Raw genomic sequence first — 56996 nt, 5'->3', positions numbered from 1 at the left:
CAGCGCCATGAGGGCGGCGGTCGCCTCGGAGACGGTCATGGGCCGCGGCGGCACGAAGGCCGGCGGCGCCGGCAGCCCGGGCGCGGCCAGGCCCGAGCGCCCGCGGTGAGCTGTCCCTCGGGGCAGGCAGCCGTCGAGCACGGCGACGAGCTCGCGGTGCATCCCGTGGCCGGCGAATCGCAGCACCTGCTCGACGGAGATCCCGCCGCGCCAGTCGCTCGCGCCGGCCGAGGGGCCGAGCAGGATCGGCGACCCTCCCTCCGGCGTGCCCGCGTGGCCGATGAAGATCAACCAGAGGGTCGCGTCGCGCCGGACTCGCCAGTGCATCTTCGCCAGCGCGGCGCCGACGGCCCCGGGACCGCCGGGGTCGCGCACCCAGCGGATCCGCCGGTGCGGCAGGCCGCGGACCTCGTGCAGGTAGCGGTACCAGGCCCCGGCGACCGCGTGCGCGCCTGGTCGATCGGGCAGGTGCGCGTAATCCTCGACGCTGACGATCACCGCGGCGTCGCCCCGCCCGTCGTGGCGCGCCGGCATCGGCGCCGCCACGTCGGGCCACGCCTCCGCCCCGCCGTGCCCGACCGGCCGCACGCTCCGCGGCAGCTCCGGCCCGCACGCGAGCAGGGCCGCGGCGGCGCCCAGGCCGGCGAGGCCCGCCCTCACCGCGCGGCTCCTCGGCTTCGTGGCGGGCGCGGGCGACCTACGACGATAGGGTCCGAAGGACATGTCCATGAGCGCTCGCGGTCCGCCGGCCTCGCGGCGCTGCAGCCGTCCGTTGCCAGGGACACCGTCGTGGCGCTCGCGAGCATGCGAGGTATCATGGCGACGAGCGACGGTCGCCGCCATCTTGCCGATCGGACCTGGCGCTGGCCGGCGGAGGCCTTGGCAGGGCGTGGGGGCCGACGACCTCTGCCGGGCCAGGAGGAGCGCGCGGGTGGTCGAGCCACGCAGGGCTGCGCGCGACGAGGCCGTCGCTGCCTGCCGCGCGAGGCAGGTCGCGCGCTCGTGGCATGGCGCGGGGACGGGAGTCGGCTCCCGATCGTCGGGCGACGAGCGGGACGCAGCCGGCGTCGGCGGCTGCCCCGAGGTTGCGCTCGGCGGCGTCGTCGAGGCGCGTCTCGAGCCGGTCGCGCCGTTGCGGGCGGGCTGGGCGAGGAGCGCCGCCTCGCGTCGGTGAAGGGCGGGGCGCAGGCCGCTGCCCGTCTCGTCGCGCATGTCCGGATGGACAGGTCGATCGAGCGCGCGCGAGCGCGGACGCGCGGGCGATCCGCAGCGAGATGTCCTGAAGGACAGGAGCGGGGGCCGGGACGGCGATCGAGGCCGCGGCGCGGCCGGGAGATCGCCGGGACCTCCACGGTCGCTGCTGCGTCTGCTCGCCGCGCCGGCGCTCGTGCGGGCGTGGCAGGCGGGCGGGCCCTCATGCTAGAGTGCGTCCGCTCGCATGCAGGCCGCGCCCCCGAACCCCGCCGATCTACGCCTCGGCGACGCGCTCGGGAGCGGCGCGGTGGCCACGGTGATGCGCGTCCACGCGAGCGACGGGCGCCAGTTCGCCGGCAAGATCCTGCACGCCTCGCACCGGCAGGACGCGGCGGCGCAGTCGCGCTTCGCCCAGGAGGCCGAGCTGCTGCGGGGGGTCCGCGACGCGCACATCGTCGAGGTGTTCGGCGTGGTCGAGATCGACGGCGAGCGGGTGCTGCTGCTCGAGCTGGTCGAGGGGCCGACGCTGGCCGAGCTGCTCGCTCGCGAGGCGCCGCTCGGCGAGGCGCGACTGGCCGCGCTCGCGGCGGGGATCGCCCGCGGGCTGGCGCGCGCGCACGCGGCCGGGGTGGTCCACCGCGACCTCAAGCCCGCCAACATCCTGGTCGCCGGCGGGCACACGCCGAAGATCGGCGACTTCGGCATGGCCCGCGGCACCTCGCTGGCCGGGGTCGATCGCAGCGCGCTCACCGTGCTCGGCACGCCCGACTACATGGCGCCCGAGTGCCTCGACCCGCTCGCGGTCGACGTCCGCAGCGACCTCTACGCGCTCGGCTGCATCCTCTACGAGATGGCCACCGGCCGGCCGCCGTTCGCCGGCGCGACCGCGTTCGGGGTGATCGAGGCCCACCGGCGTGCGCCGGTACCTGTCCTTCCGGACAGCTTCTCGCCGCCGCTGCGCGCGCTGGTGCAGAGCCTGCTGGCCAAGGCGCCCGGTGACCGGCCGCAGGCGGCCGCGCAGGTGGCGGCGCTGCTCGATCAGCTGGCGGCCGGGAGCACCTCGGCGCTGGCGGTGTTCACGGGCGAGCGGGGCAGCGGCGATCCGCCGTGCGCCGGCTGCGGGCAGCCGCGGCCGGCGGCGCTGGCGGTGTGCCTGCACTGCGGGCTGCGGGCGGCGCGGGCCGAGTCGGGGCCGTTCACGGTGCTGGTGGCGGGGCCGGGCGAGCCGGGCGACCAGCTCGACGTGGCCCTGCGTGAGGCGCTGCGGCGGTGGGTGGCCGGCAATCCTGGCCTTCAGGTCACCCCGGGGCTGCTCGACAAGCGGATCCCGCGGGTCCCGTTCACGCTGCTGCGCCGGGTGTCGGAGGCGACGGCGCGGGCCGTGGGCGAGGCGCTGCGGCAGATCGGGGTCGAGATCGAGGTGGTCCGCGGCGGGCCGCTGAAGTCGCCGGCGATGCGCAAGAAGGCGCGCGCGCTGGTCGGTCGCAGCCTCGCGGTCGCGGTGGCGTCGTCGGTCGGGGTGATGAGCAGCAAGGCGATCTTCTTGCTCGCGCCGCTGTTGCTGGTCGGGGTGACGGTGGGCGCGACGTGGTCGTCGCTGCGCCAGGTGACCGGCCGCGGCGAGCGCCCGGCCGCCCTGCCGCCGCCGCTGCAGCGCGCGCTGACCGAGGTCGAGCGGGTCGGGCCGACCATCGACGAGGCGCGCCACCGCCACAGCCTGCGCGCGGTGGTCGGGCGGGCGCTGGCGCTGGCGCCCGCGCTCGGGCCGGCTACCGGCGACCCGGAGGCCCCCGTCGAGGAGCTGGCGCAGGCGGTCACGGCCGCGACGGCCGCGGCGGCCCGCCTCGACGCCCTCGACCGCGAGCTCGCGGCCCGCGGGATCCAGGGCGGCGACGAGGCCGTGCGCGCGACGCTCCACGAGCGCGACACCTGGGCCGCGCGCCTCCTGTCGCTGACCGCCGCGCTCGACGGCCTGGCCGCCCGCGTGGCGCGCGCGCGGGCCGGCGGCGCGGCGGGCGACGGCGAGGCGCTGGCCGACCTGCGCGCCCGCGTCGAGGCGCTCGAAGAGGTCCAGCGCGGGGGGCGAGGGGCGTGAGGGCATGGCTTCAAGGGCATGAGCGAAGGGACATGTCTCTTCGTGCATGGCTCGGGCAGAGACCGCCCGGGACCGTCGCGCGCGCGCCGGGGCGCGGTGTACGGGCGAGGAGCGTCGCGGGGGCGCAGGGGCGCGGTGGACGGGCGAAGAGCGTCGCGGGGGCGAAGAGCGCCGCGCGGTCGCAGGAGGGCCGTGAAAAGGCGCGGAGCGTCGGGCGGTCGCGGGGGGGCGCGGGCATGGAGTCTGCGCTCTCGGGCATGTCCTTGCGAGCATGTCGCCTAAAGCATGTCGATGGAAGCATGTCCTTCAGGGCATGGCGAAAGGGGCAGGCATGAACGCGCCCGGGATGCCGGCGCTGCCGGCGGGGCTGGGGGCCGAGGTCGTCGGCGCGGCCGAGCGGGTCGGCTCGGAGCTGCGGGCGCGCGTCCGGCTCGGCGACGGGCGCGACGCGGTGCTGGCCTGGCTGGCGCCGGAGCTGGCGCGCGAGCCGGCGATGCGGCGCCGCTACGTGCGCGACGTGGCCCGTTTGCGCGAGCTCGACGCGCCGGGAGTGGCGCCGGTGCTGGCGGCCGGTCCGGACGATCCGAAAGCCCCGGGGGCGCCGCCGCCGTGGCGGCTGCGGCTCGACCCGCGCGGGGAGGCGCTCGAGGAGTGGCTGCGGCGGCGGGCGCCGGCGCCGGTCGACGAGGTGGTCGAGCTGGCGATCGCGCTGTGCGAGCTGCTGGCGGGGTTGCACGCGCGCGGGGTGGTGATCCGCGACCTCCACCCGCGCCTCTGCGTGCGCGGCGACGACGGGCTGTGGCTGACCGACGTCGGGCTGGCGCGGGTCGACATCCTGTCGACGCGCACCGCCTCGAGCCTGCTGCTCGAGGGCTCGCCCTACGCGGCGCCGGAGCAGCTCGCGCGGACCGCCCTCGACCCGCGGGCCGACCTCTACGCCGTCGGCGTGATCGTCTACCGCGGGCTCACCGGGCTCCTGCCGCGCGGCGAGGGGCCGGCGTTCCTCGGCGAGGCCTCGCCGGCGCCGCCGCGCGCGCTGCGGGCGGAGGTGCCGCCCGAGCTCGACGCCCTGGTGATGCGCTGCCTGTCCCTCGAGCCAGGTGCGCGCCCGGCCTCGGCGCGCGAGCTGGCGGCCGCGCTGGCCGGCGACGGCCCGGCCGGGGCCAGCGCGGCGCGCACGATCTGCCAGCACTGCGGCGCGCGCCTGCGCCTCGGCCAGCGGCTGTGCCTCGCCTGCGGCCGGGTCGGCGTGCAGTTCGAGCACACGCCCGCGGGCACCTGCTCGGTCGACCTGCGCGCGGCCAAGGAGGACGCCGCGTTCTTCGCCAGCCTGGCCGGCGAGCTGCAAACCCTGGCCGAGGGCGAGGTGCCGGCGCTCAACCTCGTGATCGGCGACGCCCGCATGTACTCGAAGGCCGAGCTCGAGCGGCGCCACGCGCTGCCGCTGCGGCTGTTCACGGACCTGTCCCACGAGACAGCCGAGCGCCTGCGCGCGCGCCTGGCCGCGGCCAAGCTGCAGGTCGCGGTGGTCGACCGCTCGCCGCGCGCGACCCGACGCCTGGCCGCGCGCACGTTCGGCTGGACCGGCGGGATCACCGGCGCGATCGTGGCGCTGACCCTGGCCCTCGGGGCGCCGGCGTTCGTGCCGATCGTGTTCGGCTCGCTGGGGCTGGTGATCGCGCTGATCGTGTTCCTCGCCGCCTCGGCGGCGCAGAAGAAGCAGCGCCCGACGCTCCTGCGCCTGCGCGCGGCCCCGGCGGCGCTGCCGGCCTCCGACCCGCTGGTGGCCCGCCTGGCCGGGCTGCTGACGCCCGAGACGCCGGCCGAGGTGCGCGAGATCGTCGGCGAGCTCGCGCTGGCGGTCCAGCGGCTCGTCGACCACCGCGCCGCGGCCCCGGGGGCGCGCGCCGAGCTCGACATGATCGCCGGCTCGCTGACGCCGCTGGTCGAGCTGATCGCGCGGCAGGTCGAGCGCCTGCGCGGCATCGACGCCGACCTGGCCAAGCTCGACGAGGGCGCGCTGGTCCGCGCGCTGGCCGGCAGCGAGGCCCGCCGCGAGCCGCCCGAGCGCCGCGAGGAGCTGCTGCTCGGGCTCGACCGCCTGCGCGCGCTCGAGGACGAGCGCGCGCAGACGTTCCACCGCCTGCTCGAGGCGGAGCACCTGCTGCGCCGCGCGGTCGAGCTCGGCCTCGAGGTGCGCGACGACGCCGCCGAGCACGAGCGCCGCGTGGCCCAGGCGCTGCACGAGCTCGCGGCGGGGTGAGGCCGCTCGAGGGGCGCGTCGCCGAGCGCTGGCGGCCCGAGCGCGGCGCGAGCTCGGGGCGGGAGCGAGGGGGCCGCGCGAGCCACGAGCGCCGCCGGGCCCGAGCGCTGCGCGAGCTCGAGGCGCGCGTGTATGAAGGGACATGTCGTGGTGAACATGTCTCTTCCTTTCTATGACGATTGCAGGCGTCGAGGTCGTCTCGGCGGCGACCCCGTGGGGTGACCGACACGAACGGGACGCCGGCACGTCAGTACGACTGGGCCGCCGCGGTCGCCCGGGCGATCGCCACCTCCCACGTGACCGGCAGCTCCGCGCGAGGGAGCTTCCACGAGGTCACCACGCCGGCCGTGCTGTAGTCGTTGACCTTGAGGATGCCGGCGACGTGCTCGTCGGACACCACGAACTGCATCATCGCGGCCTCGTCGCGCCACACCGCGAGCGTGCGCACGGTGCCGCACTTCTTCGACTGTGCCAGCGCGTAGCCGATCAGCCCGGGGTTGGCCTCGAGCACGGGGAACATCGCCTTCGCGGTCGCGAAGAACTCCTGCTCCTTCGCGGGTCGCAGCACGAGCGCCGTCGTGCTGGCGACGTACTCGTCCTGGAGCGGCTCCTTGAGCGCGCCCAGCTCGCCGTCCCAGCCGGGGCCGGCGAACGGATCCGGCGCGAGGTCGTCTTCGACGCAGGCCGGCGCGCCGGTCGAGTCGGGCTCGCCGGTCGAGCTCGCGGTGCCGCCGGTGTCGGCGTCTTCGCCCGGGTCGGCGCAGCCGGCGAGGGCCACGGCCAGGGCCAGCAGCCAGGTGGATCTGTCATGGGTTCGAATCATGGCAATGCTCTTTGATGCGGGTTGAGGGAGGCACGATTCAGGGCGCGGCCGGGGCGACCGCGAAGTGCAGTTCGGCGAATTCCCGGCCGAGCCGGGGCGAGCGGAAGTTCTCGCGTCGACCCACGCCGACGACCCGGGCCGACGCACCGATCGCCGGCGCGGCGCCCATCAGGACGACCCAGCGCAGCGCGCCGTCGTCACCGCGCAGCGCGAGGTAGACGTACGAGCCGGCGGCGAGGCGCTCCTCGACGACGCCCGACAGCGGGACGGGGTCGGTGCGCATCGACCCGGCGAGCGGGTTCGACGCGGGCGCGGGGGCGACCGGGGCGGCCCGGGGGCGGCGTCGAGGTCGGTGCCGCCGGGGGCGGCGTCGACGTCGGCGCAGCCGGTGGCGAGCACGGCCGCGACCGCCAGCGCGTACACGGGAGCTCGCCGACGCGGACGTACGAGGGCTTTCTGCGCTCCGAACATGCTGTTACGCTAATCGGGTCTCCGCGCTGCCGCGATGACCGCTCGCGTCAAAGACGTGGCATTTCTCGCCAAGGTCGGCGTTCCTGCGGTGTCGTCGCGCGACATCCCGGTCAACGTCGCCGTCAGCGCGCCGCTGGTCGGGGCGGCCCGTGCCGGCGTCGACGTCGATGCGCTGCTCGCCGCCGTCGGCCTCGATCGCGCGGCCGCCGAGGACGCCGACCTCGCGCTCGCGCCGGCGCAGCGCAACGCCCTGTGGCGCGAGGCGCTGGTGCGCAGCCGCGACCCCGCGCTCGCGCTGCACGCCGCCGAGATCATCCCGTGGGGCACGTTCGACGTGGTCGACTACGTCGTCGCCCAGGCCCCGTCCCTCGGCGAGGGGCTCGCCGCGCTCGCCCGCTACTTTCGCATCATCCGCCCCGACTTCAACCTGGCTTTCGAGGCAGACGCTTCCGGCGGCCGGCTGTCCCTCGACCTGCCGCCGACCTTCGCCGGGGTGCAGCCGTACACGACCGAGTTCACGCTCGGCTGCACGATCGCCCGCTTCCGCAGGTTGACCGAGGCGACGTGGTCACCGGAGGCGATCGACTTCAAGTACGCCGCGCCCGGCCACCGCGACGAGTACGCGCGCGTGTTCCAGTGCCCGCTGCGCTTCGACGCCGACGCGACCGTCGTCCACTTCTCGCGCGCCGCGCTCGACCTCCGTCAGCCGCGCGCCGACGCCCTCCTGCGCCCGGTGCTCGAGCGCGCCGCCGCCGACGTGCTGGCCCGCATGCCGCCGGCGCCGCGGCTGACCGCGCAGCTGCGTCAGGTCCTCAGCGAGGAGCTCCGCGGCGGCTCGCCGACGCTCGAGCACGTCGCCAGACGTCTCGCAGTCAGCCCGCGGACGCTCAACCGCCGCCTCCAGGCCGAGAACACCAGTTTTCAGCAGCAGCTCGCCGAGCTGCGTTGCGAGCTCGCCCGCGGCTACCTCGAGAACCCGCGGATCTCCATCGCCGAGGTCGCGTACCTGCTCGGCTTCTCCGAGCCGAGCGCGTTCCACCGCGCCTTCAAGCGGTGGACCGGCCACAGCCCGCAGGCCTGGCGCGCCCGTCCGCGTTGAGCTCCGGGCGGTCGATGTCCCGCGGTCGGAGACGTGATGACGCCTCGCGGCGCAGCTCGACGCCCGCGGCCGCGCGGCGAGCTCGGTGGCGCGATGCCGAGACGGTGCGGCGCGTGTGCTAGAACGGAAAGAGCTTTCGCTGATGATGAACCCCCGCACGCCTCTCGCAGGCCAGTACCGGGCCCAACGCGCGTTCCGCCGGTGGGCCGAGGTGCTCGCGATGTGTCCCCCGCTCGCGGGCCGCCGCGTGCTCGACCTGGGTTGCGGTCCAGGCGACCTCGCGCGCGTCCTCGCCGAGCACGGCGCGCGCGTCACCGGCGTCGACCGTGACCCTCGGCTGATCGCCGAAGCGCGCGCCGACGCCGCCGAGGGCTGCGCGTTCGAGCTCGCGGACCTCGCCGCGTTCGAGCCGACCCCCGACGCCTTCGACGGCCTCTGGTGTACGTTCGTGGCCGCGTACTTCCCTGGGCTCGACGAGGCGCTGGTGCGCTGGACCCGGGGTCTCCGCGACGAGGCGTTCGCGTGCCTCGTCGAGATCGACGACATGTTCGGGCACGAGCCCCTCGCACCTCGATGGCAGGAGGCGCTCGCAGCGTTCTACGAGGACGCGCGTCGGGCGAACCTGTACGAGTTCCGCGCGGGTGCCCGCCTCGAACCGGCCCTGCGCGCGCTCGGCTTCGCCACGGCGGCGCGCGTGCTCGACGACGACGAGCTCTCGTTCCGCGGCGCGGCGAAGCCGGACGTGCTCGCCGCGTGGGAGGCTCGCTTCGCCCGGATGCCGCGCCTCGCGGGGTTCCTCGGGGACGACCATGCCGCGTTCGTGACGGACTTCTTGACGTGCCTCGCGCACGACGAGCACGAGAGCCGGTGCCGCGTCGTCGCGGTGGTCGGCACGCGCGGCGACCAGGCTCGCCGGGGCCGCCCGCGGCCGTAGGACGCTTTCACGGCGGTACCGCGGGCGGCGCCGTCGGCCGCCGAGGCGTTCAGGGCTGCTGACCCTTCGGCCAGGTCGTTCCTGCCGCGAGGGCGCGGCATCGACGAGCGCCTGTCCATCGCCCGGGCGGCGGCAGACGATCGGGCTCGAACCCCCGCCGCCGCCCGGGTCGCGTCCGCTAGGTGACGCCCGCGTTCAGCGTGTCGCGCAGGAACGCGAGGACGTCCGCGATCACCCGCCGCGACGTCGGCGAGTCGTCGACGACGTCGAACGCGTGCGGCGCCTCGGGATGATCGATCCGCGTGATCGGCAGACCGCGGGCCTGCGCGGCCGCGAGGAACCGCTGCAGGCTCGCGTCGAGCCCGGGCGTCGCGTCGCGGCCCGCCCGGACGACGAGCAGCGGCGTGTCGCGCGGGAGCTCGGCGAGCGTGACCGCCGGCGGCGCGAAGTGGAACTGTTGCGCCGCGTCGGCGACCTCGGTCGTGCCGTCGACGTCGAGCATGAACCCGTAGAGCAGCGCGGCCGCGCGGACCTGCTCGCGCGCGACCAGCCCGAGCGCGGTCGGGACGTTCCCGGAGCACGCCCACACGCCGATCCGCTCGGGGTCGATGCCCAGCGCTGCGGCGTCGGCCCGCAGGCGGCGCACGAGCTCGACGACGTCGCCCGGCTCGCGGTTGGCGTACGTCACGCCGACGAGCCCCGACGCCGCGACGAGCCGCGCCCACTGTTGGTAGGAGGCCCAGTCCTTGAGCGGCTTTCCGAGCATCGCCACGAGGCCGGGGTCGGGGTAGCCGGACACGAACACGACGGCCGGCCGCGGGCCCCCGGCCCCCGGCGGCCGATACAGCTCGAACGGGAGCGGCCCGCCCCCTTCGCCGATGAAAGCGTGCTCGCGCTCGACGGTGACGCGCTCCGCCTCGTCCGAGCCGTACACGAGCCCCTTGCTGGTGAAATCGATGGTCATGACTCTCCTCTGTGAATTCTTCTGGAAAAAGTGGTCGTTCGTACGAATCGCCGCGATCGCCGAATCGCCCGGCGCGACGATCGACGGACACGTCGGCGCGGACCGCCGCGGACAGACCTCTGCCGCGCGCAGGGGGCACCGACCATCACGCGCGGCGGGTCCGACCGCGGTCGGGGCCACGCGACGGCGCTCTGCTGGCGCGGGCACGACAGCCGCGCGCGACGTCGACGTCGACGTCGCGTCCGGCCGGGCCCGCGAGGCGGCGGTCACGTCATGAGGTTGTCCGGCCCCATCGGGGACACGGTCGGAATGCGCCGAGCGATGCGAGATTTGAACCGCGCCGCCGTCCCGCTGTCAAGCGCGACCAGCAGCCAGCCCCGCTCCGCGCGGGGCCCGCGTCCGAGAAGGGGCTCTCATGTCCTTCTGGACATGTTCCGCGCGACCGCTCCGGATGCAGTCGCGGCGAGGCCACAGGTCCGCTCGAGCCATCTCCGCGTGACGTCTCGGGCGGCCCGATGATGTCCTTTTGAACATGTCCCGCGTGACGGCTCCGGATGCCGTCGCGGCGAGCCCGCGTGTCCTCTCGACGGATCTTCGCGCGCCGCTTCGGAGCGGCCCTGTCTTTCCGGGCATGTTCCGCGTGGCGGTGGCGAATGCGATCGCGGCGAGCTCGCATGTCCGCTGGAAGGAGCCTCGCGCGGCGCCTGTCTTTCTGGACATGTCCGGCGCCTCCGGATGCGTCCGCGGTGAGCCGTCTGTCCTGCGGGATTCGCCCGCGCGTGGCCTCCGGATGCGCCGAGGGCGGGGCTGTTCTTCGAGACAGGTCTCCAGATGCGGTCGGGCGGCGGCGGGGGCCTGTCCTCTCGGACATATGGCCGCTCGCCGCTGCGGGCGAGCTGAGCGATGAGCGCCGGGGCGACGGGCGGTCGCTCGACGGGTGGTAGGGCGCTTGCTAGAGTGCCGGGCGATGCGCGCCGTCCGTGTTCACGAGCTCGTCGGGCCCTCGGGTCTCTGCGTCGATGAGGTGCCGGACCCGGCGCCGGGCCCGGGCGAGGTGTTGATCGAGGTCCGCGCCGCGGGGGTCAACTTCCCCGACGTGCTGCTCTCGTACGGCAAGTACCAGTTCAAGCCGGCGCCGCCGTTCGTGCCGGGCGGCGAGGCGGCGGGCGTGGTGAAGGCGGTCGGCGACGGCGTGACGACGGTCGTGGTCGGCGACCGGGTGGCGACCACCCTGGTCCACGGGGCGTTCGCCGAGCAGATCGTGGTGCCCGCGGCGGCGGTGGTGAGGGTGCCCGCGGGGGTCGGCTTCGAGGCGGCCGCGGCGACGCTGCTGACCTACGGGACGAGCTGGCACGCGCTGGTCGACCGCGCCGACCTGAAGGCCGGCGAGACGCTGATGGTGCTCGGCGCGGCCGGCGGGGTCGGCATCGCGGCGGTCGAGATCGGCAAGCTGCTCGGGGCGCGGGTGATCGCGGCGGCGTCGACGGCGGAGAAGCTGACCTTCTGCCGCGAGCGCGGGGCCGACGAGGGCATCGACTACACCCGCGAAGACCTCAAGGAGCGCAGCAAGCAATGGACGGGGGGCCAGGGCGTCGACGTGATCTACGACGCCGTCGGCGGCCCGTTCGCCGACCCGGCCCTGCGCGCGATCGCCTGGCAAGGACGCTACCTGGTGGTCGGCTTCGCGGCCGGCGAGATCCCCAAGATCCCGCTCAACCTCGTGCTGCTCAAGGGCTGCCAGATCGTCGGCGTGTTCTGGGGCTCGTTCGCGGCCCGCGAGCCGGCGAAAAATCGCGTCAACGCGGAGCGGATCTTCGCGGCGGTGGCCGCCGGCCAGCTCCGCCCGCACGTCGACGCGTCGCTGCCGTTCGCCCGCGCCGGCGAGGCGCTGGCGCGGATGGAGCGGCGCGAGGTGCTCGGCAAGCTCGTGCTGGTGCCGTAGCGCCGGCCTCGCAGCGAACACGAGCGCCAGCCCCAGGGCCAGCGCCGTTGACCCCATGGGGTCATGGTCGGGGGAGCGGTGCGTCGTGTTCTCGAGTCGTGATCGGGCCGACGATTGCGGCGCGTCCGGCGTCGGCACGGCGCTTGCTCTCGCGGATCGTCATGTTCCGCACATTCATTCGTGATGGTCCGCCCGCTCGGCTGCTCGCCGGCGCGGCGGTGGCATCGACCCTGCTTCTCCCCGCCGTGGCCTCGGCGACGATCTGGAACGGCCAGGTCCGCGAGGGCAACGCGCTGGTCGAGTACTCGTTCAACGACGCGACGGAGACGGTGGAGCTCGAGATCCTCGAGCTCCCGAGCGCGAGCGATCTGCCCGTGCTGGGGTTCGACGGCGCGATGACCATCAGCTTCCGCGAGGTGTCCGGGTGGCTGTACGCCGAGGCCGAGCTCGACCTCGCCGCCCTGATCGGGGACGACCCGCACGCGCTCGCAGGCTGCCCCGACAGCACTTGCAGCGGCTGGACCTGCAGCCCGCTCGCGGGCTTCCGATGCACCCAGCACCACTGGAAAGGCTGCGACGCCAACGGATGCTACCTCGACGAGTGGGCCTGCACCGGCATCCTGTGCGACTCGGGCCCGTTGCCCGATCTGCCGCCCTTCGGCATGACGATCGCCCCGCTGTGAGGCGCGGACCTCGAGCGAGCGACGCGCTCGCGGCTGCTCGCGCGACCGGCGAAGGATCCGCTCGCCGGTCCCGCGGCGGCAGATCGATCATGATCCTCGACGGTACCGTGGCCCATGGTATCCGCCCCGACCGGTTCGAGATGGCGGAGTACTCGTATTCGGACATGGCCGGCGGACACGTCAACGCTGCGCTGGCCGAGGGGCTCCGCGACCTCATCGCCGTCGAGGGCGTGTACCCGTCGCGCGACGCGCCGCAAATGTCGTGAGCTTTCGAGGCCACCGGCGATCGTGGCGGTCTCTGCCCCGGGCGGGCCATGGCGCTCGGCTTGCAGTTAGGCTCCGCATGCGCGCGTTCGGTCTTTTCGCAGCCCTCCTGCTCCTCGTCCACTGCGGTCCCAAACTGCCCGAGCAGGACAGCGGAGGCAGCGATTCCGACGCGACGAGGGCGACCTCGGGCGACGAGCCACCCGCGAGCACGACCACCGACACGAGTGGCGCCACCGCGACGGGCCCCGTCACCACCGGGCCCGACAGCTCGACGACCCACGACACCACGGTCGGGGGCGAATGCGACGGGCCCGCCGCGGCTCACCAGTGGACCTGTCGATGCACCACCGTGTCGGGGCCGTGGGTCCCGTTCAACGAGGCCTGCGACAAGCGGGAGGACGGCGCGGTCGAATGGGCGGAGTGGCTCTGCGAGAACTACGCCGGCGAGGAGCAGACTACCGGCGTCGAGACGACCGGGGGCACGACCGCTGACGTCGTGCCCGACAGCACCACCACCGGCGATCCCACCGGCTCGCTCGGCTGCGCATGCGCGTGTGAAGTCACCGAGATCTGCTGCGACGACTCGAAGCCCTAGGCGCGAAGCGGCGGCGATGCGAAGCGCTCGAGGCCGAGGGGCGCGTCGCCCGGGGCTCGGGCCGATGGGGGTTTACGCAGGGAGGGTCCCTGCGCGAATCACTCGGGACGCAGCCGCGTCACGGCGGGCCGAACCTGGGGTCGGTCAAGAACGTCTCGTCGGTGAGGCTCTCGAGGAAGGCGACCAGGTCGGCGCGGTCTTGCGGCGACAGCTCGACCTGGCGCACGAGCGGGCTCTTGTTGGGGTTCTGGCGGCCGTCGCCGGCGAGCGGGCCCTCGCTGATGAGGCGGCCGCCGGCGGCGTAGTGGTCGATGACCTCGGCGAGGGTGGCGATGCTGCCGTCGTGCATGTACGGCGCGGTGACCGCGACGTTGCGCAGGGTCGGCACGCGGAACTTGCCCTGGTCGCGCGGGTCGCCGGTGAACTCGTAGAGGCCGCCGTTGCCGGGGGGATAGGCGCCGCTCTCGTCGAGGTTGTACAGGCCGTTGTTCTGGAAGTCGGGCGGGCCGGGCTCGGTGCCGGCGCTGCGGAACGAGGTCGAGAAGTTGGCGCCGGCGTGGCAGTGATAGCATTCGCCGGTCTCGGAGAAGAACAGGGCCATGCCGCGCTGGGCCGACTCCGACATCGCCGTGGTGTCGCCGCCGTAGATGAAGCGGTCGTAGGCGCTGTCGCCGGAGATCAGCGTGCGCTGGAACGAGGCCAGCGCCTGGACGATGCGCTCGACGGTGAACGGGTCGTCGTCGTCGGGGTAGGCGGCGGCGAACAGCTCTTGATATTCGGGGTCGTCGGCGAAGCGGCGGAGGATCGCGTCGGTGTCCTGCTGGACGCCGAGCTCGAGCGGGAAGTCGGCGAACATCGGCACCAGCGCCTGCTCCTCGAGGGTCGACAGCTTGGGGTTGGCCCAGGTGTAGACCGACTGGAAGGCGACGTTGGTCAGGCTCATGCCGTTGCGCGGGAGGACGTGGCCGGTCGAGCCGATCGGGGTGGCCTTGCCGTCGGTGAAGGCCCGCGCCTGCTCGTGGCAGGTGGCGCACGCCATGGTCTCGTTGTACGACAGCCGCTCGTCGTAGAAGATGTGCCGGCCGAGCTCGACCTTGGCGGCGGTCATCGGGTGGTCCTCGGGCACGAACGGCTCGGGGAAGCCCGGCGGCAGCCGCCACTCCCACGGCGCCTCGGCCGGAGGCTGGTCTTCCGGACATGCCCCGAGGAGCATGGCGAAACAGACAGCGACGCGGCGCACCTCAGCCCTCCGGGAGGCGCACGCCGAAGCCGCCGGCGTGGCAGACGTTGCAGGCGCCCGAGCTCGTCGGGAACGGCATGAAGTTCTTGCGCGCACCGTCTTGACTGTACACCGTGGGGAACAGGGCCGAGGCGGGCAGCGGCAGGGCCTCGGTGGTGTAGAAGTTGCCGAGGCCGTCGACCTCGACGGCGGCGACGAGGTCGCCCATGCCGTCGGGGGCGGTGCGCAGCTCGACCAGACCGTCAGGGTGCGGGTCGCCGGCCTCGTCGTAGAGGGTGCCGGCGGCGGTGAAGCGGCCGGGCCCGGGGCCGTTCTCCTGGTGACAGCGCATGCAGTTGTCGCCGGTGGCGTGGCTTACCGCGTCGCCGTGGGCGCTGACGAGCTCGACGTCGAGCGCGGGATCGCGGACGAACGCGTCGTCGCCCATGAACGGGGCCGGATCGGCGGGCGCGTCGCAGGCGAGCGGGGCGGCGAGGGCGAGGGTGAGAAGGGCGCGTTGCATGAGCTGGACCTCAGTTGGCGACGGAGAATACGGTCTGGGCGCCCCCGGGCTCGTCGCTCTCGAAGCGCAGGCCGAGCGGGGCCATCATGGCCGGGCACTCGGGGTCGCCGGGGAAGGCCATGCAGCCGGGCAGGGTGTCGGTCATGCCGTCCGGGGTCCTGGCGACGTCGACGCCGGCGAGGATCGCCGCGCCGTCGACCTTGATCGTGTCGCTGTCGGGGTCGAAGCCGTCGAGGCGGATGGTGGCGAGGTTGTCGTACTGACAGGCGAAGCCCTCGGCGACGCTGCCGGAGCAGGCGGTGGCGCCGAGGTGGTAGAAGAACTCGGGCTGCGTGGCCGGGCGGACGTCGAGGCGGACGTACTTGTAGCCGCCGGCCCAGCTCCACCACAGGCCCTGGGCGTTGAGCGGGGCCGGGGCGGTGGCGCCGTCGAGGTGGTTCTGCTCGTCGGGCACGCCGACGATGAACTCGACGCCGGTGTAATCGTCGTGGTCGGGCGCGACGCCGCGGACCTCCTTGTTGGTGCCCGGGCTGCCGGTCATGCACGCGCCGCTGCCGTCCTCGAAGTCGAGCAGGACCAGGCCGTCGTGCTGCCAGGTGTCGTCGTCGGTGATCGTCAGCGGGACCCGCTCGCCGCCCGCGCGCACCAGCGCGACGTCGTGGACGTAGACGCGGAAGTCGAGCGGGGTGACGCTCGCGCCCGAGGTGCCGACGCCGGCGAAGTCGCGGCCGCAGGCGAACGGCTCGCTGCCGAACCGCGGGTCGAAGCGCAGGGTGACCTCGCGGTCACCGGTGCTGCAGGCCGGGACGAGGAGGAGGAGAGACAGCGCGCGGAGCTTCACCCGCACTCGAATAGCAAAAGCTCGCGCCGGCCGCCGATGCGACGGGCGGTCGCAGCGCGCGCGGCGTGCGACCGCGTGTCGCAGGACACTTTCGCCGGGCGGCGCCGGGCGAAACATGTCTTTGGGGACATGTGGGCTGCGAACTCGCGCGGTCGTCGGCGGCCGAAGGCGCGATTTTGCGCCCGACCCGGGCGAGGTCGACCGGGGGCGTGGACCGCGAGGTCGCGGCGAGACGGTGACGCCAGACGGCATGTCCGAAGAGACAGGCCGGGCTCGACGAAACGCCCCATTTGCGGCGTCCGCCGCCGATCCGGCAGAACGTGCTTGTACGGGCCCGGGGCCGGCCGTAGCCTGTGTTCATGCAGCTTAATATTAATGAATGGATGGCATGGATGGTGATAGCGGCGCTCCCGGCCTGTCCGGGCGGCAAGGGCGAGACGAGCGAGACGGACGGCCCGGCGACGGCGAGCGAGACCGAAGGGGCGACGGCCGGCGAGACGGACGGCCCGGCGACGGCGAGCGAGACCGAAGGGGCGACGGCCGGCGAGACGGACGGCCCGGCGACGGCGAGCGAGACCGAAGGGGCGACGGCCGGCGAGACGGACGGCCCGGCGACGGCGGGCGAGACCGAAGGAGCGACGGCCGCAGAGACGGAGGGCCCGGCGACGGCGGGCGAGACCGAGGGGGGCGAATTCCCGGCGGAGTGCGAGCAGCCCGACCCGGCCGCGAATGCGGCGTTCGAGCTGGTGTTCAAGGACTGGGGCGAGGACAATTTCAATCCGTTCGATTTCGACGTGCAATGCGTCGTCGACGCGGTGACGGTGGCCGACGCGGCGGTGACGACGGCGATGACCTGCGAGGTCGACGGGGCGTCCGAGCCGGCGTCGCTGCGCTTCGCGGTCGCGCCCGAGGGCGCGGTCGCCTGGGACGCGGGGCTGGCGGTGCGCCTGAAGATCGAGCAGGACTTCGACTTCGCGGCCAAGCGCATCGTGCAGCTGCGCGTGGCCGCGGACGACGCGCTCCTCGCGGTGGCGACCTCCGGCGGCATGGACAACAACTCGGGCTACCCCGAGGCGTTCCTGCCGCTGGTCTACGGGTATTCGCTGGTGTGCGAGGACGCAGGCGGCACCGGCGGGGAGGGGACGCCGGCGCAGATCGATCTCAGCGATCCGGGCAAGGCGGAGCTGCACCTGATCTCGCATCACCGCGGGAGCCTGCCGATCGACGCCGAACACGCGTACGCGGTCGACGCCGGCGCGGTCGTGGCCGGCGACTCCAACCATTACCCGCTGTCGCAGGAGGTGCTGCTGCGGCGGGTCCGCGTCGGCGAGTGAGCCGGGCGCGAGGCGCCGCGCGAGTGCGGCTCGCGCGGCGGTCCGGGGGGCATCGATCGCGGTGGCGCGGTGGATGTCTCATGCGACATGTCCCAGAGACATGTCCCTTTCCCGCGAATGACGGAGCCCTTCCAGCCGCCGGGCTCGGTTGACGCGGACGCGGCGGCGAGGCATGTTTTCAAGCATGAGAAGAGCTTGTTGTTATTGGACGGTCGCGGCGGCGCTGGCTGCCTGCGCGCCGAAGGACGGAGACACCGACGGCGGGCCGCCGGCGGCCTGCGAGATGCCCGATCCGGCCGCGGACGCGGCGTTCGAGCTGACCTTCGCGGACTGGGACGCCGGTCAGTTCGCCGACGTCGATGTCCAGTGCGTGGTCGATGCGGTGACGGTGGCGGGCGACGCGGTGACGACGGCGATGACCTGCGAGGTCGACGGGGGGTCGGCGCCGGCGTCGCTGCGCTTCGCGGAGGCGCCGGAAGGTCCGGTCGACTGGGCGGCCGGGCTGGCGGTGCGCCTGCAGATCGAGAAGAACTTCGAGTTCGCGACCAAGCGAATCGTGCAGCTGCGCGCGGCGGCGGACGACGCGATCCTGGCGGTGGCGGTGTCGGGCGGGACCGACAACAATTCGGGCTATCCGCAGGCGTTCCTGCCGCTGGTCTACGGCTATTCGCAGGTGTGCGAGGGCGGCGAGACCGACGGCGGGACGCCGGCGCAGATCGATCTCAGCGGGCCGGGCGAGGCGGAGCTCCACCTGGTCGCGCATCACCGCGGCAGCCTGCCGATCGATGCCGAGCACGCGTATGCGGTCGACGTCGGCGAGGTGGTGGTCGGTGACTCCAATCATTTCCCGGTGTCGCAGGAGGTGCTGTTGCGGCGGGTCCGTGTCGGCGGCTGAACGGCGCGGAGCGGCGCGACCGGCCGCCCCGAGCGGGATCGGTCGCGCCCGGGCGAATGTCTCGCGGAGCATGCCTCTTCTCGTTCTTTTTGGCACGGATGCGCTCGGCGCCGAGCGCTTCGGTGCGTTGACGGAGGGCGCCACCGACCCCGAGGAGCCCACCGGCGGCGAGGAGGTGTCGTGCGAGCAGGCCGAGCCGACCGACGCGGCCGCGTTCGAGTACTCTTTCGACTGGGTCGCCGACTCGGAGAAGGTCGACGTGCTGTGCGAGGTCGACGCGGTGACGGTCGACGCCGGCCAGGTGACCACCGCGTTCGCCCGTGACATCGACGGGGCGCCCGGCGCCGCGAGCCTGCGCTTCGCGGTCGCGCCCGAGGGGCCGGTCGACTGGGAGGCCGGCCTGGCGGTGCGGCTGCAGTCGTTCGAGGTGCTCGAATTCGGCGAGCTGCGGCTGGTGCAGCTGCGCGCGGCCGGGGACGACGGGCTGCTGGCGGTGGCGGTGTGGGGCGGCCTGGAGGGCCTGGATGTCCACGAGGCGTTCGCGCCGCTCACGTACGGCGACACGCCGGTGTGCGGGGCACCGACCACCGCGGCGGTGCCGGTGCAGCTCGACTTCGAGGCGCCGTGGGGGGAGACGCTGCACTTGATGCAGGGGCAGCGGGGGGCCCTGCCGATCGACGAGGAGCACGCGCTCGCGATCGACGTCGGGCGGGCCGAGGACGGGGCGACGGCCCACGCTCGCGTGTGGCAGGACGTGGTGCTCCGGCGGGTGCGCCTCGGCGGATGAGCGCACCGGCAGCTCTGTCCTTGAGGGCTTGCCCAAGAGGGCATGCTCGGACGGGCATGTCTCAATGGACATGTCCGGACAGCCCGGCGCCGGCGAGCGGGCGGGTGACGGCGATCGGGGCGCCGTCGCGGTAACGCAGCAGCTGGCCGCGGACGGCGGGGACGCGCGGGCCGGGGGTGATGATGCCGACGAGGTTGAGCGGGTCGACGGCGGCGACCTCGAGCTCCTCGGCGTCGGCCGGCACGCGGCGGAGGGCGGCCAGGGCCTCGACCGCCTCGGGCAGGGCGAATTGCTCGCCCTGCTGGCCGGCGACGAAGCGGCCGCCGCGGATCTCCCCGCGGGCTTCGAGCCGGCGGTAGACGTCGAGCAGGGCGCGCCACGGCGGCGCGCCGGTCTCGCGGGTGAGCAGCGGGCGGGTGACGACGCCGTAGCGGCGCAGGTACAGGCGGGCCAGCTCGACCGGGCTGCCGTCGCCGAACGGATCTGGCCGCTCGGACAGGTCGCGGGCGAGCAGCGACCAGCGGCCGCGCAGCAGCCGGCGCGGGCCCTTGCGCGGGTCGACGGTCTCGCACAGGGCGCGCAGGCCGGCGAAGCCGTCGCTGGTGATCGCGCCGGCGCGGGCGAGCTCCCACAGCGCCTCCTCGAGGTCGTCGTGGCCGGCGCCGGTGGCGGCGCGCAGGTCGGCGGCGAAGGCGGCCCCGCGCTCCAGGACGCGCGCGACCTCGCGGGCGAGCTGCGACAGGTGCGGCCACTCGTGGGCCGGGGTGGCGCTCGGGGCGACGAGGGTCGGCGCGTGGGCGCGGAGGAACAGGGCGACCTTGCCGGCCCCGCGCGGCAGCTCGCCGGGCTCGAGGCCCTCGGCCGGCAGCGGCGTGAGGCGGCCCCAGGCGACCTCGCCGGCGAGGCACAGCTCGTCGAGCCAGGCCGGGTCGTAATTGTGGACGCGCCGCGGCAGGACGTCGCGCTCCCACGACTGCGCCGGCAGCTCGAGGCCCTCGAGCTGTTCGATGACGCGGAGCAGGCCCTCGGGGCCGTGCAATTGCGTGCCGGGCTGGACGTGCTGCCAGCGGGCGAGGAAGCGGACCAGCTCGGCCGGCGCGACCGCCCGCACCTCCTCGCGCAGGCGCCCCAGCGTGAGCCGGTGGATCCGCTGCAACAGGCGGCGCTCGCACCACTCGGGCTCCGAAGTGGTGGGGCGGGTGAACTGGCCCTGGAGGACGATGCCGTCGAGCTCGAGGCGGGCGAGCGCGCCCTCGGTGTCGGCGCGCGTCAGGCCGAGCGCGGCCGCGAGGGCTTCTGCGGTCATCGGCGCGGCCGTCTGCACGTAAGCGCGGACCAGCCGCAGCGCCGCCTCCTCGGGGTCGACGGGGCCGGCGAGCGCGGGCGGGAGGGCGATGGCCGGCTCGATCGCGGCGGCCGGCCACAGCGCGAGGGCCAGCGGGACGACCTCGGCCGCGATGTACAATGGCGCAGAGGACATGTCCCCGGAGACATCCGAGGCGGGGCGGCGGAGCAGGGCGGCCCGGCCGGCGCGGACCAGGGCGGCGAATTGCTCGGCCCACTCGGGGCGCGGGGGCAAGAGCCGCGGGGCGCACAGCAGGTCGTGCAGCTCGTCGGCGTCGCGCGGGCCGGCGGGGCCGTCGATGGCGACGGCGGCGACGACCGACTCGATCGCGCGCGGGTCGAGGCCGAGCAGGTCGCCGCCGCGGAGGGCGAGCTCGCCGGGGCGGGCGGTCTTGACCTGCCGGGCCCAGCGCTCCTCGAGCGGGGCGTCGTCGAGGAAGGCGAAGGGGTTGGCGGCCAGGATGCCGTGCGAGAACGGCGAGGGGGCGACGGTGTCGCGGGCCAGGGCCCTGATCTCGCCGCCGTGCAGGCGCCGCAACATGGCCTTGAGGCCATCCGCGTCCATGGCCTCGTGCAGGCAGTCGCGGGTGGTCTCGTGGACCAGCGGGTGGTCGGGCGGCTCGATCGTCTCGCCGCCGTGGTTGTCCTGGCAGCCGGCCTGGGCCGGGAACACGGCGGCGAGCAGGTCGGCGGCCTTCATGCGCAGGATCGGCGGCGGGGTGCGGCGGCTGCCCTGGTGGCGCAGCACCGCCAGCGCGCGGGTGGCGTTCCACCGCCAGCGCGTCTCCCACATCGGCGACTGCAAGGCGGCCTGCGTCAGCGCCTCGTCGACCGCCTCCTCGTGGAGGAAGTGGAAGATCGCCTCGAGCGGGAACGAGTGCTGCGGGCCGAGCGACAGCAGCACGGCGTCGTCGGTGGCCGCGGCCTGCAGCTCGAAGTCGAAGGCGCGGCAGAACTTCTTGCGCAGGCCCATGCCGAACGCGCGGTTGATGCGGGCGCCGAACGGGGCGTGGATGATGAGCTGCATGCCGCCCGACTCGTCGAAGAAGCGCTCGGCGACCAGGCACTCCTGGGTCGGCACGGCCCCCAGGGCGCGCGCGCCCTCGGCGATGTAGGCGATCGCCTGGTCGATCGCCGGCTGCGACAGGCCGCAGTCGTCCGCCAGCACGGCGCGGGCGCGGTCGTCGGCTTGCCCTTCGAGCATGTCCCAAAGTTCACGCCGCAGCGCGGCGACCTCGGCCGACAGCGCCTCGCTGCGCGCCAGGCCCTCGCCGTTCCAGAACGGGATCGCCGGCGACTGGCCGCGGGCGTCCTCGACGCGCACGCGGCCGGCCTCGACGCGGCGGATCTTCCACGCGTGCGAGCCGAGGCGGAACACGTCGCCGACCATGCTGTCGATGGCGAAGTCCTCGTCGACGGTGCCGACCACGGCCTCGCTGGTGTCCTCGACGACGGTGTAGTCGGCCTTGTCGGGGATCGCCCCGCCGGAGGTGAGGGCCGCCAGCTGGGCGCCGCGGCGGCCGCGGGCGCGGCCGTGGATCCGGTCGAGGTGGAGCAGCGCGCCGGCGCGGCCGCGGCGGGTGGCGATGCCGTCGCCGAGCATGGCGACGACCTGGTCGAAGTCGCGGCGGGTCAGCGTCGCGTAGGGGGCGGCGCGGCGGGCCAGGCTCCACAGCGCCTCGACGTCCCACTCCTCGGCGCTGCAGGTGGCGACGAGCTGCTGGGCGAGGATGTCGAGCGGGGCCTCGCGCTGGACCGGGCGGTCGATGCGGCCGGCCTTCATCGCCCGCACCGCGGCGGCGCACTCGATCAGGTCGTCGCGGGTGGTGGCGAAGATCCGCCCCTTGGGCGTGCCGCCGACGGCGTGGCAGGCCCGGCCGATCCGCTGGCGCAGGACGCTGATCGAGCGCGGCGAGCCGACCTGGACCACGAGCTCGACGTCGCCGACGTCGATGCCGAGCTCGAGCGAGGCGGTGGCGACCACGGCCTTGAGCGCGCCGGTCTGCAGCTTGTGCTCGACCATCTGCCGGGTCCGCTTGGCCAGCGCGCCGTGGTGGGCCGCGACCACGCCCTCGCCGAGCCGCTGCTCCAGGTCGTGGGCGATCCGCTCGGCCAGCCGCCGGCTCGGGACGAAGATCAGGGTGGTGCGGTGCTCGCCGAGGTAGGCCTCGATGCGGGTGTAAAGGTCGTCCCAGGCGGTCCGCGAGGCCACCGCCGACAGCGTCTCCTGCGGCACCTCGACCGCGACGTCGAGCGGCTGCCGCCGGCCGGCGTCGACGAGGTGGCACGGGCGCGCGCGCGGGAGGACCGATGGGGCATGCTCTTCGGGGCATGACCCGACGGGCATGTCCTTCAGGGCATGACCTTCGAGGCCGGAGAGGTCGTGGCCGACGAGGAAGCGGGCGGCCTCGGCGGGCGGCTCGACGGTGGCGGACAGGCCGATCCGCTGCAGCTTGCGGCCGCACAGGGCGTCGAGGCGCTCGAGCGAGAGGGCCAGGTGGGCGCCGCGCTTGTTGCCGACGAGGGCGTGGATCTCGTCGACGATGACCTGCTCGCAGCCGGCGAGGATCGCCCGCCCGCGGTCGGAGGTGAGCAGGAGGTAGAGCGACTCGGGGGTGGTGATGAGCAGGTGCGGCGGCTGCTTCAAGATCCGCGCGCGCTCGCTGGCGGTCGAGTCGCCGGTGCGCAGGGCGGTGCGGATCTTCGGCAGCGGGGTGCCGAGCGCGGCGGCGGCGGCCTCGATGCCGCGCAGCGGCTGCTGCAGGTTGCGCTCGACGTCGGCCCCGAGCGCCTTGAGCGGCGAGATGTAGAGGATGGCGACGCCGTCCTGCAGCCGGCCGGCGAGGCCGCGGCGGACCAGGGCGTCGACGCCGGCGAGGAAGGCGGCGAGGGTCTTGCCCGAGCCGGTCGGGGCCATGACGAGGGTGTCCTCGCCGCGGGCGATGGCGGCCCAGCCGCGCCGCTGGGCCTCGGTCGGCCCGGCGAACCGCTCGCCGAACCACCGCGCCACCGGGGCCGAGAAGGCTGTCCCGAAGGGCATGTCCGAAGAGGCAGGCAGCGAGCCGGCGACGTCGACAGGATCGAAGCCGAGAGGCGCGGAACCGTCCGTCATCGGCGCAGGATAGCCCGGGGCTGATTGGATGTACAGTGCGCCAGGCCGCGGTAAAACGGCGATTTCAGGGCGCGACGCGGCGCTCGTCCGCGGGCCGCGGAGCGAGCGCCGCGAGGGGTGCGCGCGCGACTACTCGATCGCGATCAGCAGCTCGTAGTTCGGCGTGGTGTAGCCGAAGTCGGAGTAGCTGACCTTGACGAAGTACTCGCCGGCGGCCGGGATCGGGTCGCTGACGAAGTCCTCGTGGTAGTCGTCGTCGCTCGACGGGCCGCCGAGCGTGGTGGTGCAATCGGCCTCGAACACCTCGACGACGGTGTCGGTGTTGGCGTCGCCCGGGGCGGTGATGACGTGGATAGTCTTGCCCACGTCGGCGTCGCCGACGGTGAACTTGAACCAGTCGACGTCGGTCTGCTCGGGCAGCGCGGCGAGGGTGGTCGACGGCAGCGTGAGCTCGTTGGCCTGGGCGCACTCGTTGTTCGGCTCGGTCTCCGGCGGCGGCGGGTCGGCGAGGGTGACGTTGATCGTGTAGTCGTAGCCCGAGTAGCCGCTGTTGTCCCAGTAGACCAGGTACAGCGGGTCCTCGGAGCTGGTGTAGACCGTGATGTCGGAGTCGAACTTGATCAGGTCGGCGAAGCTGCCGCTCGCCGGCAGGGCGATCGCCCGCGCGCTGGCCTCGGCGTCGGCCGAGGCGATGGCGAAGGTGACCTTCTTCGGCTCGGGCGGCGGGACGAAGGTGTACAGCTTGGTCTCGAGCGGCTCGGCGATCGAGCCGACCTCCTCGGTCCCCTCGACCAGCGCGACCGGGTCGCGCGCGGCGATCTCGAGCGAGCCGGGCGCGGTCGACGAGATCTCGGAGCCCTGCGGCCCGCTCAGCACGCTGAGGTCGTAGGTGCCGGCGGCCACCGGCACGTCGACGAACAGCAGGTAGTTGAGGCCGTAGAGGTTGGCGGTGTTGATGTCGCCGTAGAGGCCGGGGTCGCTGCCGCCGACGAGGAGGTTCGGGTAGGTGATCGGCTCGAACAGGCCGTCGCCGGTCTGGGTCGTGTCGAACGGGGTCGAGACGTCGAGCTGGTTGGCGTCGCCGACGAGGATCGAGCCCTGCGCGAGGGTGCCGGCGATCGGGCCGAGCGCCAGCGGGGCCTCGATCTTGAAGGCGCCGGCGTAGACCAGATCGGTGCCGCCCTCGCTGATCGTCACGTCGCGCGCGCCGATGCTGGCGCCGACGTCGACGGTGATGTTGGCCTGGATGCCGGTCGGGCTGGCCACGGTCACGCTGTTGACGGTCACGCCCTCGCCGAAGTCGACGGCGACCGCGTCGGTCCACTGGGTGCCGAAGCCGCTGATCGCCACGTCGAGGGTACGCTCGAGGTAGACCTTGCCGGGCACGATGCTGCTGATGCTCGGGTCGCTGCCCGGGCCGGGCTCTCCGGGCGGTCCGGGCGGACCCTCGGGGCCGGGCTCGCCGGGCTCGCCGGGCTCGCCGGGCTCTCCGGGCGGGCCGGGCGGGCCGGGCACGCCGGTCGTCGGCACGGTCTCGGTGTCGGACTCGGAGCCGGTGCCGTCGGTGTCCGTGTCGGAGTCGGTGCCGCTGCTCGCGGTCGAGTCGCCGCATCCCACCGCCATCACCGGCATCACGGCCACGGCCGCGACGAGCCAATCCAGGTGTCTATCCCTATTGCGTGTAGTCATCATGTGGAACGCGATGGTAACGAAATCTTCACGCGCAGGTGACGCATTCCGCGAGACGTCCGACGGCCTCCCGCCGCGCTCCAGCGCCGCTGGGGCCAGATCCGCGGCCGCGCGGAGCCGCCCCGCGGCCGCTTGACCGCCGCGCGCGGACGCGCAGGATTGGTGGCAATGTCCCTCGGGACAGGTCCGGAACGTGACAAGCGAGCGCCGCGACGTCCGATTTGCGCCGCGGGCGCGGCCTGAAGTGGAGCGCCGCGGCCGACGGCCGCGGGACGAGATGTGCTTCAAGACATGTCCTCAGGGACATGCTATGCGCAGCCGGAGACGGCGCCCGCCGCTAGCGGGGGTCTGCGCCGGCGGCGAGGGCCTCGGCGCGGGCCTTGAGGGCGCGGGCGTGGCGGTCGAAGCCGTCCTGGACCTTGGCCAGCGGGAGGAAGCGGGTCAGAAGGCCGGTAAATTCTTCGCGGGTGAAATAGCGGGTGCGGCCGGCGGGCAGCGGCGCGACCTGCTGGACCCGGGTGGCGCGGACCAGGCCCAATGTGGGCAGTAAGCCCGTGAAGCGGTAGGCGAGGCGGCCCGGTCGCTCGCCGTCCGGGGCGACGAGCGCGGTGATCTGCTCGCCCGAGCGGGCGCCGGTGCCGTCATTCCAGCGGACATGGAGCCGCATGGCGCTGCCGAGCGCGGGCGGCCCGGCGTGGTCGATGGCCACGATGAAGGGGTTCCATTCGTGGTAGCGGTCCAGGTCGAGCATGACCGTCCACACGCGGGCGGGCGGGGCGTCGATGTCGATGCTTGCTTCGGCGAAAGGTCGCGGCATGGCGGTCACGGGACGACGTCGGCCCAGACTTGCAGGTTGGCCCAGGTGGCGCCGTACCACGGGTAGAAGCGATCTTCGACCGGGCCGGGCAGGCCGAGGCGGACCACCGGATCGCGGGTGACGGCGACGTCGAGCGGGTCGAGAGCGGCGGCGACGGTCGGGCCGACCTGCTGGCCGCCGCTGAACACGGTGACCCGCGTGAGCCACGGCTTGGCCTCGAGGATGACGTGCCACACCTGTCCCGGCGACCAGGGACCGACGGTGTCGGCGGTGTACGCGAGGTGGTTGCCGACCTCGAAGCGGCTGGCGCCGAGCGTACACGCGCCGCGGACGCGGTCCATCGGGTGATAAAAGGCGGTGGCCAGGACCTTGCCGGCCGGCTGGGTGCCGAACACGGAGGCGATGCCGAAGTACTCGGGGCAGCCCTCGGGATCCATGGCGACGATCTCGTCGAGGTTGTCGAGGGTCTGCAGGTCGAACTCGACCCGCACGCAATTGAAGCCCTGGCCGGGCGGGAGGAAGGCGGACTCGTAGACGCTGCCGTCGGTGGTGGCCCACAAGATCGGCCCGGGCCGGTCGAGCACGAGCGCGTAGTTCGGGCACGGGCCGCCGTCGACCGGGCCGTCAGTGCCGCTCGTGGCGGTGGGTTCGGGCCACGGCAGGCCGGTGGTCGGGTCGGCGCCGGTGGTGGCGGTGCCGGTGGTGGTGCCGGGCGGGTCGCCGGTGGTGTCGGCGGCGGTCGCGGGCTCGCCGGTCGCCGGCTCGCTCGTGGCCGTGGCGCCGCCGTCCGGCCGGTCGTCGCCGCCGCAGGCGAGCAATGCGCTCAGGAACAGGTTGAAAAGGACATGTCGCATGGGACAGGAGGAGCTCGCCGCCGGACGCCGGGCTGCGCGGCCGACCCGCGTAGTGTATGCGGTCGGCCGCGGTCGCGGCGTCTCCTCCAAGGACGATCGGGCGGGGCCTGGGGACCCCGACCGCGCGCCGCGGGCGCGAACCCGGGCGCGTTGCCGCTGGGTGTCGCTGCTAGAAGCGGATCTGGACGCCGCCGGGCGTGACGTTGAAGCGGGCCATGCCGCTGTAGCGGTTGTGGCGGGCGAGGCGGGTCGAGTAGATGATCGCGGGGATGATCGAGGCGAGCGTGAGGGCGCCGAAGATCGGGGCCGCGATCGCGGCGGTCCGCCGCTCCTGGCTGCAGTCCATGGTGCGCGTGCGGTCGGCCTCGTCGCACCGGCGCAGCAGCACCAGCGGGACGGCGGTGCCGGCCACGCCGATGCCGGTCAGCACCCAGGAGACGGCGGTCTGGGCCTGCAGCTTCCGCCGCTCGCGGTCCCACTCGCTGGCCTGCATCCGCGGCGGGCGGATGCTCTGCGGCGGCGGGGTGGCGCTCGGCGGGCTGACCGACGAGGGCGTGGTCGGCTCGGTGACGACGGGCTCGCCGGTCCCCGGCGATTGTGCGGCGCGCGCGGCCAGCAGGCCCGGCGCGAGGCCGCCGGAGTAGCCGGGCGCCGGCTCGCGGGCGGCCGCGACCGTCGAGGTGGTGAAGATGAGCAGGGTCAGGACTGTACGGACCAACATGGTTTCAATCTCCTTGCCATACGGCGAGAAATCGATCGCAATGGGCTGACCATGCCGTCGCAATCGAGGTCGAGCCCGGCAGCGCGAGTGCCACTATTGGCGGTCGAGGTCGGCGGCGCCGGCTGACGGTTCCAGCGGACACGTGTGTCTCCTGGGAGCATGCCGAGGGTCGATTCGCTGTATGTGCCGATTCGCGGCCCGGCACAAACTGACATGTGCGTGCGCGTGACCGGCGATCGCGTGGCGACATTGTCGTCGCGGCGACAATGACGATTGACCGGCCTGGCCCCGGCGCCCGGCCGCCGGTCTCGCGCGGGCGAGCGCGCCCGGCCCGCCGCCGGCCTTCGCCGCTCGCTCGCCGGGCGAGCGGCTGGCTCATGGGACAGCCCGCCTCGCGACGGCCGCGCCGGCCGCGGGCACGCGCAGGTGCTCGCGGCCGGCGCGGCGGGCGGGCGGCGGGCCGATCACTCGAGCGCGATCACCAGCTCGTAGTCCCCCGCCGAGTAGGCGGCGGCGCTGTGGCTGACCTTGACGTAGATGTCGCCGGCGGTCGTGACCGGGCTGCTGGTGAAGTCCTCGTGGTACGCGTAATCGGGCGACGGACCGCCGAGCGAGGTGGTGCAGTCGCCCGCGAACACCTCGACGATCGTGTCGGTGGTCTGCTCGCCGGGCTGGGTCCTGACGTGCACGGTCTTGCCGACGTCGGCGTCCTCGACGGTGAAGACGAACCAGTCGACGTCGGTGGCGTCGCGCAGCGAGCCGAGGGTCGACGACGACGCGGCGACGCGGGTAGCGGCGGCGCACTCGTCGTTCGGCTCGGTCTCGGGCGGCGGCGGCGGGGTCGTGGCGACGTTGATCGTGAAGTCGTGCTTCTCGGCGCCGGCGGCGTCCCAGTAGATCACGTAGAGCGGCTCGGGGGCGTCGGTGTCGACGACCACGCGGACGTCGGCGGCGATCAGGTCGGCGAAGCGGCCGCTGGCGGGCAGCACGGCGAGGACCGGCGAGGCGCCCTGGACCCCGGGGGTGACGGTGAACGTGACGCGGGTCGGTTCGGCCGGCGGGGTGAAGGTGTAGAGCACGGTGCCGTACGGCTCCGCGAGCGTGCCGACGTTGTCGCCCGCCTTCAGTTCGAGGGGGGTGCGGGCGCCGATCGGGAGGATGTCCGGCCCGGTCGAACGCACCTGGGAGCCCGGCTCGCCGCTGACGACGTGGAGGTCGTAGGTGCCGGGGGCGACGGGGACGTCGACCAGCAGGGCGAACTCGGCGCGGTACTGCTGGGCGTAGAAGTAATCGACGGTGAAGCCGGGCTCGTCGACGTAGAGGGTGTTCTCGGTCGGGTCGAACGGGGTCGAGATGTCGTGCTGGACCAGCGTGCCGGTGAGGATCGAGCCGGGCGCGCGCGTGCCTTTCAGGACCTTGAACGCCAGCGGGGCCTGGAGCGTGAAGGCGCCGGCGTAGACCGCCTCGACCTCGCCCTCGCGGACGGTGACGTCGCGGGCGCCGAGGGCGGCGTCCTCGTCGATGGTGATGCGCGCGACCAGGCCGGTGGGGCTGGCGACGCGCACGCTGTCGACGCGGATGCCGTCGCCGAAGTCGACGGCGACGGCGTCGGTCCACTCGGTGTCGTCGCCGCTGATGGTGACGTCGAGGGTGCGCTCGAGGAAGGCGCGGTTCGGGTAGACGGCGCTGATGCTCGGGTCGGCGGCCGCGGGCTCGTCGGCGGCGGCGACGGCCGGCTCGCTGGCGAGGACGGCGCCGCGCTGGGCGGCCAGGAGGTCCGACAGGCGGGCGCGGGCCGTGGTCCCGTCGGGGTCCGCGGGGGCGGTCGCGTGCAGCAGCAGGGTGGTCATGATTGTCGCTTGCAGGATCATGGCGTTCTCCTTGCGAGCGCGACGAGCACGGCGAGCGCGATGGCCCGGACGCGTCGTCGCAATCGCGGTCGAGCCCGCAGGGCTATCTGCGGGCGGGTCGAAGTTCGATCCCGTATGGGGCGATTGTCCGCCTCGAACAATCCGACATGTATGACCGGCGCGGGTGATGCCACGGACCGCGCCGATTCAGCGACGTGGCCGGGGTTCGCGGGCGAGGCCCGGCGATCGCTCGATCGCCTCGCTTCGATCGCCGGCGGGTGCGGCGTCCCGGCGCGCGGCCGTCCGATCGCGGCGGGCGGCGAGCGGCGCCGCGGTGAGGGGCGAGCGGGCGAGACGGCCGCGGCGGGGACGGCCGAGCGCCGGCGACGGGCGGGCGCCTCGCGGCGTCACGCGCGGCCACGCCGGCGCGCGGCAGCGCGGGGAGGTCGGGTGCTCGATCGGGCAGGTCCTTTCGGACCTGCGGAGAAGGACATGTCCGGACGGACATGTCCTTCAGAGCGGAGGGATCAGCGGCCGATGCCGGCGTACTGGAAGCCGAGGGCCTCGACGTGCTGGCGGTCCCACTGGTTGCGGCCGTCGAGCAGGAGGGGGCCGGCCATGATCCGCCTCAGGCGCTCGAAGTCGGGGCTGCGGTACTCTCGCCACTCGGTGGCGAGGATGAGGGCGTGGGCGCCCTCGGCGGCGTCGTAGGGGTCGGCGGTGAGGGTGCAGGCGGCGGCGATGTGCGGCGGGAGGCCGGCGACGAAGTTCTTGCCGGCCTCGGGGTCGTGCAGGCGCAGGCGGGCGCCGTCGCCGACGAGGGTGCGGACGATCTTCAGCGCCGGGGCCTCGCGCACGTCGTCGGTGTTGGGCTTGAACGACAGGCCCCACACGGCGAAGGTCTTGCCGGCGAGGTCGCCGCCGAGCCGCTGCCGCAGCTTGCGGACGATGACGAGCTTCTGCGCCTCGTTGATCCGCTCGGCGCTGGCGACGATCTCGAGCGAGTGGCCGAACTCGCGGGCGGTGGTGAGGAGGGCGCGGATGTCCTTGGGGAAGCAGGAGCCGCCGTAGCCGACGCCGGGGTAGAGGAACTTGTTGCCGATCCGCGGATCGGAGCCCATGCCGCGGCGCACCAGCTCGATGTCGGCCCCGAGCGCGTCGGCGAGGTTGGCCATGTCGTTCATGAAGCTGATGCGCGCCGCGAGGTAGGCGTTGCAGGCGTACTTGGTGAGCTCGGCCGAGCGCGCGTCCATGAACAGGATCCGGTCGCTGGTGCGGCAGAACGGCTGGTAGAGGCGGTGCAGCACCTCGCGCGCGTGGGCGTCGTCGGTGCCGACGATGACGCGGTCGGGGTGCATGAAGTCGTCGACCGCGGCGCCCTCCTTGAGGAACTCGGGGTTCGAGACGACGGTGAACGGGACGCGCGTCTGCTCGCCGACGATGCGGGCGATCCGCTCGGCGGTGCCGACCGGCACCGTGCTCTTGTCGACGATGATCGTCGGGCGGGTGATGTGGCGCCCGATCTCGCTCGCGGCCTGGTAGAGGTACGAGAGGTCGGCGCTGCCGTCGGCGGCCGTCGGCGTGCCGACGGCGAGGAAGACGACGTCGCCGTGGACGGCGGCCTCGGCGTTGCTGGTGGTGAAGCGGAGGCGCCCGGCCTGGATGTTGTGCTCGACCAGCGGCTCGAGCCCGGGCTCGAAGATGGGCAGCTTGCCGGCCTTGATCGAGTCGATCTTGGCGGCGTCGATGTCCGCGCACAGAACATCGTTGCCGTAGTCGGCGAACACCGCGGCGGCGACGAGGCCGACGTACCCTGTACCGATGACGCTAAGCTTCATGACGCGCGCGGGAGGATACCGAAACGCCGCCGCGTCTGCTACGGTGGCCGGTGCCCGTGGCGACGCCGAGCGAGCCGAGCGAACCCGCCGAGATCACTCGCGCCGCCGCGATGTCGCGGCTCGTGTACTTGCTGCCCGTGATCGGCGCGCCGCTCGGGATGGGCGCGGCGATCTTCGCGTCGTTCGCGATCGCGGGGTGGCACGTGACGCACTCGGCGATCGTGCAGGTCGAGCCGCAGTGGGTGGCAGGCGAGCCGGTGGCGGCGCGCGTGCAAGTGCTGGACGGCGACGGACAGGCGGTGCAGGGCGCGCAGGTCGAGGCGACGCTGCGCCGCGGCGAAGAGCGCGCGTCGCTCGGGGCGCTGCGCGACGCGGCCGCGGTGGGGATGGCGCAGGGCCGCCTGACGGCCCCGGCGTGGGCTCCGGGCCCGGCGACGCTCGAGCTGGCGATCGCCGCGCACGAGCAGTTCCGCGAGGCGGTCGAGGTCGAGCTGGTCGCGTCTCGCGCGCCTCGGCGCGGCACGGCGACGGTGTCCGGTTCGACGAAAAATTACGCAGATGACACCGAACCGCAGCCCGAGAAGCTGCGCATCGTGCTGCGCCCGCTGGGGCGGCTGGCCGCCGGCTTCGAGAACGCGCTGGTCGCCCGGGTCACCGACGCCGAGGGCAAGCCGCGCCGCGGGCCGGTCGAGGTCCGCCTGCTCGACGGCGAGTTCGGCTCGCGCAAGGCGTCGCGCGACACGCCCGTGGTGCTCGTCCGCGGCGAGACCGACGCGGCCGGGCTGGTCCGCATCGACGGCCTTTTGGCCACCGACGTGGTCCGCTTCGAGGTGCGGGCCCTGGCAGGGCCCCAGGACATGTCCGAAACGTCAGGTGCGAAGGACCCTGCCGCGAAGGACATGGCCGTTGGGGCAGGTGCGAAGGGGAAGGCGGGGGCGAAGGGCGACGCGGGGGCGCAGGGAGCGACGGGCGCGAGCGCGACGGGGACCTCGGGTGCGGCGGGCTCGGACGGTTCGAGCCCGAGGCGCTCGAGCGCGGATGCAGCGGGCGCGACGGGCTCGGATGCAAAGGGGGCCCGCGCGGCGGGCGAGGGGGCGAAGGAGCCGGGCGAGGGGGCGAAGGGGGCCCGCGCGGCGAACGAGGGCGCGAAGGAGCCGGGCGCGGCTGCGGCGGGAGCGAAGGACGGCGACGCGGACGCGAGCTCGGAGCCGTCGGCGATCGCGGCGCGGAAGTTCCGCATGGTCAGCTTCGCGGGGGCGGTCACGGTCGACGCGACGCCGTGGACGGCGGGGGTCGGCGACGCGCTGACGATCAAGGCGCGCGGGCTGCGGCCCAAGCGGGCGGTGTTCGTCGACGTGCGCGGGCCCGACGGGGCGTGGGTCGACACGCTCGAGCCGCCGGTGGTCGGGCCGGAGCCGCCGCGGACGTGGTCGTCGGCGGGGCTGCAGCCGGGGCTCGTGCAGGTCGAGGCGTATCACTTCACCAACGCGCCCGGCGAATCGTCGGCGCTGGCGCGGGTGGTCCTCGGGCCGACGCCGGGGCAGGGGCCGGCGCTGTCGACCCTGATCGCGCTGCAGCGCGAGCGCCTGGCGCTGCCGCGGGTCGAGAAGGACTTCGACGCCGGGCTCGAGGGCAAGTACCTCGACGCGCTGGCGACGGCGAGCCTCGACCCCGAGGCGCAGGTGCTGGCCGAGGCCTGGCTGGTCGGGACGCTGCCGGTCGAGATCCACGGGCCGCCGACGGCGCTGGCGACCCGCGGCCGCGAGGACGCGGACATGGCGGCGCTGCGCCGGCTGTGGGCGGGGCGCGTGCGCCTGCTGCTGCTCGGCGGCGGCGGGCTGTTCCTGGCCGTGACGACGCTGCTCATCGTCGTCAGCCACCGCGGCGCGGCCGAACGCCTGGCCCGCGAGATGCTCGGCCAGGGCCCCGAGGTCGCGGCCGAGGTGCGCAAGGCCCAGCGCGCGGTGCTGTGGCGCGCCCTCGGGCTGTTGGCGTCGATGGCCTTCGGGCTGGTGCTGACGGCGGCGGTGCTCGACAAGCTGTTCTGGCAGACATGACCGAGAGGGCATGTCCCGGAGGGCATGCCCCGCGGGGCATGCCCGGGCGGACAGCTACACGGACCGGCCGGTCAGGCGAACGCCTTGCGCAGGCGCTGCTCGAGCTCGTCGAGGGCGGCGCGGAAGGCGTCGATCCGCGGGCCGAGGATGGGCAGGTTCTCGGGGACCGACAGCTCCTCGATGTCGCGGCCGTATTCGAGCAGCGGGCCGCCCGACAGGTTGGCGAGCGTGCCGACCACGCGGTGGGCGATCCGTCGCACGCCGGCGGCGTCGCCGGCCGCGAGCGCGGCGGCGAATTCTTCGTGGATCTGCGGCAGATCGGCGGAGAAGAGGCCGACCAGCATCGCCAGCAGGTCGCGACGACCGCCGAGACGCGCGAGCAGTTCGGCCTCGTCGACCTCTACAGGAGGCGGCGCATGCACGGCCTCATCCTCGCGGATCTCGGCGCGCGGCGCAAGCGAGCGGCGCGCGACGAAGCGGGCCTGCAAGGAGCTTCAGCACGGCGCGCGGCGCTCCAATCGCGCCGCCGGGCGACGCGACGTCGAGGTCGCGTAGCTGAACCCCGAGAACATTGTTGCTCGCGATCGCGGCGAGCTCGACGGGGCCGCGCCCGTCACGTCGCGCGCGCGCTGCGGGGCCGCGGACGCGGTTCCGGCCGATTCCTTGGGCGCCGGATCGGCCGTGCTATGGTGCGGGGCCATGAACGCTCCGCGCGCGATGATCCTCGCGGCCGGCCTCGGCACGCGCCTCGGCGACCTCAGTGCCGTGCGCCCGAAGCCGATGCTGCCGGTCTGCGGCACGCCTCTGGTGCGCTGGGTGGCGCTGTGGCTGCGCTCGCAAGGGGTGCGCGAGGTGGTGGTCAACCTGCATCACCTCGGCGAGCAGATCGAAGCCGAGCTCGGCGACGGGTCGAAGCTCGGGATGGCGATCGCTTACTCGCGCGAGGACGGGGAGATCCTCGGGACAGGTGGCGCGCTCCGCCACGCGCGGCACCTGCTCGACGACGGCAGCGGCGCGCCGATCGTGGTCGTCAACGGGAAGATCCTGCTCGAGCTCGAGCTGGCCCGCGTGCTCGCGGCCCACCGCGCGGCCAGGGCCGAGGCGACGATGGTGCTGCGCCCCGACCCGGAGGCCGAGCGCTGGGGGAGCCTGCGGGTCGACGCGGCCGGACAGGTCGTGGGTTTGCTCGGGGCGCACAGGCCCGGCGCCGAGGCAGCCGAGCCGCTGATGTTCACGGGGGTTCACGTCCTCGAGCCGAGGTTCTTGGACCGCATCCCTCCGCAAGGCCCGCAGTGCGTGATCCGCACGGCGTACACCGAACTTTTCCACAGCGGTCACGGGCTCGCCGGGGTGGTGACTCGCGATTACTGGTGGGAGCACTCGACGGTGCAGCGCTACCTGCAAGGCGTGGCCAACGTGCTCGAGGGCCGCGTGCGCCTGCCGTACGCGGAGCGGCATGTGCGAGGCGTGGCCGCCGGCGCGACCCTCGGTGCGGGGGCGCACGTCGACCCGGCGGCGTGGATCGGCGAAGGGGCCGTGATCGGCGCGGGGGCGCACGTGGGACCGCGAGTGCAGATCGGTGACAGGGCCGTGATCGCGCCCGGAGTGCGGCTGCGCGACGCGATCGTGTGGGACGGGATCGACGTGACGCGCGATGTCGAGTGCGCAGTGCTGTCCGAAGGGACAGGCTGAACGGGGGCCGCGGGCGGTCGCGAGCGCGCGCGGTTCGGCCGATACCTTGACGATGTTCGCGCCGGTCCGCTATGTCCCGCCAATGCATCTTTTCAAAATGACCCTGGGCGCGGCGCTGGTCGCCGGTTCGCTGTCCGGCTGCGTGATCAACACCGGCGGCACCGACACGAACATCACCAGCCTCGGCAGCGAGACCAACCTGACGACCGAGACCGCGGGCACCACGGACACGACCGACGGCACCGCCGGCACCGAGACGACCGACGGCACCGCGACCGAGACCGCCGGCACGACCGACACGACCGACGGCACCGCGACGACCACGCCGACGACGACCGCGCCGACGACCACCGACGCGACGACGACCACCACCGCCGGCACGACCGACACCACCACCGGCGGCGGCCTGTGCGGCTGGAGCGCGAGCGACAACTACTACAGCTGCGGCTTCGAGGGCGAGGACCCGGCCGGCGTCCACCCGATCGCCTGCCCCGCGAACCTGGTCGAGGGCGACCCCTGCGCCGACTCCGGCCTCACCGGCGAGGGCTGCTGCGACGCCGACGGCAACAACTGGTACTGCGGCGAAGAGATGGGCATGCAGATCGTCGTGCTCTCGCCCTGCACCTGAGCGAGGACTCGCGTCCCGAGCTCCGGGCCCCCCGCGCGCTGCCGCGGGGGGCTCGCGCAATTCAGGCCTCGGTGCGGCCCATGAGCTCGTCGATCTTGGCGCGCAGGAACTCCGAGAGCTGCTGCGTGCTCGACACCCGGAACTGCGCCAGCTCGAACACCAGCTTGGTCTGCTTGTCGAACTTGAACAGGCTGGTCTTCTCGACCTCCATGGTGAGCTGGAGGTTGGCGCCGAGGTACTCGACGGCGAGGTTGATGTCGGTGATGCCGAAGTCCTTGCGCAGCTGCATCGGGGGCTGGAACTTGCCGGTGAAGCGCTGGCCGAGCGGCTCGGGATCGAGCTCGGCGAGGCGGTAGTCGAGGGCGCCGAGGGCGTCGCGGATCTTCTCGATGTCGAGGTTGCGGACGGTGATCTGGCTGGCCGCGGCGATGTCGTAGGCCCACTCGATGTCGACGTAGCCGCGGACCTCCCAGTGGACGTCGCGGCCCGAGGGCGAGGTGCCCGGGGGCACGCGCAGCTGGAAGGTCAGCGGCAGGACCTCGTCCTTGGCGGTCCGCCACGGGCCCTGGCGCACCAGCACGCGGTCCCACACGTGGCCGTTCTTGGGCCCGCGCTTGTGGTGCTCGACCAACTCGACGAAGATCGAGGCGACGGTCTCGTTGTCGAGCGCGGTGAACTCGAGGTAGCCGTCGATGATGGCGGCGTTGGTGAAGGTGTCGCCGCGCAGCGCGATCAAGAGGACGCCGTTGTTGTTCGAGCCCTGGCGCCGGTAGGCGTAGTCGGCCGCCTTGGGCGCCGTGGTCCCGCCGATCCCCAGCATCGTCTTCATCGGCCCGCCCAGCGCCGGCGGGTCCTGGAAGGCCGCCGCGACGGCCGCGACCGGGCTCGCAGGCGCCATCTTGGCCGCCTTGCGCGACTCGATCAGCGCCTTGAGCTCGGCCGGCATCTCCCCCAGCACGGTGGCCCCGCCCTGGCCGCCGCCCTGCCACTCGACGAGCAGCGGGATGTGGCCGAGGAACACCTGCTGCCCCGGCTCCAGCGCCTGCGGGTCGGCCCCGACCGGCTCGCCGTTGATCCACGTGCCGTTCGACGAACCCATGTCGCGGATGACCAGCCGATCGCCGACGAACGCGACCTCGGCGTGGCGCCGCGACACGCTGACCTCGCTGGTGGGGAGGCCGCAGGTCGGATCGCGGCCGAGGAGGACGCGCGGGTTGCCGGCGTCGAGCTGAACGGAGGCGCTGCCGAGCTGGAGCTTGACCTTCTGCATGCCTCGCATGGCAGCCGCATTCGCTTGCAGAGTCAACTGGTGCGGGGAAAGCCGGCGACAGCGCGGCGCATCGCGAGCGCTCGCGCGAGCGCCCGCGAGGCCGCAGAAACACGTTCACGCGCCGCCGGGCAGGCGAATCCGCCGAGCTCGACCGCTGGGGTCTCCGGCCTCCATGGCCTCGAGCTTTCGCGCGTGGAAGAGAGCCTCGTCGCGCCGCCCGAGCCGGTGCAGACTGACGACGAGATCCCAGCGATAACGGGCGCTGGCCGGCTCGAGCTCGACGGCACGAGCCTCGGCGGCCGCCGCTCCCGCCAGGTCCCCGCGGGCGTAGAGCGCCGCCCCGAGCGCGTGGAGGTGGGCCGCGGTGAGGTCGAGGTCGACGGCGCGGCGCAGGTCGTGCTCGGCGAGGGCGAGGTCGCCGTCGCGGAGGGCGATCGTGCCGCGGGTGGCGTGGGCCCGCGCGCGCTCGCGATCGGTGATGACGACGGGGTGCGCGCGGACGAGGCGGATCCCGCCGACCTCTTCCACGGGCGGGTCGCTCCATTCGGGGGCGGCGAAGGCGGCGGCGATCGCCGCGCGGGCCTCGTCGCGGCGACCGAGGCGATCGAGGAGGACGGCGCGGGTGATGTGATACGGCGCGATCGGGTCGAGCTCGACCGCGCGATCGACGTCGCGCAGGGCGTCCTCCGGCGCGAGCGCGGCGCGAAGACTGGCGCGGTGGTGGTAGGCGACGGCCAGCGGCAAGACGACGTAGGGCCGCTGCCGCGGCACGAGCCCGGGCAGGCGCGCCTCGCCGGCCGCGATCACGCGGTCCCAGTCGAGCACCGGCGGGGGCAGGACGTCGACGACCGGGAGCGCGGCGAGCCTCGCGTCCCGGTCGCTCGCGGGCCCGAGCTCGGCGAACAGGCGTGCGAGGCCGGCGACGTCGCGGACGACGGGCTCGCCGGCGGCCAGGCGGCGGACGGCGTCGACGGCCGCGGGTCGACCCCGCTCGGGCGGGGCGAGCGAGAGGTAGAAGCCGGCCAGGCGTGCGAGGTCGCGGGCGATCGGGTCGCTCTGCGGGTCGTACTTCGGGGGGAGGTCGTCGGGCGACTCGTCGGTGATCGACCCCGCGAGTCGGGCCTGGAGGTCGCGCGCGAGCGCGTCGGGGTCGGTCTCCGGCGGGGCGAGGTCGAGGTCGGCGAGGGCGAGGTGACTCGGGACCAACCAGGCGATCGTCCAATCACCTGTCCTTCGGGTCATGCGGAGGTTGTGCGGGCCGAAGTCGATCGGCGTCGGCATGTCGAAGGCGAGACGACCATGCGCGGAGCGACCGCACTCGCCGCCGCAGCCGACCGCGTGCAGGCGAGCGACGACCTCGCACGCCGCGAACGCACAGGCTGCCGCCTGCGCCGGCGGCAGCCGCGGCCGCGCGACGGCGGGCGGGGGCTCGGCGAACACGACGCCGGGGCCGACGTGGAGGATCGGCACGGTGTGCGGCGAAGCAGCGGCGACGACGTGGCGGGCGACGGCCTCGGTCCACATGCAGGCGGCCCACAGCCAGACGGACTCGTCCGGTGGCTCGAGGACGCGGACGCGCGCGCCGGTGCGGCGGTCGACGGCGAGGGTCCACAGGTCGTCCTCGCCGTAGGGACGGTGGCGACGGCTCGCTTCCCATCGCAGCGACTTGAGGCTGCGCCCGCTGGCGACGACCTCGAAGCGGTCGGCGATCGTGCGGGGCCGTGTCATCGCGGCCGCTCCTGCAGGCGCGCGCGCGGGACGGCGACGAGGGCGGCGGCCGCCAGCGCCGCGAGCCACAGCGCGAGCGCGGGGAGCTCCTTCTCGGGCGGCGGGGCCGGTGTCGGTGGATCGCGCGGCTCCCAGTCGTGCGGTCGCTCGGCCTCGGGCAAGACGTCGGCCGCGGCGCGCGTGGGCCACGCGAGGAGGACGAGGGCGAGCGAGCTCGACCGGAGCATGCCGACGAGGGTAGCCAGCGCGTGGGCCGGCCTCAAGCCGGCCGTTCGGCGGCCAGCGGCTGCGGAGCGGTCCGCCGGGCGCGAGGGCGCGCGCGGATGGCCGAAGGGACAGGTCGCCGCGGAGTGGTGGAGCTGGCTGAAGGGACAGGTTGTTTCGGAGGCTCGAGGATGAGCCGCGAGCGACGCCTCGGCCGCGCGCGACGAGCCGGTCGGTGGATCGTCCGCGAGGACAGGTCGCTCGGGTGCGGCCGATCGTCTCGCAGCGGGCGCCGGCGCGCCCGCGTGAGCTGTCCGCGGGGACAGGCGCGCTCAGACGGCGGCCCGGGTCTCGTCGTTGAGGAGGACGAGCAGGACCTCGAGAGCGTCGACGACGGTGAAGATGCCCTCGAGCCGACCGTCGCGCATGACGATGGCGGCGCCGATCTTGCGCTCGGACATGTCCGCGACGACCCCCGCCAGGGGGCTGTCGGGGTCGCAGACGTAGGGGTCGGGCGTGCACACCGACTCGATGGTGGTGTGCTGGGGGTCGAGGCCCTGGACGGCCAGGATATGGCCGATGTCGCGGTCGGAGACGATGCCGACGAGATGACCCTGGCTATAGACCGGGAGGTGCCGGACCTGGAGCTGGAACATGCGCGTGTACGTGTCGACGAGGTTGAGGCCGCCGTCGATGACGGACGGATTGCGGGTCATGAACTGGCCGACAGTGAGCTGAGACCGTCGCATTGCGAAGTCCTCCTGGCGACAGTCTGGACCGGATCGTGCGATCGCGCCAAAACGGGCCGTAGGCGCTCGCGCGGGCCGATATAGGCGATCTTGCGCGCGGCGGCGAGGATCGCCGCGTGGTAGGGTCCGGGCCATGCAGAGACTTACGACCCTTATGGCGGCGCTGGCCCTGGCCGGGTGCCCGCAAGATTCAGGCGACGAGACCGGCGGGACCGAGACGACCGGGTCGACCTCGTCGACGACGACCGCGGGGACGAGCGAGGGCTCGACGACGGCGGTGACGACGACGGACACCACGGGCCCGACGACCGGCGAGACCACGGGCCCGACGACCGGCGAGACCACGGACCCGACGACCGGCGAGACCACGGACGAGACCGCAGGCCCTTCGACGACCGAGGATCCGACCGAGGGCGTGTGCGCCCTGCCGCCGCTGTCCGAGGAGGTCGTGAGCAGCCTCGGCTTCAACGTGTTCGGCCAGAGCTACGAGGCGAAGCCGGGTCAGATGCTGGACCTGTCGGTCGGCGCGATCGAGTGCTGCTACATCAAGATGCCGGTCGAGGCCTGCGTGGCCTACTCGGTCAGCCCCGCCGAGGGCGCCACCATCAACGCCGCCGGGGCGCTGACGATCGCGGCCGACGTCGCGCCGGGCACGGTGTTCACGGTGACGGCCGACGTCGAGGCCGGGCGCAAGGTGCTGACGACGGAGGTGTTCGTGTACACGCCCGAGACGAACCCGTTCGTCGGCATCTGGCACGAGGTGGCGCAGCTGCCGTGCGGCGGGGGGGCCGAGGTGGCGCCGGAGTCGGCGATCCAGGAGCTGTGGTTCCGCGCCAGCGGCGAGGTCCGGGTGACGTGGTTCCCGTTCGAGGTCTACTTCGACTACTGGTCCGACTACACCTACGACCTGGAGACCGGTGACCTCACGATCACGCCGACCGGCGGCAACTACGTGCCGGCCGACGTCGAGGGGGTCGGCACGTTCTCGATCGAGGGCAGTCAACTGGTCCTCCAGGACATGTGGCTCGGCTCGCCGCAAAACGGCATGCAGCCGGCCAATTGCGGCCACCGCTTCGAGCGCTAGGCGATCGGGGCCACGCGCACCGGGAGGCCGCCGCTCGGGCCGGCGGTGATGCCCTTCTGCTGCGCGTGGACCCGGTGGTCGGGGTCGGGCTCGACCGCGAAGCGCGTGAACAGTCGGGCGAGGACGATCCGCATCTCGTGCTCGGCGAACGCGGCGCCGAGGCAGCGCCACACGCCGCCGCCGAACGGGAAGTGGACGGCGGCCGACGGCTTGCGGTCGAGCATGCGCTCGGGCTTGAAGGCGTCGGGCTCGCTCCACAGCGAGGGGTGACGCTGGATGAGGTAGACGCTGAGCATGACGATCGTGCCGGCCGCGAGGTCCCGGCCGAGCAGCCGCATCGGCCGCTTGAGCTTGCGCGACACGCCGATGCCGATCGGGTAGAGCCGCATCGACTCGGCGATCGCGGCGCCGAGGTAATGGAGGTCGCGGACCTTCGCCGGGTCGAAGCCGCCCTGCATGACCTCGGCGACCTCGGCGCGCACGCGGGCCAGCGCCTCGGGGTGACGCACGAGGCAGTGGACGGCCCAGCACAGCGACAGCGAGGTGGTCTCGTAGCCGCCGATGACGAGCATGAGGAGCTGGGCGTGCAGCTCCTCGCGCGACATCGGCCGACCGTCGGCGAAGCGGGCCCGCAACATCAGCGCGAGCACGTCGCTGCGGTGCTCCGGGCCCTCGGCGAGGCAGCGATCGATCTCCACCTCGAGCAGCGCGTGGATCCGGCCGAGCCGGTCGGCGATCCGCTGCACCGGCAGGCGTGACGGCGTGAACGGGGCGTTCGGCGCGGAGCCCCGGGCGCGCCGGCTGAGCCGCATCAGCGTCGCGTGGGCCTGCGTCGGGGTGAGCACGGTGCCGAGGGCGAGCATTTCGGGGCCGAACACCCGCTGCAGGTACTCGATGACGAGGGCCCGCAGCTCCTCGAAGCGCGGGCCCTCGGCGACGCCGAACAGGCAGCGCAGGATGACGCGCATGGTGATGTCCTGCATCGGGCCGATCAGCGGGAAGGTGGCGCCCTGCGGCAGCCCGTCGAGCACGCGGTCGGCGATCTCGAGCATGGTCGGCCCGAAGGCGCGGACGCTCTCGGCGTTGAAGGCGGGGTTCAGCAGCTTGCGCCGCTGGCGGTGGTGCTCGTCGTCGGTGAGGATCAGCGCGAGCGGGTCGACGAACAGCTCGACGCCGCCGGCGTACCGCTCGAATTGATCGTAGGAGCCGGTGAGGATCTGGCGCACGGTCTCGGGCTCGCTGCACACGAGCACGGTCGGTATGCCGGCCAGGCGCAGCTCGGCGAGCTCGCCGCGGCGGCGCCGGAGATCGTCGAGGAATCGGTAGGGTTCCCGGGCTATCCGGACGAGGTTGCCGATCGGCTCGAAGGCCTCGTGCCAGCGGTCGCGGAGGGTGTGAAAAAACATCGGCGGTCCGTCTAGCACGGCGGTCCCCGGCCGGCCACGACGCCCGGGGCGACGAGCGGCGCGCGACGGCGTGCCGCGACCAGGGTGGGGAGTCGTTCGCGCTGCTCGGGACGGTCGGCGCCGACGCCCGGTCGCACGTCGGCTCCTCGAAGACGCAGGGCGAGCTCGAGGCGAAGGTGATCGCGCTGGGCTCCTTCCGCACCGGCCTGTTCCGCCCGTCGATGCTGCTGACGCCGCAGGACCGCCACGGAGTCGAGCAGGCGATCCTGCTCGAGGTGCGGCCGCGGCTCGGCTGGCTGCTGGCAGGGCGGCAGCGACGGTTCCGCGGGATCACGCGGGCCGATCTCGGGGGGGCGATGGCGCGCGACGCGGAGCGCGACGACCCGGGCGTCCACGTGTAGCACCGGGGCGAGTTTCTCGGCGCTGGCCCGCGAGACGACGTAGGGGAATCTCCGCACGGCGCCGCGTGCATGCGGCTACATGAATCTTCGGACATGTTGTAACGGGATCGTAATCGCGGCGGCGGCGGCGGCGCGGCTGCGCTCGCCGGTGCGAGCGACGGTGTAAATTCGCCGTCGACGCATGTCGACTCCCAGCAACGACAAGCCCCTGTTCCGCAGCGTCGCCACCTTCGTCGCCTTCGTCCTGGTCGGCGTCGGCGTGTACGCGTGGCTGCAAGCGACCCGCGCGGCGCCCCGCCAGCGCAGCGCGGCCCTGCAAGGCCGCCCGGTCCGCGTGCTCGAGCTGGCGCCGCTCGAGGTGGTGCCGCGCGTGGTCGGCTACGGCGCGGTCGAGGCCCAGCGCGAGTGGCAAGCGCTGGCGCAGGTGTCGGGCACGGTGGTCGAGGTGGCGGACCGGCTCGAGGTCGGGCGGATCGTCCAGGAGGGGACGGTGCTGCTGAAGATCGACCCCGGCAGCTACGCGATCGAGCAGGGCCGCTCGGAGGCGGTGGTGAAGGCGGTGCGGGCCCAGATCGCCGAGATCAAGGCGCGCGAGACCAGCGCGGCGTCGAACCTGAAGATCGACGAGCGCGCGCTCGAGCTGGCCCGCGGCGAGCTCGAGCGCGTGCGCTCGTTGTACGAGCAAGGCGCGGCGCCGTTGACCGACGTCGAGGTCGCCGAGAAGGCGGTGATCACGGCCGAGAAGACGGTGCAGTCGTATCGCAACACGCTCGGCGAGCTGCCGGCGACCCGCCGCGTGCTCGAGGCGCAGCTCGAGCAGCAACAGGCCGGGGTGGCGACGACCAAGCTCGAGCTGGCGAAGACGGAGATCGTGGCGCCGTTCACGATGCGCCTGCGCGAGGTCAACGCGGCGCTGCAGCAGGTGGTGACCGGCGGGCAGGCCCTGATCGTCGGCGACGGCATCGACGTGTTCGAGATCCCGGCGCAGGTGCCGGTCGGCAGCCTCGGCTCGCTGCTGCCGCCGCGCAAGCCCGACGACCCGCCGCCGCAGCCGGGCGGGCCGTCGCGGCTCGAGGGCATCGAGGCGATCGTGCGGCTCGAGGGCCAGGGCCTGCAGCGCACGTGGAAGGGCAAGTTCCGCCGGTTCGGCGGCATCGACCCGAACACGCGGATGATGATCGCGGTGGTCCAGGTCGACGACACCCGCGAGCCCGGCGCGCAGCCGCAGGGGCCGCGGCTCAACCGCGGGCTGTACGTCGAGGTCGAGCTGCGCGGGCCGCCGCGCGCCGACTGCCTGGCGGTGCCGCGCGCGGCCTACCACGACGGGACGCTGCACGTGGTCGGCGCGGAGGACAAGCTCGAGCTGCGCAAGGTCGAGGCGACGCTGGTGCAGGAGGAGTACGTGTGCGTGACCGGCGAGGTGCAGGCCGGCGACAAGATCGTGCTGACCGAGCTGGTGCCGGCGCTGGCGGGGATGCTGCTGGCGCCGCGCGTCGATGACGAGGGGACCGCCGCGCTGCAGCGGGCGGCCCGCGGGGAGGCGTCGTGATCGTCTACTTCGCGCGGCACCCGACGGCCGCAAACTTGTTGATGTTGGTGTTCCTGATCCTCGGCCTGGTGGCGCTGCCGGGGCTCCGGCGCGAGTCGTACCCGGAGTTCGAGCCGTCGCAGATCCGCATCACCGCGGCCTACCCGGGCGCCGACGCGGAGATCGTCGACGAGACGCTGGTCCAGAGCATCGAGGAGGCGATCGCGGGGCTCGACGGGGTGGCGGTGATGACGTCGCAGGCGCGCGAGGGCTCGGCGACGATCACGATCGACGTCGAGGACAAGGTGCCGCTCGCCGACGTGCTGGCCGACGTCAAGTCGGCGGTCGACGGGCTGCGCGACCTGCCGCCCGACCTCGACCCGCCGGTGGTGGCGGCCGCGACCCGCCGCGCGCCGGTGGCCTCGATCGCGGTGACCGGGCCGATGTCGGCCCAGGACCTCAAGCTGTACTGCGAGCAATTGCGCCGCGAGCTGCTGCGCGACGAGCACGTCGCCCAGGTGGCGATCGCGGGCTTCTCGACCCACCAGATCCTGATCCAGCTCAAGCAGTCGGCGCTGGCCCGCCACGGGCTGACGGTCGCCGACGTGGCGGCCGCCGTGCAGGCCCAGAGCGTCGACAGCCCGATCGGGACGATCGAGCGCGCCGGCGGCGACATCCTGGTCCGCTACTCGGACAAGCGCACCGACGTGTCGGCGTTGGCCGAGCTGGTGGTCAAGGGCGCGGCCGGGGGGGCGGAGATCCGGCTCGCCGACGTGGCGAGGATCGAGGACACGTTCGCGGTCGAGGAGGAGCAGACGCAGTTCAACGGCGAGCGCGCCTGCACGCTCGGGATCACCAAGACGGCGTGGCAGGACAGCCTCGACGTGCTGGCCGCGATCGAGGCGTTCCTCGCCGACCAGGAGCTGCGCAAGCCGAACGGGGTGAAGCTGACGCTGACGCAGAACGTGGCCTCGGCGGTGGCCGACCAGATCGGGCTGCTGTTCACCAACGCGTGGCAGGGGCTCCTGCTGGTGTTCGTGACGCTGTGGCTGTTCTTCCACGTGCGCCTGGCGTTCTGGGTCGCGGCCGGCCTGCCGGTGTCGGTGCTCGGGTCGCTGTGGGTGCTCGGGCAGCTCGGCCAGACCGTCAACATGATGACGATGATGGGGATGCTGGTCGCGCTCGGCCTGGTGATGGACGACGCGATCGTGTTCGCCGAGAACTTCGCGGCCCACCGCGAGCGCGGCGCGTCGGCGATGCGCGCGGCGGTCGACTCGGTCAAGGAGGTCGCGTCGGGGGTGGTGTCGTCGTTCCTGACGACGGTGGCGGTGTTCGTGCCGCTGATGGGCATCGAGGGCCGGATCGGCCGGGTGCTGCAGGTGATCCCGATCGTGCTGGTGGCGGTGCTGGCGGTCAGCTTGATCGAGGCGTTCTTCATCCTGCCGAACCACCTCGCGCACGCGTTCCGCGACATCGACCCCAACCACAAGAGCAAGGCGCGCGCGTGGTTCGACGCGGGGTTCGCCCGCTTCCGCGAGCGCCGGCTCGGCGGGGCGGTCGACTTCGCCGTCCGTCACCGCTGGGCGACGCTCGGGCTGATGGTGGCGCTGCTGCTCGGCTCGGTCGGGATGCTGACGAGCGGGCGCCTGCGCTACGTGGCGTTCCCGGCGGCCGAGGGCGACGTCGCCGAATTCCGGCTGGCGCTGCCGCCGGGGGCCCCGCTGGAGCGCACGCAGCAGGAGGTCGACCGGGTGGTCGCCGCGGCCTGGCGCGTCAACGACAAGCTGACGCCGGAGCAGCCGGAGCAGCAGCCGCTGGTCCGCAACGTGTCGGCCCGCTTCAACTACAACGCCGACGTGACCGACGAGTCGGGGCCGCACCTGGCGACGGTGTCGGTCGACCTGCTCGGCATCGAGTCGCGCTCGACCACGCTCGACGCGTTCTCGAAGGCGTGGCGCGAGGAGACGGGGCCGCTGCCGAGCGCGGCGGTGACGAAGTTCGCCGCGGGGACGCGGGGCGGCCCGGCCGGCAACGCGATCGAGGTCGAGATCCAGTGCGAGGATCTCGAGCGGGCGAAGGAGGTGTCGCAGCGGATCCAGGCGTGGTTCATGCAGAACCCAGGGGTGTTCGACGTCGGCGACAACCTCGACCCGGGCAGCGAGCAGGTGCGCGTGCGCCTGCGCCCGGGCGCCGGCTCCCACGGGCTGACCGGCAGCGCGGTGGCCCAGCAGGTCCGCTCGGCGCTGACGGGCGTGTCGGTCCAGACGTTCCACACCCACGGCGAGGACTACGAGCTCTACGTCGAGCTCGAGCACCGCGGCCGCGACACCATGGCCGACCTCGAGCTGATGCCGATCACGGTCGCGCCCGGCGTCAACATGCCGCTCGGGTCGATCGCCACCATCGAGCTGTCGAGCAGCTTCGCCCGCCTCAACCGCCGCGACAGCGTGCGCACGGTGACGGTGACCGGCAACGTGTCGGCGGAGGAGGCCAACGCGTCGGAGGTGATGAGCCGCTTCATGGCCGAGGCGGCGCCGGAGATCGAGCGCGAGTTCCCCGACGTGCGCCTGGCGGCCGGCGGGGCGGCCAAGCAGTCGGCCGAGGCGCTGAGCTCGATGCTGACGCGGATGCTGATCGGGCTGTTCGCGGTGTTCGCCCTGCTGAGCCTGCAGTTCCGCAGCTTCGTGGCGCCGCTGATCGTCATGCTGGCGATCCCGTTCGCGTTCGTCGGGGTGGTCTGGGGCCACCTGCTGATGGGCATGCCGCTGTCGTCGCAGAGCATCTTCGGCCTCATCGCCATCTCGGGGGTGGTGGTCAACGACTCGATCCTGCTGATGGAGTTCATCAACATGGCCCGCGTCCGCGGCGACTCGCCCGCGGCCGCCGCCGGCCAGGCCAGCCGCGACCGCTTCCGCGCGGTGCTGCTGACGTCGGCGACGACCATCGCCGGCCTGTTCCCGATCATGTTCGAGACCAGCCGCCACGCGCAGTCGCTGGTGCCGGTGGCGGCGTCGATCGTGTTCGGCCTGGCGGCGTCGACGGTGCTGGTGCTCGTCGTCATCCCCGCGGCCTACGCGGTGCTGGCGGACGTCGGCCTGGCGCCGCGGCCGTACGCGGGCGACGAGGAGGAGTAGATCGGGGGACAGGCTCTCAGCTCATGCGCACGGGGACATGTCCTCCTGCTCATGTCTACGAGGGCATGTCCATAGGGGCACGTGGCAGATCGAGCGCGACGCGGGCCCGCTCCGCGGCCCCCTGGACCGCCTCCATGGCCTCGAGGTCAATGCTGGCGGGCGTCGCCGGAGCCGGCCGCGAGCGCGCGCTGGAGCGTGGGCAGCAGCGCCTCGCCGCGGAGGTCGCCGCCGAGCGCGACGATGGTGCCGGCGCCGTCGACGAGGACGCCGGTCGGGACGCCCGAGAAGCCGTAGCGCGCCATCACCTCGTCGTCGCCGTCGCGGCCGACGAACGCGTGCGTCCACGGCATCGACCAGTGCTGCGCGCGGAACTTCTCGACCTCGGCGGGGCTCTGGTCGAAGGAGACGAACACGAACTCGAGCTTCGGGCGCTCGACCGCGCCGAGCTTGCGCAGGCCGTCCTCGCCGGACGGGGCCTGGAGGCCGTTGACGGCGGCGTAGGCGGCGTGCAGCGCGGGCATCTCGGCGACGCACGGGCCGCACCAGGTGGCCCAGAACTCGATCAAGTAGAGCCGGCCGCGGCGGTCGGCCTGGGCCACGGGCGGGGCGCCGGCGGCGAGCGCGGGGAATTCGAACCCGGGGAAAGGCTTGCCCCGTTGCAGCTTGCGGTCCGGATCGAACTGCTCTTCGAGCCGCTTGAGGGTGTAGGTGCCGGCGAACCGCGGCTCGCGGGCGCGGGCGTAGAGCTCGGCGACGCGGCCGTCGAGGCCGCGCTCGTGGGCCCGGTGGACGAGGAACTCGATCGCGCCGAGAGCGGTCCCGATGTCGGGGTTGTCCTGCGCGTGGGCGAGCCACGCCTCGGCCCGCGCGGCGAAGGTCTCGTCGGCGGAGTCGAGCACGCGGTATAAGAGGTTGTTCACGTTCCAGAACGCGCCGAGCCGGGGGTCGAGCGGGTCGACGTGCGCCAGCACCCAGTCGGCGCGCTCGCGGGCGTCGGCGTGGTCGTCGTAAGCGGCGAAGAGGTCGAGGTGGGCGAGGCGCAGCAGCACGCGCTCGTCTTCGCTGCCGGCGGCGTCGGCCTCGGCGAACGCCTCGGCGGCCAGCGCGGCCATGGTCGCGGTCTCGGTCGCGTCGGGCGCGAGGATGTTGCCGTCGTCGCGCAGCATGGCGCGCTGCAGCGCGGCGACCCGCGGCTCCCAGGCCTCGCGGTAGGTCCGCACGGCTCGCAGCTCCGGCCGCTCGCCGCGCCACTCGAGCCGCGCCGCCTTGCCCGCCGGGGGCAGCCTGGCGAGGTCGAGCTCGAGCGCGTCGCGTCCGGCGAGGTCGACCACCGACCAGTAATCGCCGCCGCCGTCGCTCTCGTAGCGGTCGGCGAGCGGGCCGTTGTAGGTGCGACCGCGGGAGCCGAGCTGGTAGCGCAGCGTCGTGGCCCGCTTCGGCCGGTCGGCGAGGTCGAGCCGATAGGTGCCGGCGGGCGTGCGGGCGGCCGAGCGGGAGTCGCTGGCGAGGGTGGCCCGGTCGGCGTCGAGCCACTGCAGGTTGAGCTGGAGCGCCTCGCCGGGCTCCGGGCGCGCGTAGGTGCCGAGGTTGCCCTCGACCTCCACGGCGCCGTCGACCAGCAGGGGCTGCGTGAGCTGGGCGTGGTCGACGGCGGCGACGCTGAGGAAGTAGACGCCGGGCTCGACGTCGGCGCGGAAGCTGCCGTCGGCCGCGAGCGGGCCGCTGGCGACCGGCTTCATGAAGCCGTTGCGGTAGAGCGTGAAGGCGGCCTGCTGCAACGGGGACCCGTCGTGGCCCCGGAGGCGGACGCCGACGGTGGCCACGGCCGGCGCGGGCGCCGGGTCCGATACGGGCTTCGTCGTCGCTATGACGGGAGACGGGGCGGGGTGGGCCGGTACCTCGGTCGCGGCGCCACAGGCCGCGAGCACGAACAACCAGGGGACGATATCAACGCGCATGAGAAGGCACGCTAGCACGCTGGGAGGCGGCGAGCAGCAAGCCGGGGCACGACGCCACGGCGATCCCGCACCGGCGCGGGTCGGCGCTGTCCGGCGGTCAGGAGCACCTGCAGGAGCTTCAGGCCGTAATGACGCCGTAAGAGGCCGGTGCGGGCTGCCGGAGAGACATTTTGTCACGCAGCACGGGCAGGATGCTGTCTCGAAGGACATGTGCGGGCGAAGGGACGGATGGGGGATGACCTGGGCGGCAAGGTCGAGCGGTTCGGCCCGGATGCTGTCTCGAAGGACATGTGCCGGCGGAGGGCGGATGACCCGAGCGACGTGGTCGAGCGGCTCGGCCTGGACGCTGTCTCGAAGGACATGTGCCGGCGGAGGGCGGGGCGGGCGATGCCCTGAGGGACAGGTCACGGAGCGGCTCGGCGCGAAGGCCATGGGTCGGCGACGGTGCGGGCCGGAAGAGGTTCGAGAGGCATGGGTCGGGGCGTGGAACGGGTATGTCGCGAGAGACATGTGCCGAGACCGCGCGGCCTTCGGATGTCTCACGAGACATGCATCGGGCGACGTGATCCGGCCGCTGGCGCGGGAGTCTGGGGGGCCACGCCGCCTGTCACGGGCGCGGGGCCTGGCATCTGTCTCGAGAGACAGGCGCGGCCCGCTCAAGCGCGGCGGCTGGCCTCGACGGCGACGGCCATGCGCCACAGCGCGAGGAACACGGCGACACAGGCGAGACCGCGGGCGGACCAGGAAGCCCAGGCTTCGCCGGCGCCGTGGACGGCGACCAGGACGATCGCGCCGGCGACGGCCCAGCGGGCGAGGGTGAGCGCGCCGGAGGCCAGCCACAGGCGCGGGCTCCTGGCCACGTCGACGCAGGCGCGCACGTACTCGCGGGGGTGGACGCCGCGCTCGCCGCGGAGCACGCGGCGGGCGGCCGCGAGGTCGCCGGCGCAGGTGGCGAAGGTGAGGAGGAGGACGAGCACGACCAGCTCGACGAGGGCGTGCGCGCCGGCCAAGGCGTTGGCGACGAAGCTGAGGACGAGGCGGAGGACCAGGCCGTAGAGGCCGATCAGCGCCAGCACGGGCAGGTTGCCGAGGCTGGCCCGGCCGAACTCGGCCCAGGCGCGGCTGCCCCGGTCGCTGGCGTCGTCGAGGCGGAGCAGCACACCGCCGCGGACGAGCAGGGCGATCGCGGCGCCGAGCAGGCCGCTGGCGACGGTGGCGGCGGCGAACACGGCGACGATCGCGGGGCTCTGCGCCAGCAGCTCGGCGAGCGCGGCGATCAGACGGTGCGGATCGGTCCACGTGTGGCCGCCCATGGCGGTGCGCACGGCCCCGGCGACCGGCTGGGCCAGGCCCCACGCGAGGCCGAGGTGCAGCGCGCACAGGCCGAGCCACAGGCCCGGCACGCGGAGCACGCGGCGCAGCGCCTTCACAGGCCGAGACCTCCGAGCAGGGCGAGGTCGACGGCCTCGCTGAAGCGGGCCGCCGGATCGCTGATGCCGTCGCGCTGACGCGAGCCGGGGACGCGCAGGCGGTTGTCGAGGCGCTCGCCCTCGAGCAAGAGCTTGTCGTCGGGGTCGACGGCGACGCCGGTCAGCTTCTTGCCCGGGAAGGTGAACAGGCGGTAGCGGGCCTGGCCGTCCCACCACAGCCGCTCGCGCTCGCCGCCCTTGAACTCGAACTCGAGCTCGACCGGCACGCGGAACTCGCCCTCGCGCACGATCAGCGCGAAGCCCTCGCTGGCGGCATCCTCGAGCTCCTCGCCGTCGGGCTTCGCCTCCGGCTCGATCAGCGCCAGCGCGCCGTCCTGGCCGCGGTGCCAGCCGCCGTCGCCGACGGCTCGCCGGTTGGCGACCCGGGCCGCGGCGAAGTCGACCGCGGCGGTGGTCTCGATGCCCTGCTGCAGGAAGTCGGCGACGTCGAGGTCGACCGGCTGTCCGTCGGGACCTGTCTCGGAGATCCTGACCTTCGGGCCCAATTCGCGCACGAGCACGGCCCGCAGGTCGTCGCCGGTCGGGTGGCGGAAGCGCCAGGTGTCGCAGTAGACGCGGAAGGCGCGGTCGAATTTGTCCGGGCCGACCAGCGCGCGCAGGGTGTGGAACACGGCCGCGGTCTTGCGATAGACGGTGCCGCCGAAGGTGCCGGTGAAGTCGCGGTAGGCGTCGGCGGGGCGGTCGACGGGGTCGAGCTCGGCGCTGGCCGGGAGGGCGACGCGGATCATGTCGACGGTCGAGACGCGCTGGTTGCCGATCCGGGCGACGCTGGCGTCGTCGCCGAGCCAGTCGTCGAGCGCGAGGGTGTTGGAGAACGAGTTGATGCCCTCGTCGAGCCACGGCTGGGTCGCCTCGTCGGAGGCGAGCAGGCCCTGGAAGTACTGGTGACCGAACTCGTGGATGGTGGTGAACTCGCCGGTGAGCAGCTCGTGGATCCCGAGCAGGCGCAGCGGCAGCGGCAGGCGCAGGATGTCGGAGGTGGTGTAGAGCGTCGGGTACTCCATGCCCTGGGCCCCGCCGGCGGTCTCCGGCGGGTGGACGATCGTGATCGTCGACCACGGGTAGGGCCCGAAGCGGGCGTCCATGCTCTCGAGCGCGGCGATCTGGGCGTCGAGGTGGCGCTGGGCGTCGGCCGCGAGCGCGCGCGGGATCAGCTGGCGGATCCTGACGTCGCGCCACATGTCGCCGTACTCGAGGAAGTCGGGCGAGGCCGCCCACGCGAAGTCGTGCACGGTGTCGGCGCGGTAGTGCAGCCGCTTGCGCCCGCCCTCCGGCGGCCGCTCCTCGACCAGCACGCCGGTTGCCCCGACGACCATGTCCTCGGGGACATCCAGGTGGACCTCGTAGTCGCCGAAGTCGGCGTAGAACTCGCTGTGCAGGGTGAAGACGTGGGCCTGCCAGCCGCCCTCGTGGCGCACGGCCAGCTTCGGGTACCACTGGCCGACCATGTGGAAGTCGCCGTCGTAGCCGGTGCGCGCGAACACCCGCGGCAGCTGGGTGAAGAAGTCGAGCTCGACGGTGACGGCCTCGTCGGGGCCGACCGGGCGGGGCAGGGCGAGCGTGCCGAGGCTCGGGTCGGCGCCCTCGACCAGCGCGAGCGGCGTGGCGGCGGCGTCGCGCTGCTCGGGCGCCTTGAAGTCGGCGGTGGGGCCGTGCGCGAGCAGGCGAGCGGCGCGGACGTCGATGTAGCCCCACTTGCCCTCGCCCTTGTCCTGGCGCGCCCCGCGGTGCGCTCCGCGGGCCTCGGCCATCCACGCGGTGTCCTCGGCGCGGAAGCCGTTCATATAGAGGTGGAGCACCAGCGAGTCGACCGGCGCGCGGGTGTGGTTGCGCCAGGTGATCCGCGCGGTGCCGCTGACGGTGTGCTTCTCGGCGTCGAGGCTGGCGTCGAGGACGTAGTCGGCGAGCTTGATGCCGGCGGGGATCGGGCCGCGGACGTCTGGCGGCCGCAGCGGGTCGCCCGGCTCCGGCACCCGCCGCTCCGGCGCCGCCGCCGGCTCGCACGCGACGGCGCCGAAGAGGGCGCACGCGGCGGCGCGGCGGAGGAGTCGAGAGCCCACTGCGAGCATCGGACCAGCCCTGTACCACCGGAGTTTCGCGGCGCACAAGGCCGCTCCTCCCGCGTGTGGCGTGTACACTCGCGGCGTGAGCGCAGGGCCGACGGACAGGGGCGCAGGTGCCGACGACGGCGGCGCACGATCGCTGGAATTCACCGACCTCGACCAGGAGGCCCTGACGCTGCGCGGGCGCGCGCTCGGGGCTTGTCTGCAGGCGGGCGACGTAGTGCTGCTCCACGGCCCCATGGGCGCCGGCAAGACGACGCTGACCCGTGCGATCGCCGTCGGCCTCGGCGTGTCTCATCCCGGTCGGGTCCAGAGCCCGACCTTCACGCTCTGCATGGTCCACCACGGCCGCGGCCCGAGCCTCGTCCACGTCGATCTGTTCCGCCTCGGCGGCGACGGCGACGAGGGTCTCGGCGGCGGCGCTGGCTTCGATTCCCTCGACCTCGAGGAGCTGCTCCTCGAAGCCGGTGCGCTCGGCGAAGCGGCCGAACAGCCGAACACCGAGCGGGGGGCGGCGATGATCGTCGAGTGGGGATCTCGGTGGCGTTCACCGCCTGCGGATCACCTGGCGATCACGCTGTCGCGTCCGTCCGTGGACCGCAGATCCCTGTTCGCCGCGGCCACTGGCCCCCGTGCGGCCGCGTTGCTGTCCGCATGGTCGGTCGCCTGCGAGGGCCTCTCCTCCTCTTAAAGGAAGGAAAGGCAAGGTCGCAACAGACCTGCCCGGCGAGCTACACGGCGGCGGGGCAGATGCGATCTCTGGGCCCTCGCAGGCTGTGACGCGGGCTTCAGGGAGATCGGACTCTGCTCGCAGCAACGAGTTGCGGCGCGCCGACGTCGAGCAATTCGGCGGCCGCGGCGGCGCGTAGAGGGCCAGATTCATGGAATTTCGCCGATTTAGCGTGCTCGCAAGCGCGGCGTCGAAGGTGCGATCGCCGGCTCCGACTGGTCCGCGAGACCTAAGGTACACGGGCCGCTACCCCCTCCCCGCTGGCCCTCCCCGAAAAAAGTTGGCTCCTACGCTGCAAATTTGCCTTTGCAGAGCACATGTTCCGGATTATGGTCCTTGCCGAGCAACGAGGTCGGGCTTCTCCGATCTACCGCGACCTCCTCCCCATTCTCGTCCGCACGGACGTACGAGCGAAAGAACCAACAATGGCAACCAAGAACAAGGCACCCAAGGAAATCCTCGTCGTCGGCAGCAAGGTCAAGGACGTCATCCGTGACGCGGGTCTCCGCAGCGATGGCGAGCTGATCCAGGCCGTGTCCGACAAGGTCCACGAGCTGCTCGGCGCCGCGATCGAGCGCTGCAAGAGCAACAACCGCAGCACCGTTCGCCCCTACGACCTGTAGGCCGTTCGACCCCGAAGGGTCGCACGTGGCGAAGAAAGAGGCCGCTCCCGTCCGGGGCGGCCTTTTTCGTGCCCTGCGGCGATTCGCCGCCGATTGACCGATCGGTGATTCTCCCGCCGATCCGCCCGCGCCGGCAATTCTTGCGGCGAGATCGGCCGCGGAGCGGGCGGCAAATCCTCGGTGTGTCCGTCCGGGCATGTGCGAGCGAACATGCTCCAGGGCGCATGTCCGCGCGGACATGCCCCCGAGGTCAGCCGGTCGCCGGCGCCTCTTCGATCTGCCAGCGCTCGAACACCGCCGGGTTGTGGTCGATCTCGACCAAAAAGCGGCTCGGGCGCATGATGTGCGACGGCCCGTCGCGGGTCTCCTCGATCACGGGATAGCAGCAGTACAGCTCGTCGGCGGCGCGGGTGGCGGCGACGTAGAACAGGCGCCGCTCCTCCTCGAGGTCGGCCGGGTCGCGCACCGAGGTGGCCATCGGGAAGCGGCCCTCGGCCAGCCACAGGACGAAGCAGATCGGCCACTCGAGGCCCTTGGCCTGGTGGACGGTCGACAGCACCAGCATGTCGTCGGGCTCCTCGGCGCCGAGCACGTTCTCGGCGCTCATGCCCTGGACCAGCGCGAGCTCGCTGAGGAACTCGTTGGCGCCGTCGTAGCGCTCGGCGTAGCCGGCGAGGTGCTCGAGGTCGTCCTTGCGCGCGGCGGCGTTGGGGAAGTTGCGCTCGGTGTATTCGCCGTAGTGGCGGGCGACGACCTCGCGGATCATCGCCCCGGGGCTGCGCAGGTCGGGGTTCTCGAGGAGCGCCCACAGCTCGGCCAGCCGCTCGAGCGCCGGCCGGGCCCGCCCGCGCGCCTGGCCGGCCTGCTCGGCCAGCACCTGCGCCGACGAGGCGGTGCCCGCGGCTGTCTCTTTGGCCAGCAGCACCGCCAGCTGCTCGGCCGTCTGCGCGCCGACGCCCGGCCACAGCCGCAACAGGCGGATCCACGACAGGCTGTCCTGCGGGTTCTGGCGCGCGCGCAGGTAGGCGACCACGTCCTTGATGTGGGCCTGCTCGAAGAAGCGGAGGCCGCTGCGCACGGTGTACGGGATCTGCCGCCGCGTCAGCTCGACCTGCAGCTCGAGGCTGTGCGAGTGGTTGCGGTAGAGCACGGCCATGCGCGAGAGCGGGAGGTCGTACTCGTGGTGCAGCTCGAGCACGCGCTGGGCGATGAACTCGGCCTGCTGGAACACGTCGCGCAGCGGGATCACGGCCGGCTTCGGCCCCGACTTCTTCACCGCGACCAGCTCCTTGGGGTATTGCTTGACGTTGCGGGCGATGCTGCGATTGGCGAGCGCGAGCACCTCGGGCGTCGAGCGGTAATTGATGGTCAGCGGATACAGCCGCGCGCCCGGGTGACGGGCGCGGAACTCGGCGATCTGGGCGAAGTCGGCGCCGCGGAAGCCGTAGATCGACTGGGCGTCGTCGCCGACGCACACCAGGCTGCCGTGCTCTTTGGCCATGGCGTCGACCAGCGCGCCCTGGATCGCGCTCACGTCCTGGTACTCGTCGACGAGCACGTGGTCGTAGGCCGAGCGCACCAGCGCGGCGACCTCCGCCAGCCGCGGGTCCTCGAGCAGGCGCAGCCAGTGGAGCAGGAGGTCGTCGAAGTCGCACACGTTCATCTGCCGCTTGCGCTCGGCGAAGCGGACCGCGACCTCCTCGACCATGACGGCCTGATCGAGCAGGCGCAGGCCGTGCTCCTCGACCACCTGCAGCAGCGGCTTGCGGGTGTTGGCGGCCAGGCTGATGAGGTTGGCCAGCACCTTCGGCTGGGGGAAGCGGCGGGCGGTCAGGGTCTGCAGGCCGAACTCGGCCACCACGGCGCCGAGCAGGGTGCGCGCGTCCTCCGGGTCGAGGATGCCGAAGTCGGGCGAGAGGCCGATCGCGGCGCCGTAGCGGCGGAGGATCCGGTTGCCGACGTGGTGGAAGGTGCCGGCCGAGCAGCGCCGCATCTCGACGCCGAGCAGCGACTCGACCCGCCCGACCATCTCGCGCGCGGCGCGATTGGTGAATGTGCACAGGAGGATCCGCTCGGGCTGGCAGCCGCCGGCGACCAGGCGCGCGACGCGATAGGTGAGCGTGCGGGTCTTGCCGGTGCCGGCGCCGGCGAGCACGAGGATCTCGCCAGGGTCGGCCTCGACGACCGCGAGCTGCTGGGCGTTGAGCTCGCGCGAGAGGTCGAACGGCTGGCGCGTGGGTGCGCTCGACTTGAGGACGTACTTCATCCGAGGTGCTTCTGCATGAACGCGAGGATCTGCTCTTCCATGTGGACGCGGTCCTCGAGGCCGCGCGGCATGTGCCGCTCGTCGGGGAACAGCAGCAGCTCGTAGGGCTTGCGCGCGCGGATGAGGGCGCCGATGAGCCGCGAGGTGTGGCGGAAGTGGACGTTCTCGTCGATGAGGCCGTGGACCAGCATCAGGGCGCCGCGCAGCTCGCCGGCGTGGGCCATGACGCTGCTCTCGCGGTAGCCGTCGGGGTTGTCCGCCGGCGTGCCCATGTAGCGCTCGGTGTAGTGGGTGTCGTAGCCGTCCCAGTGGGTGACCGGGGCGCCGGCGACGGCCAGGCGGAACACGTCGGGGTGGCGCACCATCGCCATCGCCGACAGGTAGCCGCCGTAGCTCCAGCCGTAGATGCCGACGCGCGCGGGGTCGACGAGGCCGAGGCCGGCGAAGTGGCGCACGCCGTCGACCTGGTCCTCGAGCTCGACGCGGCCGAGGTCGCGGTGGATCGCGCCCTCGAAGGCGAGGCCGCGGCGGGCGCTGCCGCGGTTGTCGATCTTGATCACCAGGTAGCCGCGGCTGCGCAGCGCCTGGGCCCGCATGTCGACGGTGGTGCCCCAGGTGTCGACGACGCGCTGGGCGTGCGGGCCGCCGTAGACGGAGACGAGGGCGGGGTAGGGCGGACCGGCCGGGACCGGGGCGCCGCGGGCGTCGGCGCGGATGGCCGAAGGGTCAGGTCTGTAGATCGCCGCCCACAGCTCGTCGCCGCGGCGGTTGCGGAAGCTGACCAGCTCCGGCGGCGCCAGGTCGAGGCCGGCGAGCCGCGGGTCGTCCTCG

46 protein-coding genes (2 of these 46 cut by a window edge) are annotated in these 56996 nt (G+C 73.5%); 21 read left to right on the top strand and 25 right to left on the bottom strand.

What is annotated here, in order from left to right:
- Positions 1–660, bottom strand: the beginning of a protein-coding gene (locus NAEX_RS07020) for a formylglycine-generating enzyme family protein (protein WP_100793173.1). Its footprint begins 1131 nt before the window's first position; 660 of the gene's 1791 nt are visible here — the first part of the coding sequence; its start codon is at positions 658–660; its stop codon lies off the left edge, out of view.
- Positions 661–1438: 778 nt separating this feature from the next.
- Between NAEX_RS07020 and NAEX_RS07015 the strand changes: the two genes are divergently transcribed.
- Both NAEX_RS07015 and NAEX_RS07010 read left to right on the top strand, forming a co-directional pair.
- Positions 1439–3289 carry a serine/threonine-protein kinase gene (locus tag NAEX_RS07015; protein ID WP_096326744.1) on the top strand — a complete coding sequence of 617 codons (1851 nt, stop codon included), beginning with the start codon at positions 1439–1441 and terminating at the stop codon, positions 3287–3289.
- A gap of 313 nt (positions 3290–3602) precedes the next feature.
- Positions 3603–5552, top strand: a complete 1950-nt coding sequence (locus tag NAEX_RS07010) for a serine/threonine-protein kinase (protein WP_170135522.1) — start codon at positions 3603–3605, stop codon at positions 5550–5552.
- Between the two features lie 247 nt (positions 5553–5799).
- Here the strand turns inward: NAEX_RS07010 and NAEX_RS07005 are convergent, their stop codons facing one another.
- Positions 5800–6375 (bottom strand): antibiotic biosynthesis monooxygenase family protein, encoded by a 576-nt coding sequence (locus NAEX_RS07005; RefSeq protein WP_096326742.1) that lies wholly within the window; start codon positions 6373–6375, stop codon positions 5800–5802.
- A 37-nt stretch (positions 6376–6412) separates the two neighbouring features.
- Positions 6413–6658: a hypothetical protein gene (locus NAEX_RS07000; protein WP_096326741.1), complete on the bottom strand. Its 246-nt coding sequence runs from the start codon at positions 6656–6658 to the stop codon at positions 6413–6415.
- A 243-nt stretch (positions 6659–6901) separates the two neighbouring features.
- On the opposite strand from NAEX_RS07000, the gene NAEX_RS06995 reads away from it, so the two are divergent.
- Positions 6902–7945: an AraC family transcriptional regulator gene (locus tag NAEX_RS06995; protein ID WP_170135521.1), complete on the top strand. Its 1044-nt coding sequence runs from the start codon at positions 6902–6904 to the stop codon at positions 7943–7945.
- 142 nt (positions 7946–8087) lie between these two features.
- A complete protein-coding gene (locus NAEX_RS49775) occupies positions 8088–8879 on the top strand; it encodes a class I SAM-dependent methyltransferase (RefSeq protein ID WP_096326739.1) in 792 nt (263 codons plus the stop codon).
- Positions 8880–9057: 178 nt separating this feature from the next.
- Here NAEX_RS49775 and NAEX_RS06985 read toward each other — a convergent pair whose 3' ends face one another.
- Positions 9058–9843, bottom strand: a complete 786-nt coding sequence (locus NAEX_RS06985; RefSeq protein ID WP_096326738.1) for an alpha/beta hydrolase — start codon at positions 9841–9843, stop codon at positions 9058–9060.
- Here NAEX_RS06985 and NAEX_RS47415 point away from each other — a divergent pair.
- The 5 genes from NAEX_RS47415 to NAEX_RS06970 all read left to right on the top strand — a co-directional run bounded on the left by NAEX_RS47415 (position 9821) and on the right by NAEX_RS06970 (position 13330).
- A complete protein-coding gene (locus NAEX_RS47415) occupies positions 9821–10120 on the top strand; it encodes a hypothetical protein (RefSeq protein ID WP_143140834.1) in 300 nt (99 codons plus the stop codon). The two genes, NAEX_RS06985 and NAEX_RS47415, sit on opposite strands and share 23 nt — an antisense overlap.
- A gap of 690 nt (positions 10121–10810) precedes the next feature.
- Complete coding sequence (locus tag NAEX_RS06980) at positions 10811–11785, top strand: NADPH:quinone oxidoreductase family protein (protein ID WP_096326737.1); 975 nt, start codon at positions 10811–10813, stop codon at positions 11783–11785.
- A gap of 245 nt (positions 11786–12030) precedes the next feature.
- A complete protein-coding gene (locus NAEX_RS06975; protein WP_096326736.1) occupies positions 12031–12468 on the top strand; it encodes a hypothetical protein in 438 nt (145 codons plus the stop codon).
- Positions 12469–12557: 89 nt separating this feature from the next.
- Positions 12558–12734 carry a hypothetical protein gene (locus NAEX_RS49770; protein WP_170135520.1) on the top strand — a complete coding sequence of 59 codons (177 nt, stop codon included), beginning with the start codon at positions 12558–12560 and terminating at the stop codon, positions 12732–12734.
- Positions 12735–12811: 77 nt separating this feature from the next.
- Positions 12812–13330 (top strand): hypothetical protein, encoded by a 519-nt coding sequence (locus NAEX_RS06970; RefSeq protein WP_096326735.1) that lies wholly within the window; start codon positions 12812–12814, stop codon positions 13328–13330.
- A gap of 118 nt (positions 13331–13448) precedes the next feature.
- On the opposite strand, the gene NAEX_RS06965 is transcribed toward NAEX_RS06970, so the two are convergent.
- From NAEX_RS06965 to NAEX_RS06955, 3 genes are read right to left on the bottom strand one after another with little or no spacing between them, the layout of a single operon-like run.
- Complete coding sequence (locus NAEX_RS06965) at positions 13449–14543, bottom strand: methanobactin export MATE transporter MbnM (protein WP_096326734.1); 1095 nt, start codon at positions 14541–14543, stop codon at positions 13449–13451.
- Between the two features lie 28 nt (positions 14544–14571).
- Complete coding sequence (locus NAEX_RS06960) at positions 14572–15072, bottom strand: hypothetical protein (protein WP_096326733.1); 501 nt, start codon at positions 15070–15072, stop codon at positions 14572–14574.
- A 10-nt stretch (positions 15073–15082) separates the two neighbouring features.
- The gene (locus tag NAEX_RS06955; protein ID WP_170135519.1) at positions 15083–15913 is read right to left on the bottom strand and encodes an MbnP family copper-binding protein; all 831 of its coding nucleotides are present in this window, start codon (positions 15911–15913) and stop codon (positions 15083–15085) included.
- Positions 15914–16272: 359 nt separating this feature from the next.
- Here NAEX_RS06955 and NAEX_RS06950 point away from each other — a divergent pair, with 359 nt between their 5' ends.
- The 3 genes from NAEX_RS06950 (at position 16273) to NAEX_RS06940 (ending at position 18929) form a co-directional block, all read left to right on the top strand.
- The gene (locus tag NAEX_RS06950; protein WP_143825528.1) at positions 16273–17247 is read left to right on the top strand and encodes a hypothetical protein; all 975 of its coding nucleotides are present in this window, start codon (positions 16273–16275) and stop codon (positions 17245–17247) included.
- A gap of 184 nt (positions 17248–17431) precedes the next feature.
- A complete protein-coding gene (locus NAEX_RS06945; protein WP_143140835.1) occupies positions 17432–18142 on the top strand; it encodes a hypothetical protein in 711 nt (236 codons plus the stop codon).
- 70 nt (positions 18143–18212) lie between these two features.
- The gene (locus NAEX_RS06940) at positions 18213–18929 is read left to right on the top strand and encodes a hypothetical protein (protein WP_143825527.1); all 717 of its coding nucleotides are present in this window, start codon (positions 18213–18215) and stop codon (positions 18927–18929) included.
- A gap of 61 nt (positions 18930–18990) precedes the next feature.
- Here NAEX_RS06940 and NAEX_RS06935 read toward each other — a convergent pair whose 3' ends face one another.
- The 7 genes from NAEX_RS06935 to NAEX_RS06895 form a co-directional block, all read right to left on the bottom strand.
- Positions 18991–23385, bottom strand: a complete 4395-nt coding sequence (locus NAEX_RS06935) for a DEAD/DEAH box helicase (RefSeq protein WP_211302364.1) — start codon at positions 23383–23385, stop codon at positions 18991–18993.
- A gap of 129 nt (positions 23386–23514) precedes the next feature.
- Positions 23515–25077 (bottom strand): hypothetical protein, encoded by a 1563-nt coding sequence (locus NAEX_RS06930; protein ID WP_143140836.1) that lies wholly within the window; start codon positions 25075–25077, stop codon positions 23515–23517.
- Positions 25078–25411: 334 nt separating this feature from the next.
- Positions 25412–25891 (bottom strand): SRPBCC domain-containing protein, encoded by a 480-nt coding sequence (locus tag NAEX_RS06920; RefSeq protein WP_143140837.1) that lies wholly within the window; start codon positions 25889–25891, stop codon positions 25412–25414.
- Between the two features lie 5 nt (positions 25892–25896).
- Positions 25897–26745 carry a hypothetical protein gene (locus NAEX_RS06915; protein WP_096326725.1) on the bottom strand — a complete coding sequence of 283 codons (849 nt, stop codon included), beginning with the start codon at positions 26743–26745 and terminating at the stop codon, positions 25897–25899.
- 169 nt (positions 26746–26914) lie between these two features.
- Positions 26915–27466: a hypothetical protein gene (locus tag NAEX_RS06910; RefSeq protein ID WP_096326724.1), complete on the bottom strand. Its 552-nt coding sequence runs from the start codon at positions 27464–27466 to the stop codon at positions 26915–26917.
- Between the two features lie 464 nt (positions 27467–27930).
- The gene (locus NAEX_RS06900) at positions 27931–29337 is read right to left on the bottom strand and encodes a hypothetical protein (protein ID WP_096326722.1); all 1407 of its coding nucleotides are present in this window, start codon (positions 29335–29337) and stop codon (positions 27931–27933) included.
- A gap of 506 nt (positions 29338–29843) precedes the next feature.
- Positions 29844–31154, bottom strand: coding sequence for a UDP-glucose dehydrogenase family protein (locus tag NAEX_RS06895; RefSeq protein ID WP_096326721.1), 1311 nt, complete (start codon positions 31152–31154; stop codon positions 29844–29846).
- A 56-nt stretch (positions 31155–31210) separates the two neighbouring features.
- Between NAEX_RS06895 and NAEX_RS06890 the strand changes: the two genes are divergently transcribed.
- Positions 31211–33211 (top strand): hypothetical protein, encoded by a 2001-nt coding sequence (locus tag NAEX_RS06890; RefSeq protein WP_096326720.1) that lies wholly within the window; start codon positions 31211–31213, stop codon positions 33209–33211.
- A gap of 71 nt (positions 33212–33282) precedes the next feature.
- Here NAEX_RS06890 and NAEX_RS06885 read toward each other — a convergent pair whose 3' ends face one another.
- The gene (locus tag NAEX_RS06885; RefSeq protein WP_143140838.1) at positions 33283–33633 is read right to left on the bottom strand and encodes an Hpt domain-containing protein; all 351 of its coding nucleotides are present in this window, start codon (positions 33631–33633) and stop codon (positions 33283–33285) included.
- Positions 33634–33910: 277 nt separating this feature from the next.
- On the opposite strand from NAEX_RS06885, the gene NAEX_RS06880 reads away from it, so the two are divergent.
- Both NAEX_RS06880 and NAEX_RS06875 read left to right on the top strand, forming a co-directional pair.
- Positions 33911–34903 (top strand): nucleotidyltransferase family protein, encoded by a 993-nt coding sequence (locus NAEX_RS06880; RefSeq protein WP_096326718.1) that lies wholly within the window; start codon positions 33911–33913, stop codon positions 34901–34903.
- An 82-nt stretch (positions 34904–34985) separates the two neighbouring features.
- The gene (locus tag NAEX_RS06875; RefSeq protein WP_143140839.1) at positions 34986–35531 is read left to right on the top strand and encodes a hypothetical protein; all 546 of its coding nucleotides are present in this window, start codon (positions 34986–34988) and stop codon (positions 35529–35531) included.
- Positions 35532–35592: 61 nt separating this feature from the next.
- On the opposite strand, the gene NAEX_RS06870 is transcribed toward NAEX_RS06875, so the two are convergent.
- The 4 genes from NAEX_RS06870 to NAEX_RS06855 all read right to left on the bottom strand — a co-directional run bounded on the left by NAEX_RS06870 (position 35593) and on the right by NAEX_RS06855 (position 39482).
- The gene (locus NAEX_RS06870; protein WP_170135517.1) at positions 35593–36801 is read right to left on the bottom strand and encodes an FHA domain-containing protein; all 1209 of its coding nucleotides are present in this window, start codon (positions 36799–36801) and stop codon (positions 35593–35595) included.
- A 114-nt stretch (positions 36802–36915) separates the two neighbouring features.
- Positions 36916–38529 carry a hypothetical protein gene (locus tag NAEX_RS06865; RefSeq protein ID WP_096326715.1) on the bottom strand — a complete coding sequence of 538 codons (1614 nt, stop codon included), beginning with the start codon at positions 38527–38529 and terminating at the stop codon, positions 36916–36918.
- Entirely contained in the window at positions 38526–38756 is a 231-nt protein-coding gene (locus NAEX_RS06860; RefSeq protein ID WP_096326714.1) for a hypothetical protein, read from the bottom strand. Before NAEX_RS06860 ends, NAEX_RS06865 begins: the two co-directional genes overlap by 4 nt.
- Before the next feature lie 309 nt (positions 38757–39065).
- Positions 39066–39482 (bottom strand): CBS domain-containing protein, encoded by a 417-nt coding sequence (locus tag NAEX_RS06855; RefSeq protein ID WP_170135516.1) that lies wholly within the window; start codon positions 39480–39482, stop codon positions 39066–39068.
- Between the two features lie 133 nt (positions 39483–39615).
- On the opposite strand from NAEX_RS06855, the gene NAEX_RS06850 reads away from it, so the two are divergent.
- A complete protein-coding gene (locus tag NAEX_RS06850) occupies positions 39616–40566 on the top strand; it encodes a hypothetical protein (protein ID WP_143140840.1) in 951 nt (316 codons plus the stop codon).
- Here NAEX_RS06850 and NAEX_RS06845 read toward each other — a convergent pair.
- Positions 40563–41972 carry a cytochrome P450 gene (locus NAEX_RS06845; RefSeq protein WP_096326711.1) on the bottom strand — a complete coding sequence of 470 codons (1410 nt, stop codon included), beginning with the start codon at positions 41970–41972 and terminating at the stop codon, positions 40563–40565. The two genes, NAEX_RS06850 and NAEX_RS06845, sit on opposite strands and share 4 nt — an antisense overlap.
- A 176-nt stretch (positions 41973–42148) precedes the next feature.
- Between NAEX_RS06845 and NAEX_RS06840 the strand changes: the two genes are divergently transcribed.
- The 3 genes from NAEX_RS06840 (at position 42149) to NAEX_RS06830 (ending at position 47035) form a co-directional block, all read left to right on the top strand.
- Complete coding sequence (locus NAEX_RS06840; protein WP_096326710.1) at positions 42149–42373, top strand: hypothetical protein; 225 nt, start codon at positions 42149–42151, stop codon at positions 42371–42373.
- Between the two features lie 181 nt (positions 42374–42554).
- Positions 42555–43922 (top strand): efflux RND transporter periplasmic adaptor subunit, encoded by a 1368-nt coding sequence (locus NAEX_RS06835; RefSeq protein WP_096326709.1) that lies wholly within the window; start codon positions 42555–42557, stop codon positions 43920–43922.
- On the top strand, positions 43919–47035 hold the full coding sequence (locus NAEX_RS06830) for an efflux RND transporter permease subunit (protein ID WP_096326708.1): 3117 nt from the start codon (positions 43919–43921) through the stop codon (positions 47033–47035). Before NAEX_RS06835 ends, NAEX_RS06830 begins: the two co-directional genes overlap by 4 nt.
- A gap of 146 nt (positions 47036–47181) precedes the next feature.
- On the opposite strand, the gene NAEX_RS06825 is transcribed toward NAEX_RS06830, so the two are convergent.
- From NAEX_RS06825 to NAEX_RS49765, 3 genes are all read right to left on the bottom strand, one after another.
- A complete protein-coding gene (locus NAEX_RS06825) occupies positions 47182–48993 on the bottom strand; it encodes a TlpA disulfide reductase family protein (protein ID WP_143140841.1) in 1812 nt (603 codons plus the stop codon).
- A gap of 656 nt (positions 48994–49649) precedes the next feature.
- Entirely contained in the window at positions 49650–50423 is a 774-nt protein-coding gene (locus tag NAEX_RS06820) for a hypothetical protein (protein WP_096326706.1), read from the bottom strand.
- A complete protein-coding gene (locus tag NAEX_RS49765; RefSeq protein ID WP_211302363.1) occupies positions 50420–52552 on the bottom strand; it encodes a M1 family metallopeptidase in 2133 nt (710 codons plus the stop codon). The genes NAEX_RS06820 and NAEX_RS49765 overlap by 4 nt, the downstream gene beginning before the upstream one ends.
- A gap of 76 nt (positions 52553–52628) precedes the next feature.
- Between NAEX_RS49765 and NAEX_RS06810 the strand changes: the two genes are divergently transcribed.
- A complete protein-coding gene (locus tag NAEX_RS06810) occupies positions 52629–53237 on the top strand; it encodes a tRNA (adenosine(37)-N6)-threonylcarbamoyltransferase complex ATPase subunit type 1 TsaE (RefSeq protein WP_211302362.1) in 609 nt (202 codons plus the stop codon).
- 464 nt (positions 53238–53701) lie between these two features.
- Entirely contained in the window at positions 53702–53899 is a 198-nt protein-coding gene (locus NAEX_RS06805) for a hypothetical protein (RefSeq protein ID WP_096326703.1), read from the top strand.
- Positions 53900–54149: 250 nt separating this feature from the next.
- Here NAEX_RS06805 and NAEX_RS06800 read toward each other — a convergent pair whose 3' ends face one another.
- Together NAEX_RS06800 and NAEX_RS06795 are read right to left on the bottom strand one after the other, a co-directional pair.
- A complete protein-coding gene (locus NAEX_RS06800) occupies positions 54150–56165 on the bottom strand; it encodes an ATP-dependent helicase (RefSeq protein ID WP_096326702.1) in 2016 nt (671 codons plus the stop codon).
- Positions 56162–56996 carry the 3' end of a S9 family peptidase gene (locus tag NAEX_RS06795; protein WP_245913633.1) on the bottom strand. Its footprint extends 1505 nt past the window's final position, so 835 of the gene's 2340 nt are visible here — the last part of the coding sequence; the start codon falls outside the window, past its right edge; it ends in the stop codon at positions 56162–56164. Before NAEX_RS06795 ends, NAEX_RS06800 begins: the two co-directional genes overlap by 4 nt.

This window comes from Nannocystis exedens (genome assembly GCF_002343915.1).
In the GTDB taxonomy this organism is placed as follows: domain Bacteria; phylum Myxococcota_A; class Polyangia; order Nannocystales; family Nannocystaceae; genus Nannocystis; species Nannocystis exedens.
The sequence above is the reverse complement of the archived record's forward strand: the minus strand, read 5'-3'. Positions and strand labels throughout refer to the sequence as shown.

Excerpts from the sequence above, each read along its gene's own strand:
- NAEX_RS07015 (WP_096326744.1), top strand. The coding sequence starts at position 1,439 with ATGCAGGCCGCGCCCCCGAACCCCGCCGATCTACGCCTCGGCGACGCG.
- NAEX_RS07010 (WP_170135522.1), top strand. The coding sequence starts at position 3,603 with ATGGCGAAAGGGGCAGGCATGAACGCGCCCGGGATGCCGGCGCTGCCG.
- NAEX_RS07005 (WP_096326742.1), bottom strand. The coding sequence starts at position 6,375 with ATGATTCGAACCCATGACAGATCCACCTGGCTGCTGGCCCTGGCCGTG.
- NAEX_RS07000 (WP_096326741.1), bottom strand. The coding sequence starts at position 6,658 with ATGCGCACCGACCCCGTCCCGCTGTCGGGCGTCGTCGAGGAGCGCCTC.
- NAEX_RS49775 (WP_096326739.1), top strand. The coding sequence starts at position 8,088 with ATGATGAACCCCCGCACGCCTCTCGCAGGCCAGTACCGGGCCCAACGC.
- NAEX_RS06985 (WP_096326738.1), bottom strand. The coding sequence starts at position 9,843 with ATGACCATCGATTTCACCAGCAAGGGGCTCGTGTACGGCTCGGACGAG.
- NAEX_RS06980 (WP_096326737.1), top strand. The coding sequence starts at position 10,811 with ATGCGCGCCGTCCGTGTTCACGAGCTCGTCGGGCCCTCGGGTCTCTGC.
- NAEX_RS49770 (WP_170135520.1), top strand. The coding sequence starts at position 12,558 with ATGATCCTCGACGGTACCGTGGCCCATGGTATCCGCCCCGACCGGTTC.
- NAEX_RS06970 (WP_096326735.1), top strand. The coding sequence starts at position 12,812 with ATGCGCGCGTTCGGTCTTTTCGCAGCCCTCCTGCTCCTCGTCCACTGC.
- NAEX_RS06965 (WP_096326734.1), bottom strand. The coding sequence starts at position 14,543 with ATGCTCCTCGGGGCATGTCCGGAAGACCAGCCTCCGGCCGAGGCGCCG.
- NAEX_RS06960 (WP_096326733.1), bottom strand. The coding sequence starts at position 15,072 with ATGCAACGCGCCCTTCTCACCCTCGCCCTCGCCGCCCCGCTCGCCTGC.
- NAEX_RS06950 (WP_143825528.1), top strand. The coding sequence starts at position 16,273 with ATGCAGCTTAATATTAATGAATGGATGGCATGGATGGTGATAGCGGCG.
- NAEX_RS06945 (WP_143140835.1), top strand. The coding sequence starts at position 17,432 with ATGAGAAGAGCTTGTTGTTATTGGACGGTCGCGGCGGCGCTGGCTGCC.
- NAEX_RS06940 (WP_143825527.1), top strand. The coding sequence starts at position 18,213 with ATGCCTCTTCTCGTTCTTTTTGGCACGGATGCGCTCGGCGCCGAGCGC.
- NAEX_RS06935 (WP_211302364.1), bottom strand. The coding sequence starts at position 23,385 with ATGACGGACGGTTCCGCGCCTCTCGGCTTCGATCCTGTCGACGTCGCC.
- NAEX_RS06930 (WP_143140836.1), bottom strand. The coding sequence starts at position 25,077 with ATGATGACTACACGCAATAGGGATAGACACCTGGATTGGCTCGTCGCG.
- NAEX_RS06920 (WP_143140837.1), bottom strand. The coding sequence starts at position 25,891 with ATGCCGCGACCTTTCGCCGAAGCAAGCATCGACATCGACGCCCCGCCC.
- NAEX_RS06915 (WP_096326725.1), bottom strand. The coding sequence starts at position 26,745 with ATGCGACATGTCCTTTTCAACCTGTTCCTGAGCGCATTGCTCGCCTGC.
- NAEX_RS06910 (WP_096326724.1), bottom strand. The coding sequence starts at position 27,466 with ATGTTGGTCCGTACAGTCCTGACCCTGCTCATCTTCACCACCTCGACG.
- NAEX_RS06900 (WP_096326722.1), bottom strand. The coding sequence starts at position 29,337 with ATGATCCTGCAAGCGACAATCATGACCACCCTGCTGCTGCACGCGACC.
- NAEX_RS06895 (WP_096326721.1), bottom strand. The coding sequence starts at position 31,154 with ATGAAGCTTAGCGTCATCGGTACAGGGTACGTCGGCCTCGTCGCCGCC.
- NAEX_RS06880 (WP_096326718.1), top strand. The coding sequence starts at position 33,911 with ATGAACGCTCCGCGCGCGATGATCCTCGCGGCCGGCCTCGGCACGCGC.
- NAEX_RS06875 (WP_143140839.1), top strand. The coding sequence starts at position 34,986 with ATGCATCTTTTCAAAATGACCCTGGGCGCGGCGCTGGTCGCCGGTTCG.
- NAEX_RS06870 (WP_170135517.1), bottom strand. The coding sequence starts at position 36,801 with ATGCAGAAGGTCAAGCTCCAGCTCGGCAGCGCCTCCGTTCAGCTCGAC.
- NAEX_RS06865 (WP_096326715.1), bottom strand. The coding sequence starts at position 38,529 with ATGACACGGCCCCGCACGATCGCCGACCGCTTCGAGGTCGTCGCCAGC.
- NAEX_RS06860 (WP_096326714.1), bottom strand. The coding sequence starts at position 38,756 with ATGCTCCGGTCGAGCTCGCTCGCCCTCGTCCTCCTCGCGTGGCCCACG.
- NAEX_RS06855 (WP_170135516.1), bottom strand. The coding sequence starts at position 39,482 with ATGCGACGGTCTCAGCTCACTGTCGGCCAGTTCATGACCCGCAATCCG.
- NAEX_RS06850 (WP_143140840.1), top strand. The coding sequence starts at position 39,616 with ATGCAGAGACTTACGACCCTTATGGCGGCGCTGGCCCTGGCCGGGTGC.
- NAEX_RS06845 (WP_096326711.1), bottom strand. The coding sequence starts at position 41,972 with ATGTTTTTTCACACCCTCCGCGACCGCTGGCACGAGGCCTTCGAGCCG.
- NAEX_RS06835 (WP_096326709.1), top strand. The coding sequence starts at position 42,555 with ATGTCGACTCCCAGCAACGACAAGCCCCTGTTCCGCAGCGTCGCCACC.
- NAEX_RS06825 (WP_143140841.1), bottom strand. The coding sequence starts at position 48,993 with ATGCGCGTTGATATCGTCCCCTGGTTGTTCGTGCTCGCGGCCTGTGGC.
- NAEX_RS49765 (WP_211302363.1), bottom strand. The coding sequence starts at position 52,552 with ATGCTCGCAGTGGGCTCTCGACTCCTCCGCCGCGCCGCCGCGTGCGCC.
- NAEX_RS06805 (WP_096326703.1), top strand. The coding sequence starts at position 53,702 with ATGGCAACCAAGAACAAGGCACCCAAGGAAATCCTCGTCGTCGGCAGC.
- NAEX_RS06800 (WP_096326702.1), bottom strand. The coding sequence starts at position 56,165 with ATGAAGTACGTCCTCAAGTCGAGCGCACCCACGCGCCAGCCGTTCGAC.